Origin of the sequence: uncultured Thiohalocapsa sp. (genome assembly GCF_913062725.1) — a bacterium.
In the GTDB taxonomy this organism is placed as follows: Bacteria; Pseudomonadota; Gammaproteobacteria; order Chromatiales; family Chromatiaceae; genus Thiohalocapsa.
Window position 1 is genome coordinate 1 of record NZ_CAJXWY010000008.1, and the last position, 57671, is coordinate 57671.

The window sequence follows — 57671 nt, forward strand, 5'->3', positions numbered from 1 at the left end:
ACCCGGCTTGGGTGGAGCGCTGACGTGGGGGATGGACATGGGGGCTTGCGCTGTCAGACGGCGGGGCCGGCGCTCGGAGCATGGCACGACGGTATGGATAGGGTGGATTCTAACCATCCCAAGCGATGCGGGCCAGCGTTTGCGTGTGAAGGGCTTGCCCGTATCCGCGGATGGGAAGGTCACCTGATGCCTGTGCGCCCCGGGCCCGGTCGCCGGGACCGTTGCGATAGCCCGAGTGCATGCCTTCACGACTGCATCCCTGCGGTCGAGACCCCCGCCGTCCGCCACCCAACCTGCTCGAGGTTTGAGCCGGACAATGCTGTGCGCCGGGGATGGTATCGGCTCGCTCGCCACCGACGCGTCAGCATCAACGCAGTGACGCCGCGAGTCGCAGCAGCCCCTTCAGATCGATCTCGCCGCTGTGGCGGTAGCCCAGCCGCAGCGGCGGCAGAACCGTCACGGTGCCCTCCAGGCGATAGCGCCAGGGCTGCGGCATGAGCGCGAGCCCGGGGAGCGTGCGGGCCAGGTGGCGGGCATCGGCGCTGATCAGCGCCTCCATTGCGGCTTCGCCGTGGGCGGGCACGCGGCGCCGGAGTGTGCCTTCGCCCGATGCGATGGGCCGTTCTTCCAGCCAGAGGCGGTAGGTCATGGACAACACCGGCAGTGGCAGGGGGTTGGGGTTCTGTACGCTGAGTCCAACCCGCAGGCGCTGCTCGCCGGCGGTGAGCTGGTCTGGGCGCACGGCGGTGAGCTTGACGTCCGGGGGCTTTAGCTGGCGCATCAGCCACACTACTGCCGCGGTCAGCAACAGCGCGGCGGCGACCAACAGCCAGCTCAGCATCCCGGTGACCCGCCAGCGGCTTCAGACCGAGACATGCAGCGGCGCCCCGGGTGCCGACTGCGCCTGTGCCAGTCTGCGCAGCAGCCACTTGGTGATCCTGAGCACCGGGACGATTGTCACCGCGGCGGTGATCGTCATCTTAGCCGCCGCCGGTGAGCCGGCTCGCATGGCCGTCGGTCCGGATGGTTTCGCGCTGCGCGGCGAGGATGGCCCGGGGCGAGATCGCATCTCCCCGCGGCAGTGCGTTGCCGCCGTGTGGTTCCGGTCGGGTGGTGGCTTCGGCGCCGCGACCGCGCCGGGGTTCGGCTACTGTAGACATGCTGTCGCAGTCTATAGGATGTCTGCCTGGGCCGACGCTGCGCTGGATCATGGCGCTCCGCCCCAAAGCCTCTAAGGTCAGTGGAAGATTTGCCGGATCAATGAATTATTCAGTATATTAGAGAAATCTAATCTTTAAGGGAAAACGCGATCATGAGTCCGCGACCATACACATCAGGCCTGCTGGCGTTGCTGGCGCTCGTCGTCGGGCCGGCGGCGCACGCCGCCGGCGATACGCCGCCGGCCACCGCCGCAGCCAGCCTCGAGACCGCACAAATCAGCCATCGCACCGTGCCGCGGGAGTATCGCCTCGACGGTGTCGTCGAGGCGGTGAACCGCACCACGGTCTCCGCTCAGACCCAGGGTCAGGTGGAAGAGATTCTCTACGACGTGGACGACTTCGTGCGCAAGGGCGAGATCGTTGTACGCCTGCGCGACAACGAGCACCGTGCACGCGTCGCCCAGGCCGCCGCAGAGCTCAAGTCGGCGACGGCGGAGCTGACGCGCGCCGAGGACGAATTTGCCCGGATCGAGGGCCTCTACGAGACCAAGAACGTCTCCGAATCCGACATGGATCGGGCCGAGGCGGAGCTGGCGAGCGCCGAGGCCCGGCTCGACGCGGCCCGGGCGACCCTGGAACAGGCCGAGGAGCAGCTCGAGTATACCCGCATCCGCGCCCCGTATTCCGGCATCGTCATCAATCGCCACGTGGAGCCGGGTGAGATTGCGAGCCCGGGCCAGCCGGTGATGACCGGCATTTCGCTGGAGCAGCTGCGGGTCACGGTGGATGTGCCGCAGAGCGTGATCCCGGCGGTGCGCCAGATTGGTGAGGTAAACGTCTACCTCCCCAGCGGCGATGCGGTGAGTGCTGTGGTGCAGCCGGAGCGCATCACCGTTTTCCCATACGCCGACATGGGCTCCAACACGTTCAGGGTGCGGCTGGATCTGGCCGACCGTCTGCAGGACCTGTTTCCGGGCATGTTCGTCAAGACGGGCTTCGTCACCGGCAAGAAGGAAGAGCTGATGGTGCCTGAGGATGCCGTGGTGTATCGCTCCGAGGTCACCGGCGTCTATGTGGTGGACGCCGATGCTCAGGTGCACTTCCGCCAGATCCGCGTCGGCCGCAAGCATGGTGAGGCGCTGGTGGTGCTCTCGGGCTTGACGCCGGATGAGCGCGTTGCGCTCGATCCCATCGCCGCCGGTGTCGCGCTGAAGGCCCAGGCGCGGGCACGGGCCGACGCACGGGCGGAGGCTGAGCAGGATGGCTGACACCGACACCCGCAACGGCGCCGACAGGGACGCCGACGGTGGCGCCGGTGGCGGGCTCGGTCTCTCCGGGCGCGTCGCCGCGTACTTTCAGAACACCGAGATCACGCCGCTGCTGGCGCTGGTGGGCCTGCTGCTCGGTCTCTTCGCGATCCTGATCACGCCGCGCGAAGAGGAGCCGCAGATCAACGTCACCTTCGCCGACGTGTTTATTCCGTTCCCCGGGGCATCGGCCACGGAGGTGGAGCATCTCATCGCCGGCCCCGCCGAGCAGGTGCTCTCCGAGATCAAGGGCGTGAAGCACATCTACAGCGTCTCGCGGCCGGGCATGGCCGTGGTGACGGTGCAGTTCCGCGTCGGCGAGGATCGCACCGACGCCATTGTGCGCCTGCACAGCAAGGTCATGTCCAATGAGGACTGGCTGCCGCCGAACCTCGGCGTGGGGCAGCCCATCATCAAGCCCAAGGGCATCGACGACGTGCCCATTCTCACCGCCACCCTCTGGTCCAGGGATCAGGCCGTCGGCGCCTATGAGCTTGGCAAGGTGGCCCACGCCATCGAGCAGGAGATCAAGCGCGTCGACGGTACCCGCGACGTCTACACCATCGGCGTGCCCGAGCAGGTGGTCCGCGTCATGCTGGACCCGCAGGCCCTCGTCGCCTACGGCATCGATATCACCGATCTGCGCCGGGCGCTGCAGGCCAGCAACGCCATCCGCGACGACATTGGCGTGGTGGCCGACAACCACGAGGTGCTGGTGCAGGCCGGTACCTTCCTCACCGACCCCGAAGACATCGGCGAGCTGGTGGTGGGCCTGCATGGCGGCCGGCCCGTGTATCTGCGCGACGTCGCCCGGGTGGTGCGCGGCCCGGAGGAGCCCGAGACCTACGTCTGGATGGGGATGGGGCCCGGAGCCGCCCACGGCGCGGCCGGCCAGGCCCGGAGCGATCCCGACGGATGTGCGCTCGCCATGGGCTGTGCGACGCCGGCGGTGACCATCGCCGTGGCCAAGAAGGAGGGCGAGAACGCGGTGGACATCGCCGCGCGCGTGGTCGAGCGCTTCGCTCAGCTGCAGGGCACCTTCATCCCCGAGGGCGTCGAGGTCAGCATCACCCGTAACTACGGCGAAACCGCCGACGCCAAGGCCAAGAAGCTCATCACCAAGCTGGCATTTGCGACTCTCAGCGTGGTGCTGCTGGTGCTCCTGGCCCTCGGCTGGCGCGAGGCCGTCATCGTCGGCGCGGCGGTGATCGTCACCTTGGCGCTGACGCTCTTTGCGAGCTGGGCCTATGGCTTCACGCTGAACCGGGTGTCGTTGTTCGCGCTCATTTTCTCCATCGGTATCCTCGTCGACGACGCCATCGTGGTGGTGGAGAACATCCATCGGCACATGGCGCTGTGGCCGCGCCGGAAGCTGCTCGCGCTCATGCCCGGCGCCGTGGACGAGGTGGGCAGCCCCACCATCCTGGCCACCTTCACCGTCATCGCCGCCCTGCTGCCCATGGCCTTCGTGACAGGACTGATGGGGCCATACATGAGCCCCATCCCCATCAATGCCTCCATGGGCATGCTGATCTCGCTGGTGGTGGCCTTCGTGTTCACGCCCTGGATGAGCAACTTCCTGCTCGGCAAGCGGCATGATGCCGCGGTGGCCGCGGGTGGGTCCGCGCACGGACACCAGGCGGAGGGCGGCAGCGCGTTCCTCGGGCGCCTGTTCCATACCCTCATCGGCCCCTTTCTTGCGGGTGGCCGCGGTCAGCTGAACCGCTGGCTGCTATTGGCCGGCGTGCTGCTGCTCATCGCCGGCTCGCTGCTGCTGGCGGTGAACCGGGTGGTCATCCTCAAGATGCTGCCCTTCGACAACAAGAGCGAGCTGCAGGTGGTGCTGGACATGCCCGAGGGCACCAGCCTGGAGCAGACCGCCCGGGTGCTCGGCGAGATGGGGCGCTATTTGAGCGGCGTCCCGGAAGTGGCCGACTACCAGGTTTACGCCGGCACCGCCGCGCCCATCAATTTCAACGGGCTGGTGCGCCAATACTACCTGCGCGAGGGACCGCACCTGGGCGATATCCAGGTGAATCTGGTGGACAAGCACCATCGCGACGACAAGAGCCACAAGATCGCGCTCGGCCTGCGCGAGCCCTTGCAAGCCATCGCCCGCCGGTACGACGGCAACGCCAAGATCGTCGAGATTCCACCGGGCCCGCCGGTGCTCTCGCCGCTGGTGGCCGAGGTCTATGGGATCGACTACGACGGCCAGATCGAGATCGCCAAACAGGTGCGCGCGGTGTTCGCCGACACGGCGGATATCGTCGACATCGACGACTCCGTTGAATATCCGTCGGAGAAGGTGCTCGTGGTCGTCGACCGCGCCAAGGCGGCGCGCCTGGGTGTTGAGCAGGCCAGCGTCGCGCAGGCGCTCGCCACCGTGCTGGAAGGCGAGGACATGAGCTTCCTGCACGGCGCCAATGTGAAATACGCCGTGCCCATTCGCGTGGAATACGCCGCCGCCGATAAAGCCGACCTGGAGCAGGTGCTGGCGCTGCGGGTGCGCTCCAGGGGTGGGCAGCTGGTGCCGCTGTCGGAGATCGTCGACGTGGTGGAGACCACCCGCGCCCACAGCATTTACCACAAGGACCTGCTGCCCGTGGTCTATGTCACCGGCGACATGGCCGGCCCCATCGACAGCCCCCTGTATGGCCTGTTCGACATCGCCGGCCGGCTCGGCGACGACCTGGGCTTGGCGCAGTGGTATGTGCAGCAGCCGGAGAACCCCTATGAGTTCAGCGTCAAATGGGATGGCGAGTGGCAGATCACCTACGAGACCTTCCGGGACATGGGAATCGCCTACGGCGTCGGGCTGATCCTGATCTACCTGTTGGTGGTCGCCCAGTTCCGCAGCTACCTGGTGCCGCTGGTGATCATGGCGCCCATCCCGCTCACCCTCATCGGCATCATGCCGGGGCACGCTCTGCTCGGTGCGCAATTCACCGCCACCAGCATGATCGGCATGATCGCCCTCGCCGGCATCATCGTGCGCAATTCCATCCTGCTGGTGGACTTCATCAACCAGCAGGTGCGAGCGGGCAGGAGTCTGGAGCAGGCGGTGGTGGACGCTGCCATCGTCCGTGCCAAGCCCATTGCGCTGACCGCCGTCGCCGCCATGGCCGGCGCGGTGTTCATCCTCGATGACCCGATCTTCTCGGGGCTCGCGGTGTCGTTGCTGTTCGGCCTGTTCGTCTCCACGGCGCTGACGCTGGTGGTGATTCCCGTGGTGTACTACGGGGTCATGCGAAAGCGGGTGGCGTGGATTCGTACGGCGACGGGGTGAGGTGCGGTTGAAAGAATAAAAGAATAGGAAATCCAAGCCACCCCGGGCATCCAGATTGGCCCGGGGAGGGAGGTGATCGGGGTCGGGGTGCGGGTCGCGCGGTCAACGCCCTGTTTGGTCCCGGATGATTCCTGGCCCCGCAGGAGCTATCCTCTGTTCCTGGCCAGGGGCGCTCTTGAGCGTGAAGCCCGTCATCGGCCATCCCCTCTGACCGGAGCCCGGAGCCACGATGCACGTCCGACTGCACCAGAACGCGCGTACGACGCCCGCCACGCGGCGCGAGATGCAAGACTCCACCCTGCCCACGGCGACCCTGGCGCGTCAGTACAACGTCAGCGAGGAGACGGTGCGCAAGTGGCGCAACCGCGCCGATGTGCAGGACGCCTCGCATTGCCCGCAGCGGCTGCAGACGACGCTCACCACGGCCCAGGAGGCGGTGGTGGTGGAACTGCGCAAGACGGCGCTGCTCCCGCTCGACGACCTGCTCGCCGTCGTCCACGAGTTCATCAACCCCGCCGTCTCGCGCTCCGGACTCGAGCGCTGCCTGCGCCGCCACGGCGTCTCGCGCCTGGCCGCTGTGCGCCCAAAGGACGAGCAGCCGACAACGCCCGCCAAGGGCTTCAAGGACGACGCACCGGGCTTCGTGCACATGGATGTGAAGGTCCTGCCGCAGATGGCCGACGAGGACAAACGCACGTATCTGTTCGTCGCCATCGACCGCGCCACCCCTAAGCGACCCTGGTAATCTGCCGGGACCGGACAATTAGCCGCAGGTGATTGTGTCGCTCAGGCACGAATCACCCGAATCGGCCGACCGGCTGGGCTGCTGGCCTCCTCGACCCGGGAGCGTGCCTCAATCGGCGGCTGCCCGGCGCGGCGGTCGAAAATCACTAGCCAGCCGGTGTCCAAACCCAGTCCGTTCAGGTAGCCATCGAGCTGGGTCAGACCCTCCGTGATCGGATCGGGGCGTCCGTCGCGCCAGACTTTGAGTTCGATACCGAGGGTGACCGAGCCATAGCGCAGGCACAAATCCATGCGACCGGCGCCGATGGCGTATTCCCGTTCCAGGGTGCCGCCGCCGTTGACGACGCGATGCAGATAGGCCATCAGCACCAGATGCGGGGCGATCTCATGATAGGGCGCGCTGCCGAGCAGCGGCTCGCCATGCTGGCGCCAGAAGGCGAGAAATGCGTCCAGCAACAGGCTAGGATCAAGCTGGCCTTGGGTGTCGAGCCAGGTGGGGGCGATTTGGGGCAAAGAGGCCTGAGGGACCTCGGCGAGTGTGCGGGGCAGAACCTCCCGATAGATGGGATTGGCGATTTCAATGCCGCCACCACCCTGTTGGCGTAACAATCCGAGGTCAATGAGGTATTCGAGGTCTTCCAGCGGAAGCTGGCCAAGGGCTTCTCCCGCCAGCATCGGCTCGATGATGCGTCGCACGCGCTCCTCGCTCAATTTGTCGGCAAGCTGGTCGAGATGGGTGACGCGGTTGCGGATCAAATCCTCCTTGGCCGCGTCGATCATGGCCAGGGTGATGGGTTGGGAGCGGTCGCGCCCCTCACGCCGTTCGAAGCAGGCCTGATAAGCCAGCGCATTGATCAGCCAGGGCTGGCCCTGGGTCAGCTCCCAGACCCGCGTGAGCGCCTCGGACGTGAAGACTTGGCCGGTCTCCGCGCTGTGCTCGGCAAGCAATGCGCGGGCTTCGGCCAGGGAGAAATCGCCCAGGCGCAGCGACTTGGCGCGCACGTTAAAGGCACTGCCGCCGGTGATGGGCTCGGGCTCGGAACGGGCGTGAATGCGATAATCGCGAATGTCGCGCACCCCGCAGAGCACGACGCTTTGCGGGAAGGGCAACCCCGGGCGTTGGGTGTAGCCGGTGCGCAGCTGCCGCAGCAGGGAGACCAGGGTGTCGCCGATCAGCGCATCGACCTCGTCGAGCAGCAGGACCAGCGGGTGCTCGGCCGCGGCGCTCCAGCGGGTCAGCAGGTCGGTCAGCACGCCGTCCGCGCCCCGTCGCGCGAAGCCCTGGTCGATCCAGTCAAACAGCCGCTCCTCGCCGAGAATGCCCTGCGCCGAAGCACCGATGGCGCCGCAGATGGTGCGCATGCCCCGCGAGACATCCTGCCGCGCCGTTTGTGCGGTCTCGATATTGACGTAAAGCGCCTGATAGTCAGACCCGCGGTTTAGATGCTCCATCAGCGCGAGCAAACAACTGGTCTTGCCCGTCTGGCGCGGCGCATGCAGCAGGAAATACTTCTTGCGCGCGATCAGCGTCAGGATCTCATCGAGATCCCAGCGCGACAGCGGCGGCAGGCAGTAATGCTCCTCGCAGTGGACAGGGCCTTCGGTATTGAAAAAGCGCATGGTTTGGCAAGCCCTTGGCGGCGGAATCGAGTCCAACAAGGATAACAGCGACCCGCCCGAGCGCATCCGAAACCGAAGGATAGGAAATCCAAGCCACCCTGGGCGTCCAGATTGGCCGGGGGGGAGAAGTTGTCGGGGCTGGGGTGCGCGGTCAACGCCCAACTGCGGGGCTCACGGACGTCGCGCGCGGTGCAGGCGCCCGCGTCCCGGGGATGCTGGGGGGAGCATCTGCGGCGCAGCGTGCCGCCGGGCGCGCAGGGGGCCACACCGTTGCCCGCGGGAGAGACACGGCGGCTACCAGGAGACGCGCTGATCGAGCGCGAACCCGGGCTCGGGTTGTTTGAGGAGGTCCCCGTCCGGCATTGGCTCGGGAGCATCGTCCCGGGCGGGCGGTCCGCGTGCGGGCGGGATCAGAGGCGGACGCGGTGGCTCACCGGGAGCCGAGAGGATCTGCTCGACGGGCGCGGCCGCGGTGACGAAGGCGATGAGGCGCAGGTCTGCGCCGCCGTTGGGGCAGAGCAGCGGCGGCGACCCGAACAGCCGGGCCAGCAGCATGGCCCAGAGGTAGCGTGCCGGGGAGCGCGTCTTGGAGGCCGGCGTTGGAGGCGGTGAACCGACCGCGTTCGGCGCGCCGGTTGCGTCCGCCACCTCAGGTCCGAAGGCGATGGCAGCCGCCCGCAGGGGCGCGTTTGGCGCGAGCACGCCATGTCAGTGGCAAAGTCGTGGGTTCCGGTGCCCAACGGAGTGCCGGTTGCCACGACCGTCCGCAAGGTGCCGGGCGAGGTCGAAAACGGCGCCTTCTCTCAGTGACCCCGGCTCTCAGTGACCCCGGCACCCCGCGCACGCCACAGCGGGATTTTGCCAATCCTGGCTGTCAGAGCCGAGTCTGGCACCTAAGGCGCACAGGCTCCTAGGAACGGTTTACCTGAGCACTATTTGTGTAGAAAACCCATGAACTCCGAGCGGGTGCGCGGATCGTCCTCGAAGGTGCCGCGCATGGCGCTGGAGACGGTGGTGCTGTTTTGCTTCTGCACGCCGCGCATCATCATGCAGGTATGGCTTGCTTCCATGACCACGGCCACGCCATGGGCACCGAGATGCTCCATGAGGGCGTCGGCCACCTGGTTGGTGAGCCGTTCCTGGACCTGCAGCCGGCGGGCGAAGACATCCACCACGCGCGCCACTTTGCTCAGCCCGACGACCTTGCCGTTGGGCAGGTAGCCGACGTGGGCGTGGCCAAAGAACGGCAGCATGTGATGCTCGCACATGCTGTAGAACTCGATGTCGCGGACGATGACCATCTCTTTGACGTCTTCTTCGAAGACCGCCTTTTTGATGATCTCCTCTGCCGACAGCTCGTAGCCGCTGGTGAGGAAGTCCATGGCCTTGGCAACCCGCAGCGGCGTGCGACGCAGACCCTCGCGCTCAGGGTCTTCGCCGATCTCATGCAGCATCTGCCGCACCAGGCGCTCTTTGGCCTCGTCATAGACTTCGCTCTCGGCTTCGGCTTCGAAACTGTCGGCGTAATGGCCGTCGCTGGCGATGCGCGCAATGCGCCCTTCTGCTGCCATGATCGTCTTCCTGCTAGGTCGGTCGTGGGCGACATCGTAAGGCCGCCGACTGCATCTCATGTGGTCGCGACCCGGGCCCGGTTGCCGTCGCCGGGTCAACGCTCGCTGCCGCAGAGATAGGGGCTGGTGCGTCGATTCCCATCGATATCGGTGCCTGAGCAGATCTGTGGCAGCGCTTGGCCGGTGCTGCGGCCAAGCCGCCGAAGACCACCATGTGCAGGCGCATCGGCGACTGCGGGCACAGAGTCCTGCGGCGTGATATTGGTCGGAATTCCTATGCGGCCGCTGTTTTCTGGCAGCGCTATCCGGCTTCCGGTAGCATAGACCGCAACAACGCTCGGCCACCGTCCGCTCGATTGCGCGAGGGAACCTGTCTTCGGCCGACAGTTTTTGCGCGCACGACGACGCCGGCCGCTGCCCACGCGAGCTTCCGCGGCGCAGGCACGCACGTTCGCACCCACGACCGGGAATCCGATCCGCTGCACACGGTGCTCGAGGCTGACATTGGGTGATCACTGCGCCGGCGGCGATGGCCGCACGGATGTCGCCACAGGCGCCCAGCAGGACGCGGGCTCGCACCACAGCTCCCACCGGATGCGTTTCCTGCAGCCGTCGCGCCGCTCGCTCGCCCCGCCGCCCCAAGTCTGAGGAAACAAGCATCATGTGTGGTTTTTGCGGTGAGATCCGCTTCGACGATCGCCCCATCGATCTGGCTGCGCTGGCCGCCGTCAACACCGTCATGGAGCCCCGCGGGCCCGATGCCAGCGGTCTGTTCCAGCAGGGACGGGTGGCGTTGGGCCACCGCCGGCTCAGCATCATCGATCTCAGCACCCACGCCAACCAGCCGATGGTGGACAGCGACCTGGGGCTGACGGTTGCCTTCAACGGCTGTATCTACAACTACAAACAGCTGCGCGACGAGCTGGCGGGGCAGGGTTACCGCTTTTTCAGCCACGGCGATACCGAAGTGGTGCTCAAGGCCTTTCACGCCTGGGGTGCGGATTGCGTGCAGCGCTTCCATGGCATGTTTGCCTTCGCCGTCGCCGAGCGCGACAGCGGACGCCTGACGCTGGTACGCGATCGCCTGGGCATCAAGCCGCTGTACTTCGCCGAGCTGTCCGGTGGCGTACGCTTTGCATCCACGCTGCCGGCGCTGCTGGCAGGCGGCGGCATCGACACCGATCTGGACCCGGTGGCGCTGCATCATTACATGCATTTCCACGCCGTCGTGCCCGCGCCCTATACCATCCTGCGCGGTGTGCGCAAGCTGCCGCCAGCCACCATTCGCGTCATCGAGGCGGACGGCACCACCCGCGAGCACACCTACTGGGCGCCGACGTTCGAGACGCCGCCGCAAGAGCGAGGCCTGAGCTTCGAAGACTGGCAGGACCGGGTGCTCGGCGCCCTGCGCACGGCGGTGGAGCGCCGGCTGGTGGCGGACGTGGACGTGGGCGTGCTGCTCTCGGGCGGGCTCGACTCCAGCCTGATCGTCGGCCTGCTGGCGGAAGGGGGCCAAACCGGTCTCAATACGTTCTCGGTGGGCTTCGAGAGCGTCGGCGACGAGGCGGGGGACGAGTTTCAGTATTCGGACATCATCGCCCAGCACTACGGCACCCGGCATCACAAGATCCACGTCGACTCGGCCTCGAGGCTGCTGCCGAATTTGCCGAGCTGTATCCGCGCCATGGCCGAGCCCATGGTCAGTCATGACGTCATCGGCTTCTTTTTGCTCTCCCAGGAAGTGGCCAGGCACGTCAAGGTGGTGCAGAGCGGGCAGGGCGCCGACGAGGTCTTCGGCGGCTATCACTGGTATCCGCCAATGCTGGAGAGCACCGATGCGGCCACGGACTACGCCCGTGTGTTCTGCGATCGCGACCATGACGAGTACCTGCGCGCCGTGCACCCGCGTCTGCACGGCGACGATTACAGCCGCGCGCTGATCCGTGCGCACTTCGCCAGGCCCGGCGCCGAGGCCGCCGTGGACAAGGCCCTGCGCATCGACCAGCTCGTCATGCTGGTGGATGATCCGGTCAAGCGGGTGGACAACATGACCATGGCCTGGGGCCTGGAGGCGCGCGTGCCCTTTCTCGACCACGAGCTGGTGGAGCTCGCCGCCCGCATCCCGGCGGAGCACAAGCTCTGCGACGACGGCAAGTGCGTGCTGAAGGCGGTTGGCCGCCGCGTCATTCCGAAGGCGGTCATCGACCGGCCCAAGGGCTACTTCCCGGTGCCGGCGCTCAAGTACCCCCGCGGCGACGTGCTGGACATGATGCGCGATGCCGTGACCTCCCAGCGCGCCCGCGAGCGCCAGCTCTTCCAGCCCGAGTATGTGCAGGCGCTGCTCGCCGATCCGGAGGCCCACATCACGCCCCTGCGGGGCTCCAAGCTCTGGCAGGTGGCCTTGCTGGAGCTATGGCTGCAGGAGCACGGAGTCTGATCGAGCGTTGCAGCGTACCGGGGGCGGGACGGCGTCTGTGGTGTGGCCCGTCGGCGGCCCGCAGGCTGCACTGACAGCCCCAGGCGATCCGCCCAAGCAGTAATCACGGGACGAGGGGACAGATTCATGACCGTCCGCGACAACATCCACCATCGGCTGGAGCGCAAGCGCGGTCCGTCGGTGAGCAGCTGGGACAATAAGCCACGCAGCGACGACGAAAGTTGGTCCGAGACCGTCGTCGACTGCGGCTGGGGTCGGCTCATCTTCGGCCAGACGTTCAACGATCCCCAGCGTCTCGCCCATTGCCTGCAGGACGAGCAACCCGGACGGCGTGATGTGGCGCTGTACCTGCGCGATCCGCACGTGGTGCTGTCCTATGCGCCGCAGGACCTGTTTCTGGACCCATCCCACACCTTCCGGCTGTGGTTCGAGCGTTATCAGTTCACCCAGCGTCGGCCCAAGGGCTTCGTGGTGCGGCTGCTGACCAGCCACATGGATGCCGAGGCGGCGACCCGGCTGTATGCGGCGCGCAGAATGGTGCCGCCGGACCCGGACTTTATTTTTCAGCAGCGCGCCTCGCGGATGCTGCACTACTGGGTGGCCGAAGACGTGCAGGACGGCGCCATCCTGGGTGTGGTCTGCGGCGTCGACCACGTCGAAGCCTTTGACGACTACGAGCTCGGTGCCAGCTTGTGGGCGCTGTGCGTGGATTCCCAGGCGCCGTACCCGGGCATCGGGGAGATGCTGGTGCGGCAGGTGGTGGAGTTCTATCATGCGCGTGGCCGTGCCTTCCTGGATCTGTCGGTGATGCACGACAACCGCGGCGCCATCCGCCTCTACGAGAAGCTCGGCTTCGAGCGCGTGCCGGTGTTCGCGCTGAAAAACAAGAATGCCTACAACGAGCCGTTGTTCATCGGCAAGCAGCCGGAGACCAACCTGAACCCCTACGCCACCATCATCGTCAACGAAGCGCGCCGCCGCGGCATCGGCATCGAGGTCATCGACGCCGAGGCGGGTTACTTTGCGCTGAGCCTCGGCGGTCGGCGCATCGTTTGCCGCGAGTCGCTGTCGGAGCTCACCACCGCCGTGGCCATGAGCCGCTGCGATGACAAGGCCGTCACCCAGCGTTTATTGCGCCGCGCCGGTCTTGAGGTGCCGGCGCAATGCGAGTACGTGGCGCTCGATCAGGCCGAGGCCTTCCTCACCAAGCACAAACGCCTGGTGGTGAAGCCGGCGCGCGGTGAGCAGGGTGCCGGCATCAGCGTGGACATCCGCTCGGTCGCGGACCTGGAGCGCGCCATCACCGCCGCCGAGCGTATCTGTGAGACGGTGATCCTGGAGCAGTTTTGCCCGGGCGACGATGTGCGCATCATCGTCATCGACTTCGAGGTGGTCGCCGCCGCCGTCCGTCGTCCGGCCCATGTGGTGGGCAATGGCCACAACACGGTGAGCGAGCTGATCCAGATCCAGAGCCGGCGTCGGCGCGCCGCCACCGGCGGCGAGAGCTCGATCCCCATGGACGATGAGACCGAGCGCTGCGTGGTCCAGGCGGGCTACCGCATGGATCAGGTGCCGCAGGAGGGTGAGTTGTTGTGGGTGCGCAAGACCGCCAACCTGCACACCGGTGGTACCATCCACGATTGTACCGAGCAACTGAGTCCGACCCTCGCGAGCGCCGCAAAAAAGGCCGCTCGGGAACTTGACATTCCGGTGACGGGGCTGGATTTTCTGGTACCTGACGTGAGCGGCTCCGAGTACGTGATCATCGAGGCGAACGAGCGCCCCGGACTTGCGAACCACGAGCCGCAGCCCACCGCCGAGCGCTTTGTGGATCTGCTCTTTCCGCAGACCGCAACGCGACATCCGGCCAATCGGGAGCTCCGGGTTTGAAAGCTGTCCCCATCGATCACGAGTATCTCCTGGACATCCTGCTGCGGCTGCTGTTCACGCCCAGCCCGTCCGGCTACACCGACCGCGTCGTGCACCTCGTCTGCGAGGAGCTCGAGCGCATGGATGTGCCCTTCGAGCTGACCCGCCGTGGCGCCATCCGGGCCACGCTGAAGGGCGAGGCGGAGCGGCCCAACAAAGCCATCGTCGCCCACATCGACACCCTCGGCGCCATGATCAAGGCCCTCAAGCCCAATGGACGGCTGCAACTGGTGCCGGTGGGCCACTGGAACGCCCGCTTCGCCGAGGGCGCCCGATGCACGCTGTTCACCGACCACGGCCAGCACCGTGGCACCATCCTGCCGCTGAAGGCCTCCGGGCATACCTTCGGCCCGGAGATCGACTCCCAGCCCACGGGCTGGGATTATGTGGAGCTTCGCATCGACGAGCGGGTGTTCAACCTGGAGGATTTGCTCCGGCTGGGCGTGCACGTGGGTGACTTCGTGGCCATCGATACGACGCCGGAGGTCACCAGCACCGGTTACATCAACGCCCGCCACTTGGACGACAAGGCCGGCGCCGCGCTGCTGCTCGCCGCCACCAAAGCGGTGAAAGAGCAGGAAGTGCCATTACCCGTGGACTGCCATCCGCTGTTTACCATCTCCGAAGAGGTGGGCTCGGGGGCCTCGGCGGCACTGCACCAGGATGTGGCCGAGATGCTCACCATCGACAACGGCACCACGGCTCCCGGGCAGAACTCCAGCGAATTCGGTGCGACCATCTGCATGGCGGACATGGGCGGGCCCTTCGACTATCACCTGACGCGGCGCATTATCCAGATCTGTCAGGAATTCCAGATTCCGCATCAGCGCGACGTCTTCAAGTACTACCGCTCCGACAGTGCCGCGGCGCTCGAGGCCGGTAACGACGTGCGCACAGCGCTGGTGACCTTCGGCATCGATGCGAGCCACGGCTACGAGCGCATCCATCAGGAGGCGCTCGAGTCCATCGCCGAACTGGTGGCCATCTATATGCAGTCGCCCCCGCTCTACGCCCGCGACCGCTTCGAGATGGGACCGCGCGCGGGCTTCCCGACCATGCCTGGTTGACAGGGGCGGGGCGAGGCGCCGGGGTCGAGGCCTGCCACGGCGGTTAACTGGGTTCCCTGGAGGGGGCCAGTCCGCCCTGAGGTGGTCTGTCGCAACCGCATCACGGACATCGGCGGCGGCCCGCTCGCACAGATCAGCGAGCGCTTTTTGAACCGATCCCTTGTGTTGCGATCGCCCCGCGCTCACGACCCGACGTTCTCGCATGTCCGACGAGCATTTCTACAACGACCTCGACGCGACCCTGGAGCAGGTATGGCAGCGCCTCGGTCGTGGCGTGGCCGACCGGCGCTCCGGGATGCGCACGGTGCAGCTGGCGAGCCTGGGCCTGGACGGCACGCCGCGGGTGCGCAGCGTCGTGCTGCGGGGTGTGGACCGGGCCGAACGGCTGCTGCGGGTGCATACGGATCGGCGCTCGCCCAAATTCGCCGAAATCTCCGAACATCCAGCGGTTGAGATCTGCGCCTATGACCCGCGGGCGAAGGTCCAGATCCGTGCCCGAGGCTCGGCGGCGCTGGCCACAACCGCGGCGGCGGAGCCCGCCTGGGCGGCCACGCAGCCCGGCTCGCGGGCCTGCTATCGCGTGTCGGCGCCGCCGGGCTCGCCGCTGGTCGATCCCACCGCGGTTGATCCACAGCCGACGCCTCAGGCACCCGCCGACGCCGGTCGTGAGCACTTCAGTGTGGTGCTCACGACGGTGGCGCGTCTCGATTGGCTGTATCTCGCTGCCCGCGGCCATCGGCGGGCCCGCTTCGACTGGCACGAGGGGCGCTGGCAGGGTCGCTGGCTGGTGCCTTGAGTGGATAACGCCGGGGCGACACGCCGCGGCCTGTGATTGACCCGCAGCCGGCGCGCCGCAGGCGGGGCGCGCGTCCGCCGCGGCACGCGGCGTGGGCCGTCTGGCAGAGGCGTCAGCCGAAGGCCAGGCGCTGTTCGGTCCCGTCCGCGGCGCGGGTGAGCACCTCGAAGCCGGCGCTGGCGAGATCCGCCCGCAGCGTGGCGCTGTCGGCGCCGTGACGCCAAGTGAGCTCCAACACAGGGTCCGCCGTCTCGGTGACCGTCAGCTCGCCGGCGAAGGCCGGCGCGGTGTTACGCAGCCGGATCAGCGCTAGCTGGTCGCGCACAATGGGTCGGGTCAGGGCGGCGTGCACCTCTGCCATGGACAGGTTGGTGCGGTTGATCTCCTTGTGCCCGGCGGCGCCGCCGGCATCGGCGGCGGCGTAGTCGTTGCGCCCGGCGAAGAGATCCAGATACCAAACCTGCGGGATGCCCGGCATGAACAGCTGAATCGCCCGCGCCAGCAAGAGCTTCTGCTCATCTTCCCCCAAGGCGCTGAAAAAGGTGGCGTTGATCTGATAGTAGGCGATCTTCTTGCCGTCTGTGCCATAGAGGTTCTTCACCCGGCCGCCATGGTTGATGACGGCTTCCATGACCGCGTCGATGCGGGCGTCGTCCAGCAGGCCCGCGTGGTGCACGCCATCTACCACCGCCCCGCGCAGATCCAGCACCGGGATGCCGTCGTGGCAGCCGAGCATGTTGATGGTCTCAAGGCCGCGGGTCTGGATTTCGCCGATCCAGCGCTTGAGCGGCACGCCGGTTTCGTGCTCGAGGGCGTCGATGACGAGTCCGGGGAAGAAGAAGTCGTAAATGGGATAGCCCTGGGCGGCCACCTCTTGGTGGAGTTCCTTGCCGTACTCGGCGTGGACCTCGGGGAAGACGATGAGCTCGTGCCGCCGGGCGATGTCGCGCAACCGGTCCAGGTATTGCCAGGTGCCCGGCTGATTGAAGAAGTTCGCTTTACCCGGCGCTTTGTGCAGGTAGGCGAAGGCGTCCAGGCGGATGATGATCGCGCCATAGCCCTTGAGCTTGCCGAGGGTCTCGTCATAGAACTGCCATACGCCCTCGGAGCGGGCGTTGAGGTCCATCTGCCCCAGGTATTCGCGCTTTTGGTCCACCACGGTCAGGGTTTCGCTGCGGTAGTGGTTGTAGCCGTCCAGATCGATGTCATCCGGGGCGACGCCGTTCTCCAGCGCACCGTTGACCATCATGGCGATGGTGGGCGCAACGGATTCGTCCACCCCGGCGGCGATGAGCTCGTCCGGTCCAATGGGGCGGTAGGTCACCTTCTGATAAAAGGTGTTCCAGTAGGGGCGGTCGGTGCCGTCCGGGAAGCGCACGTCCAGGATGGGTAGCCCCGGCTTGCGCAGGAAGAGCTTCTCCAGATGCTCCGGGTAGGGAATGACGTGGCCATCGGGTCCCATGTCGCCGTGTCCCTCCCAAAAGGCGTTCCAGTCGACGAAGAAGTCCTTGTAGGGCGACGCATCGCCGTTGCGCAGCAGATCCTGGAACTGTGGCGAGGCCACGGACAGGTGGTTCAGCACCAGGTCGAACTTGAACTGGATGCCGAGCCGTGTGAGCGCCGTCAGATCGTCCGGGGTCACCAGGTCTTCGTTCAGCGCATAGTCGATGACCGAGAAGCCACGGTCGAGATCGCTGTGGAAACAGGTCGGCAGCAGGTAGAGCAATGAAAAGGCGCCGTCGAAGTCCGGCTCCTGTAGCAGCGAGACCGAGTCCGACAGCCGGTTACCGATGCTGTCTGGATAGAGGTTGAGCATCACACCGTTCGGTAATGTCTGAACGGCTGCGTCCGCGTGATGTGCCATAGCTTGTTGTCCCCTTGGCTGGAACTGACAGCGGTTGGGTATGGGCCTCAGGTTGAGCCCACAGTAGCGCTTGGGCCGCGCGACACAGGCGGGCGCCGGCGACATCGTGATTGGCATGATGAACGTGCGCCGGTGGCGGCGACAAGGCATGCGCTTGACTTCGGGCAAGGCGCCTGGCCACCGACACCGTGATGGGTGGGCGGAATGCGCGTAATGCGCGCTGCGATGATCTGGGACAAACCGATTCGCAAAACCGAAACCGCAGAAGCGATGGCGACGGTCCTGCGCCCGGCGCCGCACCAACTGTGGGTGACTCGTGTGTCGTACCGGTTGGCGTCGACCGCCGGATGACGGTCTTCAGTGCGCTGCGGCCGGCATGCCGTGCACGCCGGCCGACGGTGCTGCGGGCGTGCCGTGCTGTCAGTCGCGCTGCCCGTAATGTCCCTGACGCACACCCGCGAGGAGCCTGAGAAAGTCCTCACCGCTCACCTTGACCAGATGCTGGTGGTCCCCGGCCTCGAAGTAGACTTCGCCGAGCGTGGTCAGGCCCTCGTCCAGGAAGGTCTCGATGCCGTAGAGGGGGCCGAGCGGAGGCACGGCCCCCGGTGCGCAGTCCGGCAGCAGCCCGGCGAGCGCTGACTCTTCGTCCAGCGTGAAAGTGCGGCCGCTGTCGCGGTTGAGCGTGTCCAGATGCAGCCAAGTGTCGCCGGGCATCACCGCCATCGCATGTCCGTCACCGTCGTGCAGCATGACCGCCTTGGCGATGTGGTCCTCGGGCACATGCGCCGCCGCGGCGGATTCATGGGTCGAGCCCGTGGGCGGATGGGGCATCAGCTCGAAGGCGATGTGCTGGGCGCGTAGCCTGCTGTCGATGCGTGCAGCGATGCTCATGGCAAACCTCCTGAGCCGCATGGATTGCGGCGCTTCTCCCTCAAGCTTGGTACAACGCCGGCTGCTTGTCCCCGTCGCGGGTCGCCGTGGTGTCCCCGTCCATCGCCGCATCGATCAGGTCCGTCGGCATCCGCATGGTGGTGCCGGGTCGTGCAGCGCCGAGCGATCGCCGCGGCCGGGGCGGTCGGGGCGGTCGGGGCTTGACATCATCCCACGCGACCCCTACTTTACATAACGCAGGCGCTCATCGAGGCCTGCGGAACGTGCGGTTCACTCAACGCACACCCAATACATGTTGCTCAAGTGGAGAATATGTCCATGACGACGATCGACTTTTCGCCCCTGTTCCGATCCATGATCGGCTTCGACCGGCTGTCCAACGCACTCGAGACGGCGTATCGCACGGAGCCCGGTGGCTATCCGCCCTACAACGTCGAAGTGCAGGGCGAGAACGACTACCGCGTGACCATGGCGGTCGCCGGCTTCTCGCCGGAGGACTTGGAGATCGAGGTCACCGAGAACGTGCTCCGCGTCTCCGGCGCCCGTGCCGAGCAGGGCAAGGAGCGGGACACCAGGTACCTGTACCGCGGTATCGCCAACCGCAGCTTCGAGCGCAAGTTCCAGCTCGCCGACTATGTCCGTGTGGTGGATGCGCGTCTGGAGAACGGTCTGCTGCACATCGAGCTGCGCCGCGAGATCCCCGAGGCCATGAAGCCCCGGAAGATCGATATTCGCAGTGATGACGCGAAGCTGATCAGCGCCGCGCAGCAGAAGGCAGAGACGAAGTCTGCTGCCTGAGCCGGCAGCTGAGCGACAGTCCGCAGGGACGCGGTCGCGCGAATGAGGCCGGGCCGATGCCCGGCCTTTTTGTTGAGCGCGGCTGTCAGCAGCGGCCGCGGTGCGGGGTACTGCACGCCACCGATGGCGCAAGCAATCCGCGCCGCGACTCTGGCTGCGGTTGCTCAGGGGCGCCGGAAGATGGGGCGCCCCGCCCGGCGGCCGGGTTGTAGCTTCAGCCGTCGCTGCGCAAGGCAGCCACCTGGTCCGGAGTTACTGGGGCCGCATCATTGCCCCAGTTGGCACGGATGTAGCTGGCCAGGGTGGCGATCTGCTTGTCCGTGAAAATGCTGCCGAAGGACGGCATCACCACATGCGCGGAGTAGGCCTGCGACGGGTCGGAGGGTGCACCCAGCAGCAGAGTCTTGATGATGTCATTGGGCCGCTCCAGCGTCACCACCTCGTTGCCCGCGAGCGCCGGGAAGTAGGGGGGCAGGCCCTGGCCGTGGCTCTGGTGGCAGCTGGCGCAATAACTGGCGTAGAGCTTGCGGCCCTTGACATAGGTCTCTTCGGTCAGCTGATGCGGCACCGGGGGCGTCGTCCGCGGTGCTTCCTGCGCCGGGCGATCCTTCAGGTAGACCGCCATGGCCCGCAGGTCCGAGGCTGCCAGCTGTGACAGACTGTCATGCACGACCTCCGCCATGGGCCCCAGCGCCGCGGTCTGCGGTCCTTCGCCTGCCTTGGCCGGCGGCGCCTCACCGGTCGCCAGATAGGTGGCCAGCGCCTCAACCGTCCAGCGCCCGAGCCCCTCGGTCAGATCGTTGGTCAGATTGGGCGCATACCAGCCGTCGATGATGGCGCCGGTGAGGGCTTCTTTGTGCTCCTTGGCGCCGGCGATGTTGCGCGGCGTGTGGCAGCTACCGCAGTGGCCGAGTCCCTCCACGAGGTAGGCGCCGCGGTTCCACTCGTCGCTCTTGTCCGGATTGGCCTGGAAGCGCTCCTTATCCAGAAACAGGAGCTGCCAGCCGAACAGCAGATCGCGCATGTCGAAGGGCCAGCGCATCTGCGACTCCGGCGGCCGGTAGCTGGTGGGCTCGAGGGAGAACAGGTAATCCTTGATGGCCAGCAGGTCGTCGTCCTTTACCTTGGTATAGGACGGGTAGGGGAGCGCCGGGTAGTAGGGCTTGCCATCAGGACGAATGCCATGCTGCAGGGCACGTAGGAAATCCTCGTCGCTGAATTCGCCGATACCGTGAGCCTTGGAGGGCCGGATGTTGGGGGTGTAGAGCACGCCGAACGGGGTGTCGATGGCGAGTCCGCCTTCGAAGGGCTTACCGCCGTCGCGGGTGTGACAGGCGGCACAGTCGCCGGCGATGGTCAGGTAGCGACCGTAGTTCACCCGTTCCTGCGAGAGATCGCCGTAGGCACGGGCCGGCGGCAGAAGGCTCTTCGTTGCAGCAGCCGCGGCTTGCGGCTGGCTGTCCGGCTTGGCAGCAGCCGGCGGCGCTGGCTCTGCTGCGATGACCGGCATGAGGGCCGCAGTGGCGGCGCAGGTGAGCAAAGTGGCGAGGATGGCGACTCGATGTTGCATGTTTCGTGTCTCCGGGGATTGGGGTTGTGGATTTGGTGGTGGTGATTGTGCCTGAGGGATTGGCTGAGTTCACGGCTCGGATCGTGCGGAGATTCGCACGTCCCAGCGCGCCCGGAATGCCTCGTGAGCGCAAGCCCGGGGTGTTGCGAGGTTGCTCGTGAAGCGATCGTCCACTTGATGTTCCCTTGTCGTCCTTTGGGCGCTCCCTGGATCGGGGGTCGTACAAAGCCGCCCGTCATGGCATGGTGGAAATTGTGCGATGCGATCTCATGTTTTCTACCCGATACACAACTGGAGTCAACAAACTGCGAGGATAGCCATGACCCACTACACTGACGAGCGCACAGCTCACGAAAAACGTACACTAGCGAAAAAGCTCAAGGAGGTGGAGCGGGAAGCCCGCCGCAAGGCCGTTCGCGAGCGCAATCGCTTCAAGGGCCTGCAGATTTCCCCCTCCGCCTCCTACGAAGACGATGCCCCCCGCCGCGAGCCCGGGGACGACAACTGGGCTGGCCTGGGCTTCGACCTGCATCCCCATGTGACGTTCATCTCGAGCTTCGTGCTCATCGTGTTCATCCTGCTCACGCTGATGTTCAAAGATGAGGCGGGCGCCTTCTTCAACGGGGCCATGTCGTTGATCACCGGAACCCTGGGCTGGTTCCTGATCCTGGTGGCCAACATCTTCATTCTGGCGGCGCTCTACTTCGCACTCAGCAAATTCGGGCACATCCGCATCGGCGGCGCCGACGCCAAGCCGGAGTTCACGCGACCCGGCTGGTACGCCATGCTGCTCAGTGCCGGCATGGGCATCGGGCTCATGTTCTGGAGCGTCGGCGAGCCCATGTTCCACTATCAGAGCCCGTCACCCATGTTCAACGGCATCGAGGGCGGCTCGCCGGAGGCGGCGCAGGCGGCCATGGGTGTGACCTACTTCCACTGGGGCATCCACCCCTGGGCCATCTATGCCATCGTCGCCCTGGGCCTGGCCTTCTTCGCCTATAACCGCGGCCTGCCGCTCACCATCCGCTCGGTGTTCTACCCGCTGCTCGGCGACAAGATCTACGGTTTCTGGGGCAACGTCATCGATATCCTGTCGGTGCTGGCGACACTGGTGGGCCTGGCCACGTCCCTGGGCCTCGGCGTGCAGCAGGTGAACGCCGGGCTGGATCACCTGTTCGGTATCGGCATCGACACGCAGACACAGGTGATCCTGATCGCCGTCATCACCGGCTTCGCCACGCTCTCGGTGTTCGCCGGTCTGGATGCCGGCGTCAAGCGCCTCAGCCAGGCCAACATGGTCATGGCCGCGGCGCTGCTGATCTTTTTGCTGCTGGTGGGACCGACGGTCTACATGCTGAGCGGCTTCACCCAGAACCTGGGCTTCTACCTCACCATCCTGCCGGAGATGAGCCTCTGGACCGAGACCTTCCGCGACAGCAATTGGCAGGGGAGCTGGACGGTCTTCTACTGGGCCTGGTGGATTTCCTGGTCGCCCTTCGTCGGCATGTTCATCGCCCGGATCTCCAAGGGGCGCACGGTTCGGGAATTCATCTTCGGCGTGATCGTGATACCGACGCTGCTGTCGTTCCTGTGGATGTCCGTCTTCGGCGGCGCCGCGCTGAACCTGCAAGCCACCGGCGTCGACGATATCGCCGCGGCGGTGAACGACGACGTCGCCAAGGCCATGTTCGCCATGCTGGACAACTTCCCGATCGCCGAAGTGCTCTCCGGCGCCGCCGTCATTCTGGTGACCATCTTCTTCGTCACCTCCTCGGACTCGGGCTCGCTGGTGGTCGATCATCTCACCTCCGGCGGTAAGCTCGATTCGCCCACCACGCAGCGCGTGTTCTGGGCGGTGATGGAAGGCGTCGTGGCGGCGGTGCTGCTGATCGGCGGCGGCCTGGCCACGCTGCAAACCGCAGCGGTCAGCACGGGCCTGCCCTTCGCACTGGTGCTGCTGGTGGGGGTCTATGCCCTCTATGTCGGCCTGAACCAGGAGCTTTATGTCGAGACGGCGGTGAAGAAGGCGGTCACCCGGGCCGAGGATGACCACAAGCTGCAGGAGGCCGTGGAATCGGTGGTCCAAGGCGGCGGCGCCGATGCCGCCGCCGAGCCCGCGCGCTCCGGCTGATCGCCGCACCGCACCAGCCCGCGCCTGCGCACCCGCAACGGGCGCGCGGGCATGACCGTCACGCAGGCCTGGGCTCAACTGCGCTGGCGCCCGGTGAAATCACCGATGCGCCGACGGTCGCGCTTCGTGGGCCGGCCGCGCTCCGGCGCCGGTGCGCGGCCCGCCTCGCGCCGCTCGCGGACCTGTGCCTGGCGCCTGCTGCGGCTGTCCTCATCCTCGCTGTAGAGCAGCGCGGCTTCGGTGGCGGGCCGGCGTTGTTTGGCGAGGCCCCGCACCTCGATCCGCCACTCGTACTCGCCTTTGTGGATGGTGAGCCGGGTGCCGGGGCGGATATTGCGGCCCGGCTTCACACGCTGGCCGTCCACCTGGACCTTGCCGCCGTTGATGGCCTCCACCGCCAGCGGGCGGGTCTTGAAGAACCGCGCCGCCCACAGCCATTTGTCCAGCCGCTGGGTGCCCGCGGTCTCATCGGCGCCTGGTTGTGCCGCGCTGGTCATCGCGCTGCTCAAGCCAGGCCCAGGAGCGGGTCCAGCTGACCGGCGCGATCCAGCGCCGCCATGTCGTCGTAGCCGCCCACATGGACGTCGCCGATGAAAATCTGCGGCACCGTCGTGCGGTTGGCGCGCAGGGTCATTTCCTGAAAGCGCTCACGGTCATCGTCGACGGCGATCTCCTCCCAGGCCACCCCCTTGCGCTCCAGCAGCCGGCGGGCGCGCACGCAATAGGGGCAGAAAGCGGTGGCGTACATGCGAACCTGGACGGTGCCGTCGGTGAGCGCCGGTGTCTCGGAGCTGTGCGCCTGCGCGCTGTCCGGCGGGGTCTGCTGCGTGCTGCTCGGGTCCATCTGGCTCCTCTTGCTGTGGTTGCGCAACGGCCGGCGCGCGGCGGCGGCTGATACCCGCGAAGGACATGCCCGCGGCTTGAAAACCCGCCCTCTCGGCCGAACAAGCCAAAAGACTGACACAAGGGCCCCGAGTACGCCAGACTGCGCGGCGCGACATCCCCGGTCAGCGCCGGACGCCCGTTGGCGGGCGTCTGCGCCGAGTAACGACAACCGCCGAGATCACCGCCCCATGTACCGAACGACGCCCCCGGTCATCCACCTCAAAGACTACCGTCCGCCCGAGTTCCTCATCGATCGGGCAACGCTGCATTTCGACCTGGGGCTGGCGGAGACCGCCGTACATGCGGTGCTGGAGATCCGCCGTAACCCGGCGGCCAAGCGCGGCGACGGCGACCTGCAACTCGACGGTGAGCACCTGGAGCTGCTGGAGGTGGCGCTGGATGACCGTCCCCTGCCGGCGGCGGAATACGCCGTCAGCGAGAACACGCTCGTGGTGCACCGGGTGCCGGATCGCTTTCGCCTGCGCACGCGGGTGCTGATCCGCCCCGAGGACAACACGGCGCTCGAAGGACTCTATGTCTCCGGCGACATGCTCTGCACCCAGTGCGAGGCGGAGGGCTTTCGGCGCATTACCTATTTCATCGACCGCCCGGATGTGATGGCCCGCTTTTCGGTGGCCCTGGCGGCGGATGCCGAGCGCTTCCCGGTGCTGCTGTCCAACGGCAATCCCGCCGGCGAGGAAGCCCTGGACGACGGCCGCAAGCTGGCCCGCTGGGATGATCCCTTCCCGAAGCCGAGCTATCTGTTCGCAGTGGTGGCGGGTGATCTCGCCGCCGTGTCGGACAGCTTCACCACCCGCTCCGGCCGTGAGGTGCCCCTCAACATCTACGTCGAGCCCGAGAACACCGACAAGTGCGATCACGCCATGCGCTCGCTCAAGGCCGCCATGCGCTGGGACGAGGAGCGCTACGGACGCGAATACGATCTGGACGTGTTCAATATCGTCGCCGTCAGTCATTTCAACATGGGCGCGATGGAGAACAAGGGTCTCAATGTCTTCAACGCCAAGTACATCCTGGCGCGGCCGGACACGGCCACGGACACGGACTTCGCCGGCATCGAGGGTGTCGTCGCCCACGAGTACTTTCACAACTGGACCGGCAATCGCATCACCTGCCGCGACTGGTTCCAGCTGAGCCTGAAGGAGGGCTTCACCGTCTACCGCGACCAGGAATTCAGTGCGGACCAGGGCTCCCGCGGCGTCAAGCGCATCGAGGACGTGCGCATGCTGCGCGCACGCCAGTTCCCGGAGGATGCAGGTCCCATGGCGCACCCGGTGCGCCCAGACACCTACATCGAGATCAACAATTTCTACACCGCCACGGTCTATGAGAAGGGGGCCGAAGTGGTGCGGATGCAGGCCAACCTGCTGGGCCCGGAGCGCTTCCGCCGGGGCACCGATCGCTACTTCGAGCGCTTCGACGGTCAGGCCGTCACCACCGAGGATTTCGTGCGCTGCATGGAAGAGGCCGGCGACACCGATCTGAGCCAGTTCCGCCGCTGGTATTCCCAGGCCGGCACACCGGTGCTGGAATGCGCCGACAGCTTCGATGCGCGCACCGGCACCTATACCCTGGAGATTCGCCAGCACACGCCGAGCACCCCCGGCCAGGCCACCAAGCTGCCATTGCAGATTCCCTTCGCCCTCGGCCTGCTGGACGCCGCCGGCGAGGATCTGCCCGTCCAGTTGGACGGCGAGGCCGGGGCTCCGGCACCCGGTACCCGCATGCTGGCGCTGCGCGAGCCGGTGGAGCGATTCGCCTTCGTGGGCTTCGACGCCGAGCCGGTGCCCTCGCTGCTGCGGGGCTTCTCGGCGCCGGTGATCGTGCACTACCCCTACACCGATGCCCAGCTCACCTTTCTTATGGCCCACGACAGCGACGGCTTCAACCGCTGGGACGCCGCCCAGAGCCTGAGTGTGCGCCTGCTGCTGGAGCTCATCGCCGATCCCGACAAGCCGGTGCCGGCGGACTATCTCGGCGCCGTGCGCCGGGCGTTGTCGCAGGACGGCGCCGACGCCGATCAGGCCCTGTTGGCGGAGGTGCTGACCCTGCCGTCGGAGAGTTACCTCGGCGATCAGATGACCGTGGTCGATGTGGTCGGCATCCATCGCGCCCGCGAGCAACTGGCCACCACCATCGGCGAGCAACTGCGCGATGCGCTGCTGGCGGTGCTCGAGCGCAACCAGGAGCCGGACGAATACGAACTGTCGCCGGCCGCCGTGGGCCGCCGGGCGCTGCGCAACTGTGCGCTGGCCTATCTCATGCGCGCACCGACGCCGGAGATCGTCGCCCGCTGCCAGGCGCAGTTCGCCGCCGGGCACAACATGACTGACGTGATCGCTGCCCTGCGCTGCCTGGTGGATGCCCATCCAGCGCACGTCGGCGATGCCGGCGAGCAAGCGCTGGCCACCTTCTACGCACGCTGGTCGGAGGACCCGCTGGTGCTGGACAAGTGGTTCGGGCTACAGGCTCAAAGCAGCCGCCCGGATACGCTGAAGCGGGTGGAGGCGCTGCTGGCGCATCCCAAGTTCTCGCTCACCAACCCGAACCGGGTGCGTGCCCTCATTGGTGTCTTCACCGTCGGTAACCCACTGCGGTTCCACGCCGTCGACGGCACCGGCTACCGCTTTCTCACCGACCGTATCCTGGAACTGGACCCCCTCAACCCGCAGGTCGCTTCACGCCTGCTCTACCCGATGACGCGCTGGCGGCGCTACGACGAGATCCGCCAGGCACTGATGCGCGCCCAATTGGAGCGCATCCTGGAGGTGGAAGGCGTCTCCAACGATGTCTACGAGGTGGTGTCCAAGAGCCTGGGGCAGGCACCGGCGTAACCCGGCCCGATCATACCGAAGCCACGGCGAAGCACCCACCAACCAAGGCGCGCAGAAACGGCGTCAAGGTCAACGATCACGTCTTGACGCAAAACGGAACCCCGGAAGCTGCTCGGGGATCGAGTCCATCTGCACGCGTTTCGGGGTGAAGCCGTCAGCACGGTGGCGGATCCTTCGGCCGTGCCCCGAGCTGCTCGGAGAGCGCTCGCTTCGCCGCCAGCAGCGGCTCGATCCAGGTCAGCTGCCGCCGTTCGATGGGGGCGGATACCGAGAGACCGCCGGCGACTCGGCCGGTGGCATCGTGTAACAGCACGCCGATGCAGCCGACGTCCATCTCCGCCTCCTGGTTGTCCAGGGCATAGCCGGCCGCCAGCGCCTGAGCGCACTCGCCGATGAGCCGCTCAACCGTGGTAATGCTGTTGCGGGTATAGGCTGGCAGATTGGTGCGCTCGGCGTAGGCGCGGATGGCCGCCTCGCCGCCGGCGGCGAGCATCAGCTTGCCCACGGCCGTGACGTGCAGCGGCGCGCGGGAGCCGATGAGCTGCTGCACGTGGATGCTGCGGTTGGGCGTCGCCTTCTCGATGTAGACGACCTGGTCGCCCTCGCGGATGGTGAGGTTGATGGTTTCGCCGAGCTGGTCCCGCAGGGCCTCCATCACCGGCTGCGCCAGTGCGCGCATGTCCACATCGCCGTGCAGGCGCACGCCAAGCTGGAGCAGTCGCAGCCCAAGGCGATGGTGACCGGCGGCGTCGCGCTCCACAAAGCCGTTGTCCGCCAACGAGGCCAGGATGCGGTGGGCCGTTGACGGGTGCAGCCCGGTCTCGGCCGCCAGCACCTTGAGGCTCACCGGCGCCGAATAGCGCGCGATGGCGCCGAGCAGCGCCGCCGCCCGGTCGATGACCTGGATGCGGTTACCCGAGCGGTCGGCGCCGCTGCCCATGTGCTGACCCGCGTCGCGGCGCTTGGCTCAGGCGCCGTCTCCGGTACCGAAACGCGCGTCGAGGACCGGCAGGAGACGCTCCACCGCCATGCCACGTGAACCTTTGATAAGGATCGTACTGTCCGCGGCGAGCTCGGCGATGATCGCCGACGCCATGGCGTCGGACCACGCCGGGTACGCGGTCACTGCGCGGGTGTCCAGCGCCAGCTGCGCGGCGGCGGCGGCGAAATGGGGGCCGATGAGCACGCAGCGCTCGGCGGTGTCCGCCGCCAGCGCGGCGATGTCGCGGTGGGCGGAGGCGGTGACGGCTCCCAGCTCGAGCATGTCTCCGAGCACCGCCACCCGCGGCGCCGGGTATTGGCTCAGGACGGCGAGCGCCGCGCGCATGGACGTGGGGTTGGCGTTGTAGGCGTCGTTGATGACCGTCGGTCGGTTGGGATGATCGTGGTGCAGCAGCTCGCCGCGCATGGGGGCATGGCCGGCGGCGGGCCAGGCGGCGGCGATGGCGTCATCGCCGAGACCGAAGCAGCGTGCCACCGCACTGGCGGCGGCGGCGTTGAGCTGGTTATGCTCACCGGGCAGCGGCAGACCGGTGGTGACGGGGTCCAGATCAAAGCGTGTGACGCGGAAGGCGGGCGCCGGTGGCAGCATCAAGGGTACCGGCAGCCGCGCCTCGGCGGGGAGCACGGCACTGCCGCCGGCGGCGATGTGCCCGAGCACGGCGGACTCCTCCCGCGCGACGCCGCGCAGGTCGTGAAAGAACGCCAAATGCTCTTCGCCGATGCTCGTGATGACGGCGATGTCCGGCCGCACGACGGCCGCGAGGGCCGCGATTTCCCCGGGATGATTGGTGCCGATCTCGGCCACCAGGAAGTCGTCCGCCGCCGCGGCGCCGAGCAGCGTCAGCGGCACGCCCAGGTGATTGTTGAAGCTCTTCGGGCTCTGGCTGCCCGTGAGCCCCGCATGGCTGAGCACATGGTGGATCAGATGGCGCGTGGTGGTCTTGCCGTTGCTGCCGCAGACGCCGACGACGCGGCAGCCGGCGGCGCCGAGGACATCCCGCCAACGCGCCGCCAGTGCCTGGAGCGCCGCCACCGTGGAGTCCACACGCAGCAGCGCCAGCCCGCCATCGCCCTGGCCCGGCGGCACAATGTCCCGCTCGACGATGGCGAGCCGCGCGCCCGACGCCTGCGCTTGTGCCAGGTAGTCATGGCCGTCGAAGCGCTCGCCGGCGATGGCGACGAAGGCCTCGCCGGCGCTCAGCGTGCGGCCGTCGATGCCGATACCGGCGAGGGCCGCGGCCGCATCCCGCGGCGCCACCAGCCAGCGGCCGCCGGTGACATCGGCGAAGGCTGCGGGGGTCCAGAAGGCGTTGGGGTGGGGCATGGGGACGTTCGGTGCGACGGGGTTTTGGCCCACGGATTTTGGCACCCGGATGCGGGCGCTCAGATCGGGCTGGCCCCGTAACCCAGACACCATGGAATGGCGCGCACAGATTTGCGGCGGCGAAGCATCGATTGCGACTCGTCGACGTGCGCGTGAGTGGCGCAAGACGCGGTGGGCGGCGGCGAGGGACCGCCGCCCGGGCAGACCCCAGGCTTCGGCTTACTGCAGCTCGTCGGCGCCGATATCCTTCATCAGGTTGAAGCTTTTCACGAAGGGGCTGGCCATGCGCGGATCCTTGATCATGGCGGCATAGTCGCCGTGCTTGAACTTGAGCTTGCCGGTGGCGTAGGCGGTGCCCATGCCCATCATGCCAATGCCCTTCTTGACCCACTTCAGCCAGTCGTCCATGTCGGCGCGCATATCCCAGTCCGGGGTCTCACCGTTCCAATCGCCGGCGCGGGTGCAGATGCCCTTTTCGACGACGAAGACACCCCGCGGGTTCTCCTCGTTCTTGAAGCCGCAGCTGATCACGGAGTCGAAGCCGATTTCGGCGAGCTTGCCGCTGACTTCCGGATCGTTGTTCCAGGCGTCCTTGAGCGCGTTCATCCACTCGGCGGAAAAAAGCTTGGCCATGGTTGTGACTGTCCTCCTTCATCGGTTGGTGGGGGGCCGCGCAGAAGCGCGGTCGGGTGCTGACGACCGCGGGGATTTTAGCAGCAACACACGCCTGCGCGGTGAGCACTACGCACGGGAGTTGGGGCTTGCCGGGGCGTCAGTGATGGTGGCGTCGATGACGATACCCGTCGCGCCCGGGTCGCCGGTGTGCTTGAGGTGATTTGCGTGCCGGATCTGTGACTGGAGCTCGTGCGAGGTGGCTGGGTGCTGGGTGCTGGGTGCGATGGGCCTGGGCTGTGCCGGCTGGCCCCGGCGCTCAAGCCCGCCCCGGGCTTCGACGGGCCTTAGCCGAAATCCAGCCCGAAGCCGCCTGCCAGCAGCCGCGAGGCCTCTTCCTCGAGCTCCAGACGGGTGAGCGGGTGCTGTTGCAGCCAGCCCGCCGGGAACCGCAGGCGCAGGGTGTCGCCGTCGGTCCCGAGCGCCGGCGCCGGGATGCCGTCCGGGCCGCGGCCGCGGCCGCGGCGCAGCAGCACCGCCAGGCGCAGGATCACGCAGAGCCGGCGCGCGCAGCAGCGGACGCTGCTCGGCAGCTGCAGGAAGGCGTCGATGGGGAGGCTGCGTCGGTGGCCGAGGATCAGCGCCGACAGGACTGCCTGCTCCTGACGGGTGAAGCCGGAGAGGTCTGCGTTGCCGATGAGATAGGCGCCGTGCTTCTGATAATGGCTGTGGGACACGGCGAGGCCAATCTCGTGGAGCTCCGCCGCCCAGCCGAGCATGGGCGCATAGTCGGGATGACTCAGCTGCCAGGATGCGCGCAGCTGCGCAAGCAGATGCAGTGCGGTTTCTTTGACGCGGGCGGCGTGCGCCGGGTCGACGTCGAAGCGGCGGCTGAAGGTGGCGACGGTGCGCTCGCGCACGTCTTCGTGCTCAAGGCGGCCCACCATTTCGTAGATCAGGCCTTCCCGCAGGGCCTGATCCGAGACCCGCATGTGCTCGATGGCGAGGCTGGAGAAGAGCGCCCGCAGCACGGCGACGCCCCCGGCGAACACCGGGCGGCGGCGCTCGCTCAGCCCCTTGAAGGGAAGCGCGGAGGTCTTGCCGACGTCGAGCATGGCCGTGCGCAACCGCTCGAGCGATTGCGCCGTGATGCCGTCCTCGCTCCAGCCCTGCGCCATGACCACCGCGGCGATGGATTTGATGGTGCCGGAGCTGCCGGTGGCCGTGGCCCAGCCGGATTGGCGGAAGAGCTCGCGCACGGGTCGCACCTCCAGTGCGCCGTAGAGTTCCGCCTTGTCCATCTGCTTGGGCGTAATCTTGTCGTTGGCAAAGAAGCGCGTGGCCATGCTGACGCAGCCTAAGTGCAGGCTCTCGCGCAGTATCGGCTGGAAGCCCTCGCCGACGATGACCTCGGTGCTGCCGCCGCCGATGTCGATGACCAGCCGTTTCTCGTCGCCGATGGCGAGGCCGTGGGAGACGCCGAGATAGATCAGCCGCGCCTCCTCGCGCCCGGCGATCACCTCGATGGGATGGCCCAGCGCCCGCTCGGCGCGCTCCACGAAGTGCGCCTCCGGGCGAATCTGGCGCAGCGTATTGGTGCCCACCGCACGCACGCGCTCCGCCGGCATGTCCTGCAGTCGCTGGCCCATGCGCTCCAGACAGGCGAGGGCGCGCTCGGCCACGTCTTCGCGCAGATGCTTGTCGCTGGTGAGCCCCTCGCCGAGGCGGACCATCTCCTTGTGCCGGTCCATGACCTGTAGCGTGCCGCCGTCCATCCGCGCCACCAACAGGTGAAAGGAGTTGGAGCCGAGATCCACCGCCGCCAGGGTGGCGTCGGCGTCGTGCGCAGCCGCCCGGGCGAGTGCCGGGGCAGGATCTGGGACAGGACCTGGGGCAGAATCTGGGGCAGAATCTGGGGCGGGCTCTGCGGCGGCCGTTGCGGGCCGGCCCGTTGCGGCGGGGTCTGCCATCGGTTGTTGCAGTCGCTGTGGGAGATGGCGCGCGCTCAGCGCGGGGCTGGCGCCGCAGTATAGCGGGGAGGCGATCCTGGGTCAGCCCGAGAGACCGCTGACCGTGGGCCGCCCGGCGATCGGTCGCAGCGCCAGCCCTCAGAGCCAGCCTTTCCGCCGCAGCAGCCAGAGCTGGCCCAGCACCAGGAGGAGCAGGAACAAACACAACAACAGGAAGGCCAGCGGGTTACTCGCGTCCGGGATGCCGGCGACGTTGACGCCGAGCAGCCCGGTGAGAAAGCTCAGCGGCAGGAAGATGGCCGTGATGACGGTGAGCGAGTAGACGCGTCGTCCGGTGGTCTCGGACGAGCGCTGGAGGATTTCGTCCTGGGTGATCGCCGTGATCTCGCCGGCGGCGATGAGGCCCTCGACGGCATGTTGGCAACGCTCGGCGACTTCGCCCGCCAGTCGGCACTCGGCATCGCCGAGCCAGGGCTGGTGCTCGCCGGCGAGCTGGCTCAGGACCCGGCGCTGCGGTGTCAGATGAAAGCGCATACGGATCATGCGCCGACGCAGGGTGGCCAGATCGGCGACGATATTCTCCGTATGGCGGGCCTGGGTGCCGGCGTGGGCGGTGCGCAGCACCGTCGCCTGCAACTCTTCCAGCACGTCGTCGACGTGGGTCATCAGCCGGTCGGCGAGGCTTGCGATGATGCCGCCGATGCCGGTGGGCCCGCCGCCCCGATGCAGTTCCATGTGCAGATCTTCGACGGCTGGTAGGCGTTCGCTGCGGCAACTGATCAGGCGCTGACCATCGGTCCACAGGCGTGCCGCCACCATGTCGCCGGGGGCGGCGTCGCGGCTCTGGTCGATCCCCTTGAGCACGAGCAGCAGGCTCTGGCCGCGACGCAGCAATCTGGGGGCGGCGCTAGGATTGGTGAGGCCGTCCACCGTCAGGGCATCGAGGCCACTGTCCTCCCGCAGCCAGCGGTGGGCGTTGGGATGACGCAGGTCGAGGTGCACCCAGGTCTGTTGCCGTGGCTGCGGCCCGCTGAGGTCGCTCCAGCCGATGGGCAGACCGCCCCCGGCGCCATCCAGGCGCAAGGCGAAGACGAGACCGAACCAATTGTGCAGACGATCGGGTTGGGCCATGGCAGGGGTGATCGGCGGTCTGTGGCTCAGGTTTGTGTGGCACCGCCATGGCTGTCCGGCGCCTGCTGACGCCCGCCGCGGTGCAGGTGGATTTCCAGTGGCTGTGCCGAGCGCAGATGGATGTCGCGCTGCGGGAAGGCGATGCCGATGCCTGCGGTGCGGAACCTGTCATCGATGGCCTGATGGAGCACCGTAATGGTGTCGAGCCGGTAGTCCATGTCCGCGAGGAAGCAACGCAGCACCAGCGTCAGCGCGTCGTTGCCGAAGCCCTCGAAAGTGATGATTGGCGCCGGGTCTTCGAGCACGCGCTCGTTCTCCCGTGCCACCTCGGCGAGGATCTGTAACGCCTTGCGGGTATCGCTGCCGTACTCGATGCCCACCGGGACGACGACACGGTTGATGGAGTCCGACAGGGTCCAGTTGGTGATGCGCCCGGTGATGAGCTCTTTGTTCGGGACCAGCAGCTCCTGGCGGTCCCAAGTGCGCACTGTGGTGGCGCGGATCTCGATCTTCGTGACCACGCCGGATGTTTCGCCGATGGTGACGACATCGCCGACGCGCACCGGGCGCTCGAACAGAATGATGAGACCGCTGATGAAATTGGCGACGATCTCCTGCAGGCCGAAGCCGATACCGACACCCAGCGCCGCCACCAGCCATTGGACCTGCCCCCAGGACAGTCCGAGGGCGCCGAACACCAAAAGCGCACCGGCGGCGGTGATGGCGTAGCCCGTGAGCGTGATGACGGTGTAGCGGCTGCCGGCGCTGATATGGCTACTCTGCAGCAGTAAGATCTCGAGCAACGCCGGCAGGTTGCGTGCCGCGGTGACGGCGGCGACGATGATGATCAGCACCAGTCCGAAGTCGGCGAGGGTCACGGGGATGGACGCCCGGACACCGTCTACTTCGCCGGTGTAAGTCCACAGTGTGAACCGCTCGAACAGATTCAGCGCCGGTAAGACGTCGGACCAGATGAGCCACAGGCCCACGGCGGCGGCGACGGCAATGGCCAGGTTCAGCAGCCGCCGGGTCTGGGCATTCAGTGAGGCCAGGTCCACCGCCTCCTCCTGCACCGCCAGGGCCTCGGCACCGGTGGCATCGGTCGCCTTGGTGGCCTCGCGTTGGGCGCGCCGCTCCAACGCGGCGTTGAGCGCCAGGCGTCGCCGGGTCACCAACAGCCAGCGGGCGATGAGCTGATGCGCGACCACCAGCGCCAGTGCGAGCCAGAGTTCATTGACCAGTGAGCGCAGGAGCACGCCGGAGGTGTAGAGAAAACCGGCGACGGCCAGCCCTGCCAGCACCAACGGCACCGCCACCACCAATGGATACCAGAGTAGACGCAAGCGTGTATACCAGGCGTCCGGGCGCGCCATCAGCACACCCTTGAGCGCACCCCGGCCAGGATGCAGCACGACGGCGGTGAGCATCGCCAGGCCCAGGTTGAACAACGTCAGGGCGAGGCGACCGAGTGTGCCGAGGAACTCCGGGTTTTGCTGGCTGTGGATCATGGCGGCGACGAAGCCCACCGGTGTCAGCAGCGCAACGGCGGTGAGCGTCGCCCGGCGCAGGAGCACCAGGGTGTCGCTCTGCCAGCGGAAGTGGCGGTCCGCGAGACCGCCGCGCAGACAGAGCATGCGAAAGGCGAGCATGTAGTAGAGCGCCGGCACGATCGCGATGAGCGCCGTGCCAGCGGCCTTGGCGAATCCGCTGGCGACGAGGGAGCTCTGCAGCACATAGCCGAGCGTCAGCGCCAGTAGCGGCCAGGGCAGCGCGGCGAGCAGCGACAGGCCCAGTGCGGTGACGGTGTAGCGGAAGCGATCGGTGCTGATGCGCCGCAGTGGCTCGGCGCTCGCGCGGATGGCCCGACGCAGTGCCGCATTACGCCACAGCACAATGGCGACGGCCGCGAGCCCCAGCCAGAGCGCCGGCGAGCGGGAGGCCTCCGCCGCCAGGGTTGTGCCTACGGTGGCCCAGTGGTGGGGACTGATGACCCAGAGCGCCGCCGCTGGCAGGGTCATCCAGGACTGCTCGGTGACCGGGCCGATGCTGCGCACCCATAGCAGATGTTCCGAGAGGTAGCGCTCGTAGCGCTGCACCAGCTCGCGCAGCTGTTGGCCGGCGAAGTCCACCTCGCCCAGGGCGCGCCGGTAGCTTGCCTCCAGATCGAGCGCGGTGGTGAGGAGCTTTCGCCGCGACTCACCCTGGGCATGCAGTTGTGCGCGCAGCGTCGCTATGTCGGTATCCGCCCGCTGTGGCGGTGTCAGCTCGGCGACAGCAGCGTCCACCCAGGTGTCCGGGTCATCCAGCGCGCGTAGCTCTTCACGCCAGCGGATGCTGCGCAGCGTGCTCTCGGCGATTGCGTCGGCGCGCTCGGCGGCGTTTTTGCGCAATTGACGCGGGTCCGGCAGCCGTGTGCGCTGCTCGATCAGCACTTGACCCTGGGCGCGGTTCAGGCCGGCGGCTTCCAGGCGCTCGCGGGCATTGGTGAAATCTTCTTGGATGCGCATGCGCTCCCGCTCCAGGCGCGTGCGCCGCTCATCCAGCTGTGCGAGTGCCTGTGTCGTTGCGCCAACGGCGGCGCCGAGCTGCGCATTGCGTTCGGCCCAGGTTTGCAACAGCGGATGGCCGTCCTCGGCGGCGGCGCGCTCGGCGTCCACCTTCTCCAGGACCGCCGCCGCGGTGCGCTGGCGTTGCGCGGCGGCACGCGACTCCAGCAGCCCACGGCGGGCCTTGGCGGCTTCCAGCTCCTTGCTGGCCAGGTCGCGCCGGGCGAGGGTCAGCTCGCGGCGGACGCCGGCGCTCAGCAGTCGCTGGTCCAGCATCGCCTGCTCGGCGCGCAGGGCTGCCCGCTGCGCCTGGCGCGCCCAGCTGCTCGGCTCCTCGACCCGCTCGGCGGTATTCGCCTCGCCCGGTGGCGGAGTCAGGTCGGCGAGCCGTGCATCGATGACGGCGATGCGCTCGCGGATCTGGGCCGGATTCTGGTCCGGGGCCTCCAGTGCCTCCGTGAGCCGTGCGATGCGGGCCTCGATGGCCGCGATCTCGGCCTGCTCGGCGGTGATGCGCGCCTCGATCATCGCCAGGTCCGCATCCGTGGGCAGATCCAGGATCGGCGCCGGCGCTTCGGCGCTGGTGGCGAGCTGGCTGCGGATCGCCTGAGCCTGTTGTGGTGCCTCCCTGAGGGCCGCTGCGTACTCAGCGGCCGCGGCTTGTAAGCGCTCGACATCGGCGAGGTCTTTCAGCACGGCTTTCAGCTCGCCGCTGAGCTGCTCGCGCTGCGCCGCCGTCAGGTCAGACGCCTGCTCGAGCTCTTCCAGGCGTTGCTCGACCACCGCTTGACTGAGCGTGGCGTCGCCTCCGATGGCGGCGCTGGATGGTGCGAGATCCGCGGCGGCCGCGGTGGTAAGCGTGACCAGCGCAAAGGCGATCCAGGGCCAAGGCCGGCGCATGGCGGTCCGAGGCGCGCGGGCGGCAAGAGGCGTCACGGTGGGTGGGATCCTGCTGTGTCGAAGCTTGGGCGATCACTGCAGCGGGCGATGCGCGCCGCGCATCGCGCTTCGGTGTCCGGTTGTCGTATGGCAATGGCGCGGGCCTTGGGCTGGATCAGCTCCGATCCGCCAATCCCTGTGCCCTGCTCGGGCGCAGTGGCCGGGCGCATGGGCCGGGGTGATCCGCGGAGTCGCTCAAAATCGTGGACCGCGGTCGCTGCCCTTGTCGGGATTGCGAAACAACACATAGACGGCACCGGTGCCACCGTCACGGCGCGGGGCCGAGCAGAAGGCCAGCACTTCTTCATGCAGGCGTAGCCAGTAGTTTACCTTGCACTTGAGCACCGGCTGGTTGCCGTCCGATCGGCGCCCCTTGCCATGGATGATGCGCGCGCAGCGCACGCGTCGGTGTCGGCAGTCGGCGAAAAAATCCCCAAGCAGGGCCCGGGCATGCGCGACGCGCAGGCCATGCAGGTCCACCTCGAGCGCCGGCTCGATGCGCCCGCGCTGCAGCTCCGCGACAACACGTTTCTGGATGCCGGGCCTGGCGAACAGCAAATAATCGTGGGTCGTCACCTCGCTCTCGGCGAGGGGCGCCGGTCCTTCGTCGACGTCCGCTGCTTCGGGCTGCGGCCGCGGCAGCGGGGGTGGGCGCTGCCGATAAGGCTCGGCATGCTCTGCGGCGAGTGGCTCGACATCGCCCATCGCCGTACGAAAGATTTCCGCTTCAGACTCGTGGAGCTGTTTGCTCATGATTCTAGGGTTTGCTTTTGCAGGCCGCCTGTTGTGCGTCGCTCAGCCCGGCCCCCGAGGGGTTTCTCCTGATTACGCCCGGCGACTCAGATCGCCCGAGGGGTTCGCGGTATGATGGTCGCAAGCGTTGCGGGTTGGCACGCTCGCCATGGTGCGTGTCGTGCGCTGGCTTCATGAAGCAGTTACTTATCGTGCTTCTGGTGTGCTCTGGCACACGTTGCAAGCACCGTGGCGCTGGTTTGACTCTCTGAATCATATAGGGTCGGTGGGCGTCGCCCGGAACCAACCGCCGAAGTGCCATCGTGGCATCCGGTGTGCAGGTCGGCCGGCGCTAACCGCGATGAGCTTCGCCGCAGCCCCGACAGTATGAACATACTCATCAGCAACGACGACGGGTACCGATCCCCGGGTCTGCATGTGCTCGCAGACGCGCTCACCACGCTCGGCCGGGTCACCGTGGTGGCGCCGGATCGCGATCGCAGCGGCGCCAGCAACTCGCTGACGCTGGATGTGCCGATCCGGGCGGAGCGGTTGGAATCCGGCATTATCCGGGTCAACGGAACACCCACTGATTGTGTGCACCTGGCACTCACCGGGTTACTGGATGAAGAGCCCGATTTAGTGGTGGCAGGCATCAATCACGGGCCGAATCTGGGTGACGACGTGATCTACTCCGGCACCGTCGCCGCCGCGACGGAAGGCCGTTTTCTCGGTCTGCCGGCCATCGCCGTGTCAATGGCGGCGCATCAGCCGAAGCACCTCGACACCGCGGCTGTGGTGGCGGCGAGACTGGTCGCCGGCCTGCGGGATGCCGCGCTCAGTCCCAGCACCATTTTGAATGTGAATGTGCCCGATCTGCCTCTCGCCGAACTCCGCGGTGTCGTCGCCACGCGGCTCGGACATCGGCATAAGGCGGAGTCCGTATCCCGCATCCAGGATCCCCGCGGGCGCCCCATGTATTGGATTGGCCCCGCGGGTCCGGAACAGGATGCGGGCGAGGGGACGGACTTCTTTGCGGTGCGCTCGGGCCAGGCGTCGGTGACGCCGATCCAGATCGACCTCACCCGGCATGCGGCGCTCGGTCCCGTGGGACAGTGGCTGGCCACGCTGTCTTGATGGCGGGCTCGGTCGTCGCTGCTGTGGCGAATGGCGTGTCGCGTCGGCGGGCGGGCCAACCAGCGTGGCTCGGACACAGGGTGCCGTCGCTCGACGACGGTGGCGCGTGGGCGCTGGCCTGTCTGGCCCGTACCACCAGCGGTGGCCGGCACCCAGTGTCGGTGCCGGTGATGGTTGCATCGGCTGCTCGCGCAGGGGAGCCTGATGCGGCGGTGCGTGTTGCGCCGCGCTCGCCGTTGCCGCGACTGCTGTGTTGGCGTCCACGTGGATAGGGCGCGGGCATGGCGTGCGGGTGGGGGGCTCGGCGCGCCGAAAGCGCTGCGGCTCGCGGTCGCGTCATTGCTGACGGCGCTGCTTGCGGGTTGCGGCGCCGGCGGTCTCGCGCCCGTCGACAGCCGCGATGGCTATGGTCCGGCGCCGCCGGGCTACTACCGGATTCGCAGCGGCGACACGCTGAGCGAGATCGCCGAGCGCAAGGGCATCAGGATGAGTACGCTGGCGGCCTGGAACGCTCTGGGGCCACCCTACGGCATCTTCGCCGGCGATCTCCTGCGGGTCGAGCCGCCGGACGGTAGCGCTGGGGCGATACGCACCGCATCGACCCCGACATCGGCGCGCTCCGCCGCATCCGGCGGTGTCGAGGCCGTGCGGACGTCGGCCCGCACCAGTGCGGCGGTTGCGGGAGCGGACGCCGCCAGCTCGGGCATCACCTGGAGCTGGCCTGTGCAGGGGCCCATCAAGCGGGGCTTTCGTACCGGCGATCGGACCCGTCAGGGGGTACGCATCGCCGCCGGAGAAGGTGCGTCCGTCGCCGCCGCCGCCGACGGCACCGTGGTCTACAGCGGCAGTGGACTCAAAGGATATGGCAACCTTATCATCGTCAAGCACAACGCCCGCTACCTCAGTGCATACGGCTTCAATCGCGAGCTGCTCGTCCGTGAAGGCGATCGTGTCAAGCGCGGACAACGTGTTGCCATCGCCGGTCGCGCAGCCAACGGCGAAGGTTTGCTGCACTTTGAAATCCGCCGCAACGGGGTCGCCGTCGATCCGCTGCGCTTCCTCCCGCCGTCGCGCTGAGGTGGGCACACCATGACGGGATTGCGCCGAGCGCATCGGACGCATCCCGCAGCCGCTGGAGGGGTGTCCCATGTCCACGCAAGAACGCGATGATCAACCGGACACGGCAGATGGGCCGGATGATGAGGACATGCTGCTCGAGACGGGTGCGGCCGATTCGACATCGGATGACGAAGCCGCGGCCGACGAAGAGGCCGAAGACCACGGTCAGGCGCGCTCTGCCGGGCACCGTTTCGCTGCCAGTGACAGCGACTTCGACGCCACGCGGTTGTATCTGAACGAGATCGGCGAGTCCCGGCTCCTCACCGCCGAAGAAGAAGTGCATTTTGCGCGCCTCGCTCAGCAAGGTGACGAGGCGGCGCGCTCACGCATGATCGTGAGCAACCTGCGACTGGTGGTCAAGATCGCCCGCCGTTACCTGAATCGTGGACTCCCGCTGCTCGATCTCATCGAAGAGGGCAACCTCGGGCTGATCCGGGCGGTTGAGAAGTTCGATCCCGAGCGTGGCTTTCGCTTCTCGACCTATGCCACCTGGTGGATCCGCCAGACCATGGAGCGGGCCATCATGAATCAGACACGCACCGTGCGTCTGCCCATCCATGTGGTCAAGGAGATCAACGTCTATCTCAGGGCCACGCGCATGCTGGCCCAGCAGCTGGATCACGAGCCGAGCACCGAGGAGGTCGCCGACCTGCTCGACAAGCCCATCAGCGAGGTCAAGCGCATGCTGGGACTGAACGAGCGCATCGCCTCGGTGGACACACCCTACGGCAAGGACGCAGACAAGCCACTGGTGGAGATGCTGACCGATGACAGTGCCCATGACCCGAGCGACGACATCCAGGATGCCGATATCCACGCCAACCTGGATCATTGGCTGGACAAGCTGAATGACAAGCAGCGCGAGGTGGTCGAGCGCCGCTTCGGACTGCACGGCTACGAGCACTCGACGCTGGAGCGCGTCGCCAACGAGCTCGGCGTCACCCGCGAGCGTGTGCGCCAGATCCAAATGGACGCGCTGCGGCGCCTGCGGGATATCCTGGAAAAGGAGGGATTCTCCGTCGAGGCCTTCTTCAAGTAGTGCGCAGCCGGGTCGCCCGGGTCCGATACGGATATCCGAAGCGGGCGTAAACGCAATAACCCCATTGCAGGCATTTGTGTTGGCGATCTGTCGCCGGCTGCGGCGCCCGAGCGCGGCTGGGGACGCCGCGTCGACGCTCGGTGGCGAGGGCCGCAGCCGGAGCCCGGTGTCGAGCCGGCGCGCCGCCAGCGTCGACCCACAAGCCCTCTCAGCGTGGAAATATAGCAGAGAAATAGAGGGTTACGCCGTCGGGGCTATTCCCGTAGGCGACTGTTCGATATACGAAAAACCCCAGTTCTCCGTGCCGTCCACCAAGCCTGAGTGCTGTCCTCAGCTTGACTTTCGTGCAGTGATCAATTGTCATTGCGCCGACTTGGCGTTGTGGTCACAGCGCACGATTTCCAGGGTGGAAAACACCAAGCGAATGTCCTTTTTTCTCTAGTCCGTTAGAGGGTCCTATGGAAGCCACTGCCGATCGGCTAGCCGAACAAAAATACAGTTTCGACGTGGTACGCTGGTTCACGATCATGGCGGTCGTGTACCTGGTTGTGGGTGCTGCGGTCGGCGTGTATATCGCCTCCGAGCTCGCCTGGCCATTCCTGAACTTCGACAGTCCCTACCTGTCCTTCGGCCGCCTGCGCCCGGTCCACACCAACGCCGTCATCTTCGCCTTCGGCGGCTGTACACTGATGGCTACGGCCTTCTACACCGTCCAGCGCACCTGCGGCGTCCGCCTCTGGAGCGAAAAGCTCGCCTGGTTCACCTTCTGGGGCTGGAACGCGGTCATCGCACTCGCGGTCATCACGCTGCCCCTGGGCTTCACCCAGGCCAAGGAGTACGCCGAGCTGGAGTGGCCCATTGACATCCTGATCGCCGTGGTCTGGCTCGCGTTCACGGCCAACTTCGTCATGACCATCGCCATTCGCAAGACGTCGCACATCTATGTGTCGAACTGGTTCTTCCTCGGCATGATGGTGATGATCGTCTACCTGCACGTGGTCAACAGTCTCGCCGTCCCCGTGGGCATGTTCAAGTCCTACAGCCTGTTCTCCGGCGTGCAGGACGCCATGATCCAATGGTGGTGGGGCCATAATGCCGTTGGCTTCTACCTCACCGCAGGCTTCCTCGGCATCATGTACTACTTCGTGCCGAAGCAGGCCAACCGGCCGATCTACTCCTATCGCCTGTCGGTCATCCACTTCTGGGCGCTGATGTTCGGCTATGTGTGGCTCGGCGCGCATCACCTGCAGTACACCGCACTGCCGGACTGGACCGGCTCCCTGGGTGCCGCCGTCTCGCTGGCCATGATCATCCCCTCGTGGGGGGGTGCCGTGAACGGCATGATGACGCTCTCGGGTGCCTGGGACAAATTGCGCACCGACTACGTGCTGCGCTTCCTGATCATCGCTTTGGCCTTCTATGCCATGTCGACCTTCGAAGGACCGGTGATGTCGCTGAAGACGGTGAACGCCCTGTCCCATTACACCGATTGGACTATCGGCCATGTGCACTCCGGCGCCCTTGGCTGGGTCGCAGGCATCTCCATCGGTGCGATCTACCACCTGATGACGCGTCTCTGGCACACCGAGATGTGGTCTGAGAGCCTCGTCAACGTCCACTTCTGGACCGCTACCATCGGTACGGTGATCTATGTGGTGGCCATGTGGGTGTCCGGCATCATGCAGGGTCTGATGTGGCGCGCCTACGACGAGTACGGCACCCTTGCATACACCTTCGTCGAGTCTGTGGCAGCCATGCACCCCTACTACGCCATGCGCGCGGTGGGCGGCGGCATTTTCCTCCTCGGCGCCGTCATCATGCTATTCAACATCCTGATGACCGTGCGTAAGTCCGCCACCCAGGGCAGCCTGCGCGACGCCCGCGCCACCCTGACACCGGCTGCCGCCTGATCCCCGGCGCGGTAACGACGAATCTGGAGTACTGCAATGTCCGACAGCAACACCCCTCCGAAGAACTTCCAGGAGCGCATGGAGCGCAACATCTGGGGCCTGCTCATCGTAGTGGCCATCGTGCTCTCCATCGGTGGCATCGTCGAGATCGTGCCGCTCTTCTATCTCAAGAGCACCGAAGAGGCGAACCGCTTCCCCGAGATCGTATGGAACAAGGAGAACCCCGGGTCAGAGCCCATCGTCACCGTGAGCGCCGACGGCAAAGAGCAGTGGAACTGGCAGCCGGGCGACGGCGTCCGTCCCTACACGGCGCTTGAGCTGGCGGGTCGAGATATCTATCAGCGCGAAGGCTGCTACCTGTGCCACTCCCAGATGGTGCGACCGTTCCGCGATGAGCGCGAGCGCTACGGCCACTACTCGCTCGCCTCGGAGTCCATGTTCGACCATCCCTTCCAGTGGGGATCGAAGCGCACCGGGCCAGATATGGCGCGACTCGGCGGTAAATACTCGGACGAGTGGCACCGGCAGCATTTGGTCGATCCGCAATCGGTGGTACCGGAGTCCGTGATGCCGGCATACCCCTGGTTGGCGGAGCGCGCACTGAAGGGCAAGAAGATGCAGCGACACATGAAAGGACTACGTGCCATCGGCGTTCCCTACAACGACGCCGATATCGAAAATGCGCCGGCTCTGGTCGATGGCAAGACTGAGATGGATGCGATGATCGCGTACCTCCAGGTCCTCGGCATCATGGCCAAGCTGGAGCCAGGTGTCGATTACCGTCAATAGCATGTCGGACTATTTCACAACCGACTGGGGCGCGATGACGGTGAGCGACTGGGCCGGCCTCATCCTCACCGTCGTCATCTTCGTGCTGATGGTAGTCGCCTATTTTCAGGTATTTCGGCCGAAGAATCGCGACAAGCTCGAAGCTCGAAAGCACATCCCCTTCGACGAAGATATCGAAGACCTCGGAGATAACGATGGCGGAAAATAACCCTTTCCCCGGTGAGAACAACACCGGGCATTTCTGGGATGGTAACCTGCGGGAACTGAACAACCCGCCACCGCGTTGGTGGATGATCGCCTTCTGGGTCTCAGTCGCCTGGTGGGTGCTGTATGCGATTCTCTATCCCATGTGGCCGGCACTGCCCGGCATGTCCGATGGCAAGGAAGACTTCACGCCGGGTATCCTCGGCTGGAGCTCGATCAAGGAATACGAGCAGGGGATGGCGCAGGTGCAGGCCGTCCGCGCCCAGTATGACGAGCAGATCGCGGGCATGTCGCCGGACCAGATCATCGCCGACCCGGGTCTGCTGCAGTACACACTGGCGTCCTCCAAGGTGCTGTTCGGTGACTACTGCGCGGGCTGTCACGGCAGCGGTGGTCAGGGTAATCCCGGCTACCCGGTGCTCGCCGATGACGACTGGCTCTACGGTGGCTCTCTGGGTAAGATCACCGAGTCCATCACCAACGGCCGCAAGGGCGCGATGACCGCCCACGCCGCGATCCTCACCGACGACGAGATCGACGGCCTCTCTCAGTTCGTCGTCGAGCTTGCTGACGGCGGAGGCGGTAGTGAGGCCGGCTGGGCGTTGTATAATGAAAAGGGCTGTAACGCCTGCCACGGTGTCAAGGGCGACGGCGTTCTGGCGGAATTGCCCAACGGCGAGGTCGTGACCGTTGGCGCCGCAAACCTCACCGACAGCATCTGGCGATTCCGGCCCGGCGGTTATGAGAGCGCGAAGCACACCATCAAGTATGGGGTCAACCAGCCCGGGGTGGACGAGACCCGTGACGCGGTCATGCCGGCCTTCTCCAATGTCGGGCAGTTGGAGGGCAAGCTGACCCCGCAGCAGATCAAGATGCTCACGGTTTACGTCCACCAGCTGGGCGGTGGTCAGTAAGGGCTAGTCCGGCAGCCGGCGGGCCTGCCCGCCGGCGCGACGCCGGTCGGCCACACACACGGGAGCCGAGGAGGAGAGCATGCACCTAGACGCGGTTTTCTGGGGCTCGATTATTAGCGTCGTCATTGCCGTGGTCATCTTTATTTACCTGGCCTTCAAGGTGGTGAAGCTGATGAACGCGGACGCCGAACGCCATAAGAGCGGCGGCGAGCAGTCCTGAAAAAGACAAACGAGGAGGACAGGCGGAGCAACGGGGATCGTGCAGATCCCCTTTTTTTTGACGAGTGTGACTGCGGGTCGACGGCGTCGATCGGCTGCGTCGGTGTCGAGTGCGAAGCGCCGCACCGCCGACGTGATCACGGTTGCGGCCCGCAATTGAACCACGGTGGACCCGATGTCTGAGAGTACTTCCGGTGGCGCCCAGTCTGTGGGCATGGACGAGATCTATGCCGAGGCCGAGCAGTGGCATGTCAACACCGGCAACGAGACCATTCATGCCAAGCGCATCCCCGGTCGCTGGCGTACGATCAAGTGGCTCGCGGCCTCGGTCTGGCTGATCTTTTTCCTCGGGCCATACCTGCGCTGGGACGGTCGGCAGGCGGTGCTGTTCGATATCCCGAACCGTCAGTACCACCTGTTTGGCGTGACCGTCCTGCCACAAGACTTCTGGATGCTGTCGCTGTTGCTGCTGTTCTTCGCCATTTTGCTGGCCGTCGCAACGGCCCTGGCGGGCCGCGTCTACTGCGGCTATTTTTGCTTTCAGACCGTGTGGACAGATATCTTCACATTGATCGAGGAGAAGCTTGAAGGTAGTCCAGCCCAGCGCCGCAAGCTGGCGGAGTCTGCGCTGAGTGCGCGTAAAGTCCGTATCAAGGTCGTGAAACACCTCGCCTGGGTGGCGATCGGCTTCGTAACCGGCTTCAGTTTCGTTGCCTGGTTCTACGGGGCCGACAAGCTCTGGCAGGATTTCTTTGTCGGCGGAGCCAATGTCGCGGTCTATGCATCGGTGGTGCTGTTCACGGTCGGCACCTATGTGCTCGCCGGCTGGCTGCGCGAGCAGGTGTGCTTTTGGCTGTGTCCCTACGCCCGTATTCAGGGTGTGATGCTCGATCGCACCACCGTAGTGCCGACCTACGACGAGCAGCGTGGCGAGCCCCGCGGGCGCATGCGCAAGGGTGAGACGCAGGCAGCCCAAAGCCTTGGTGACTGCGTCGACTGCAATCAGTGTGTCGCAGTCTGCCCCACAGGGGTGGACATTCGCAACGGTCAGCAGGAGGGCTGCATCACGTGCGGACTCTGCATCGACGCCTGCAATGCGGTCATGGACAAACTGGGGCGGCCCCGTGGACTGATTCGCTATGCATCCCTCGACGAGATGGAGGGGCAATCTGTGCCGGCCTTGGCGGCCAGGCCCCGGGTATGGGTGTACGGGACCATTCTGGTGCTGGCGCTGTCTGGCATCATTTACGGCTTGTCGTCATTGGCGACCATCGAGCTGAAGGTTCTCCACGAGCGCGCGCCGCTGTTCGTGCAACTGAGCGATGGCTCCATTCAGAACAAATACACGTTGAAAGTGCTCAACAAGAGCAGCGAAGACCTCATGGTATCGGTGTCGGTGCAGTCCGCTGTGCCTGTGACCGTGAGCGGCGCCGAGGAGCCCATTGCCGCCAGGCACGGCGAGGTCAGCCCGGGCATTGTTTTCGTGAAGATCGATCGCACGAATCTTGAGGCGGAGAACATGCCGCTGACCTTCGTCGCGACGACGACCCTGCCTGACGGCACCGAGGTCGAAGCGATCCGTGAGAGTGCTTTCTTTGGCCCTAAACCCTGAACCAATCCCGCGAGCTTGGCTGCCCATGCACAACCCGACTATGACCGTCGATGAAAGACCGCGTATGGAGCGAGAAGGCGATCAGCACCCATCCGCCCGCCGCTGGACCTGGAAAAACCCCTGGGTGATCGGCTGGATCAGCGCAGTGGCCGTGGTGCTCGGCGTCAACATCACCATGGTGGTGCTCGCCATCACCACGAACCCGGGACTGATTCGCGGCGACTATTACGAGCGGGGTCGCGATGTGGAGCGCACGATCCAGACGCGGCTGGCGGAGGGCCCGCAGTGGACCATCCAGATCGATACACCGGCTGATATCCGTGCAGAAACCGCGAGCAGGGTGCGCTTCGCCGCCGTGGATCAGGTCGGTCAGCCGGTTCGAGCGGAGCAGGTCAGGTACTACGTCTACCGACCATCGGATGCGGCACGGGACTTCTCCCTGCCCATGACGCAGGTCGGTCCTGGTCTGTTCGAAGCGCAAGTGACCTTCCCATTGGGTGGGATCTGGGACACGCTGGTGTCGGTACGCCATGGCGACGAGGAACATAGCTTCGCCGAGCGCATCAGCGTGCTGCATCCTTAAACGGCGCAGTGCCCGGCACGACACCGTCCGTGTCGGGCATCCGCGGCGCAAGCCGCTCACATCATTCGTCCAGCAACCGCAGCCGACGTAGTGACCGCATACCAGGATAGCGCCCGACTGGCGCAGGGCGAGCCGGCGCCCGAGCCCTGCTACCACTGCGGCCTGCCCGCCGAGGCGGGCATCAGCGCCGACGTCGGCGGCGGTCTGCGCCACTTCTGCTGCCAGGGCTGCCGGGCGGTGTGCGAGGCCATCCATGCGGCGGGTCTGCAGGGCTTCTACCGGCGTGCGCCGGAAGGGCAGGTCCTCGGCCCGCCCCCCGAGCCGCCCAAGGACCTGAAGCTCTACGACCTCGACGAGGTCCAGCAGGAGGTGGTGACGGGCAGCGCCGACGAGCGCGAGGTTAACCTGTTGGTGGAGGGCATCCACTGCGCCGCCTGCGTGTGGCTCATCGAGCAGGGACTCGGCGGTGTCGACGGCGTGCGCGAGGCGCGGGTCAACCTCACCGGCCGACGGCTGCGGGTCAAATGGGACAGCACCCGGGTGCGGCTGTCGGCGCTGCTGCAGCGCCTTGCAGACCTTGGCTATGCCGCCGTCCCCTTCGATCCACAGGCGGCGGAGGGCAGCATCCAGCGCGAGAACCGCCGCCTGCTCTATCGCATGGCCTTCGCCGGCTTCGCGGCGATGAACCTGATGTGGATCTCCATCGCCCTCTACGCGGGGGCGGACGAGGGCGAATTCCGCGGCCTGTTCCACTGGATCGGCTTGCTCATCGCCACGCCGACCCTGGCCTACGCCGGCTGGCCGTTCTATGCCGGTGCCTGGCGCGGGCTGCGGCAACTGCGCCTGGGCATGGATCTACCCATCGCCATCGGCGCATCCATGACCTATCTGTATTCCCTGTACGTCACCCTCACCGGCAGCGGCCACGTCTATTGGGACACGGTGGTGAACTTCCTGTTCGTCATCCTCGTCGGCCGCTATCTGGAGGCCATGTCCAAGCGCCGTGCGGTGTCCGCCACCCAGCGCCTGCTGGACCTGCAGCCGCGGGTGGCGACCCTGCTGCGCGAGGGTGAAGAGGCCATCGTGCCCATCCGTGCCGTACGTGCGGGCGACGTCATGTTGGTGCGCCCCGGCGAGACCATCGCCGCCGACGGCGCGGTCATCCGCGGCCGCTCGCACGTCGACGAGGCCATGCTCACCGGCGAGTCCACGCCCGTGTCCCGCACGGTGGGCGATCGTGTCTCCGCGGGCACGCTGAACGGCACCGGCAGCCTGGAGGTGCGCGTCGCCGCCGTGCTGCGGGATTCCGCCCTCGGGCGCATCGTGGAACTGGTGGAATCCGCCCAGGCCAGCAAGGCGCCCATCCAGTGCACGGCGGATCGCATCGTGCCCTGGTTCGTCGCCGTGACCCTGGCGCTGGCGGCGGTGACCTTCGGCCTCTGGGTGCGCCAGGACGCCGAGACGGCGCTCATGGCCGCCACCTCGGTGCTCATCATCACCTGCCCCTGTGCCTTTGGCCTCGCCACGCCCATGGCCATCGCCGTCGCCTCGGGCACCGGCGCCCGTCACGGCATCCTGGTGAAGAACGGCGCCGTGCTCGAGACCCTGTCGGCCATCGGCCACTTCGTTTTCGACAAAACCGGCACCCTCACCGAGGGCCGCCCGCGGGTCATCGCAGTAAACGATGCCGAGGGCGACTGGCCGGTGGGCACGCCGGCGGGCTGGAGCGATGCCCGGCGACGGTTGCTCGCCTGCGCCGCCGCGCTGGAAGTGCACTCGGAGCATCCGGCTGCGCGCGCCGTGGTGGACCTGGCGGCGGCCGCCGACATTCGCTACAAGGCCTTGACGGTGGACGACTTCACGGCCGCGCCGGGTTATGGCGTCAGCGGGCGGGTAGACGGCAGCCCGGTCATCATCGGCACCGCGGACTGGCTGGCGCGCAACGGCGTTGCGCTGACGGCCGGCCTCGCGGACGCGGGTGCCGGCGCCGACAGCGCGGACGGCACCGTCTTCTGTGCCATCGATGGCGCGGCGGCCCTGCAACTGACCCTCCGTGACCGCCCGCGCGCCGATGCCGCCGACACCATTCGGGCATTGCGCGCCGAGGGTATCCGCGTGACCCTGCTCACCGGCGATCGGCGCCGGGTGGCGGAGGCCATCGCCGCGGACGTGGGCGCGGACCAGGTCATCGCCGAGGTGCTGCCCGCCGACAAGGATGCCGCCATCGCACGCCTGCAGGCCACCGGTGAGCGCGTCGCCATGGTGGGTGACGGCATCAACGACGCCCCGGCGCTGGTGCGCGCGGACGTTGGCATCGCCGTGGGCAGCGGCACCGACGTGTCCATCGCCAGCGCCGATATCGTGCTCATCACGAGCGAGCTCGGCCGGGTCCGCGATGCCGGTCGCCTGGCGCGGCGCACGCTGCGGATCATCCGCCAGAACATCGGCCTGTCCATCACCTACAATGTGATCATGGTGCCGCTGGCGATGGCGGCGCTGATCACGCCGCTGGTGGCGGCCATCTCCATGCCCTTGAGCTCGCTCGCCGTCATCGGCAACTCCGCGCGTATCCGCCGCCTGGTCGGTGCTGACGGCCCGGGCAATGCTCGCCGCGGCACCTGACCCCGACTGGCCCGCGGCCAGCCGGCGCACCGGTCTTGCGAACACCTCACTCGGAGGCAGCGATGGAAGTCATCTACGGTCTGATCCCCGGCATGCTGGTGCTCGGTCTCGTCGCCGTGGGCGTGCTCTTCTGGGCGGCCCGCAGCGGGCAATTCGAAGACCTCGACGGCGACGGCCAGCGTATCCTCATGGACGACGATGTCGAGGAGCGTGATCCGCGGCGATTTCCGGACACGGACGACTGACTGCCCCTTGCACTCCGGGCGGCAGTGGAGCGGACAGCATCCCAAGACAATCCCGACCACCCCTGTCACTCGTCCGCCAGCAACCGACCGCGGCTTTGATGCACGCGTTAGGCGGCTTCCATGGCAGGGCGGTGTGATGAAGCAGCCGCCGGCCGATCAGTGAGCCCCGGTCTCGCCGATATAGAAGGAGAGCCAGGCGTTCAGCGCGAAGAGTCCGATCAGCGCCAGGCTCGGCCAGCTGCCGATCCCCAGCACCCGCGTGCGCGGGCGGAAGTAGATGGCCGTCACGACGATGCCGGTCATGGCCACGGCGGTGAACGCCGACACCAGGTGACTCTCGGAGATATCGGCGAAGAAGACGCCCTGAGTGTAGACCAAGTCATCCAGGGCCAGCACCAGGATGTTGAACAGGTTGCTGCCGAGGACGTTGCCCGCGGCCATGTCCACCGCACCGATGCGAAGCGCCGCCAGCGTCACCACCAGCTCGGGCAGTGAGGTGCTGAGTGCGGTGAACAGGGTGCCGGTGAAGGACTGGTTCCAGTCCATCACCACCGCGATGTCCTCGGAGACATAGGGGAGGGCGATGCCCGCCGCCACCACCACCGCGGCGGCCATCGCATACCGGGTCGCCACCCACTTGAGGGAGTGTGCCGCATAGCGGTCCGGTTCCTGCTCGGCGAAGGCTTCGACTTCTGCTTCGCGATAGCCGTGCAGGGTGCGGATGGCGACGGCGTACACCAACAAAATCGCCGGCGTGCCCCAGGACAGGTGTCCGGCCAGCGTGGATAGCCCCGCCTTCGAGGCCAGCAGGGCGAGGGCGGAGATGCTGATCAGCAGGATGCCGAAGCCCGCGGACATGACGTGCTGGCGCTGGACCCGCGAGAGGATCGGCCCGCGGCGGCTGAAGAAATCCAGCACCGCCAGCAGCACCAGGTTGTAGACGCAGCTGCCGTAGATGTCGCCGGCGGCGATATCCGGCACCAGTGCGATGGTGGAAGCCGTGATACCCGTCGCCAGCTCCGGTAGGGAGGTGACGGTGGCGATCAGCACCAACCCGACCCAGGAGCCCCCCATGCCGGTTTTGTCGGCGATGGAGTCGCCGTAGTCGGTGAGCTTGACACCGGCGATGCCGATGGCCAGGACGCAAAGTCCGTACTGTGTCCAGACAATGGCGGCTGTTGGTTCCATGGTGACCGTTGATCGGCGCTTACCGCGCCCGGGCTGTGTGCCCACAGACTATCTGCTGGCCTGCCACTGGCGGTCTTGCGCCACCGCCGCGGCAGATCCGGTGTCCAGCGTCAGTGGCTCACTGCACGCTGCCGAAGGAGGGGTCCACGGCGCCGGCCGGCGGTTCCAGACCAGCGAGACGGCAGCCCTGGGCCACCGGGCCGCCCGGGAAGATCTCGTACAGGTACTTGAGGCCACCGTTGCCGTGAAAGCGTTCGTCGAGGGCGTCATGCACGGCGCGCACGCTCGGTGCTTCGTTCCCGGCAAAGAAGTGCTGCAGCGCGCGGACCACCGCCCAATGGTCGTCCGTCAGCGCGATGCCCTCGTCTTGGGCGGTTGCCTCGGCACTCGCGCGGGTCCAATCCACCGGTGCCTCCGGGAAGTCCGGATCATGGGACCGGGCACCGGGATTCAGGATATCTTGCATCGTCTCTGCCATGGGAGTCGTCCTCGTTGGTTGTCCGCCCGTTCCGCGTGATGCATCCGCAAGCGGCGGGCACCGGCAGTGGTACTGGACACGACTGCGGGCGTCAAGCATTCACCGCCGTATCGGCTCGCCGGGCCGCCGCGATCGCTGGTCGAAGCGTGCCTCAAGGCGCCAGTATCGCTGCGATCCACAGTCCGAGCAGCAGCCCCAGGAGGCCACCGGCGAATGTCTGGCCAAGGCACCGGCTGATCAATGCCTGGGGCTGTGAAGCCGCCGGCGCTGCGCGCGCTGCATCGGTGTGCGGTGGCGGTCGTTCGCTCGCTTGGTCCAGCGCTTGGTCCGTCGTCGGCGGCACTCGTGCCCGTGCGTCATCGGTCGCGGCGCGCAACCATTCCGCAAGCCCCGCCCGAAGCGCGGCCGGGTCCACCACGGCGAGTGCGCCGCGATGCAGGGCCGCCGCCGCCAGCGGCCAGGTGTCGTCATGGCAATGCACGACCACCGGCGGTGCATCGGTACCCGAGCGCATACGCAGCAGTTCCAGCAGGTCCAGCGCATTCATCCCGGCGAGCGACGGCGCGCAGATGACCAGATCGGGCCGGCGTGCCTCCGCCAGCGCCAGCGCTTGCACGACACTCTGCGCCTGGCATACCTCGGCACCGAGGGACTTGAGCGCGAGGCGCGTGGCGTAGCGTTGGGCATCGCAGGTTTCGATCAGCAGGACCATGGGTGGTGACATGCGCGTTTGCTCCGGCTGGGTGTGGAAAGCCCAGCCCAGAGGACGGCGATGCTCGGGTTGGGGCGGGCGCGCAGTGTAGGTCCTGCCCGACCTCCGTGCACAGTTTTGTGCACCGCCTCGGATGAGCGTGGTTTCCGTGCGCAGTCCCGGTGACGGCCCCGATGCCCGCCCGCCCGTGGCCGGCTCGATGGTCGTTGGCCTAGGCCATGGCGCTCATAGCCCGTACCATAGGGGCAAGACCGCGCGCGACGGCTGGTCCGCCGTGGGTGCCGTTGCCGCGGCCCTTGGTACGCCGATTGGGGAGAGACGACCATCATGCAGTTGACCGGTGTCGAGACACATGTACTGGCGGATGCCGATGCCGTCGCCGCCGAGGCGGCGCGGTTGATCCTGGAAGCTGGCGCAGACGCCATCACCGCGCGGGGCGCCTTCCGCCTGGTGCTCGCGGGCGGTTCGACGCCGCTCGCGGCTTATCGCCTGCTGGCGCAGGCGCAGGCGCACTGGTCCCGCTGGCACTTGTATCACGGCGACGAGCGCTGTCTGCCGCCGGATGCACCCGAGCGCAACAGCCGCGCCGCCGACGAGGCATGGCTCGCGCAGATTCCCATCCCGCGGCAGCAGGTGCATGTAATCCCGGCGGAGCAGGGCGCGGAAGCCGCCAGCGCGGCCTACGAGCCAGTGGTGGCGGAGGCGGTGCCCTTCGACCTGGTGCTCTTGGGCATGGGGGAAGACGGACACACCGCCAGCCTGTTTCCGGGCCATGAGGTCTGCCCCGGTCCGCTGGTGATGCCGGTGCACGATGCGCCAAAACCGCCGCCTAATCGGGTATCGCTGACGCCGTCAGCGCTGTGTCGCTCGCGGCGGATGCTGGTGCTGGCCACCGGTACCGGCAAGCAGGCGGCCGTGGCGCGGTGGCAGGCCGGAGAAGGCTTACCGGTGGCGCGGGTGGCCGTCGGCGGCAACGCGCTGGTGCTCCTGGACCGGGCCGCCGCACCGACGCATTCGGACGCCCGCTGAGTCGCTGCGCGTCAACGGGTATCAGAGCAAAGCAGTCTCATGTCCATGCAGCTCGCCATTGCCATCGCCTTGCATCAGCTCGCCACCGTCGTCTGGATCGGCGGCATGTTCTTTGCCCACTTCGCGCTGCGTCCGTCCGCACAGACCCAACTGCAGCCCCCGCAGCGATTGGCGCTGTTGCTGGCGGTTTTCAGGCGTTTTTTCGTCTGGGTCTGGATCGCCGTGCTCGTGCTCTGGGGCAGCGGCTTCTGGATCTTCTCTGGTATCTACGACGCTGCCATGGGCTGGCATGTGCATGCGATGATGGCGCTGGCGTTGGTGATGACAGGGCTCTTCGCCTATCTCTACTTCGTGCCCTACCGCGCGCTCGGCCAGCAGGTGGCGGCGGCGGACTGGGCGGGCGCAGGTGCGCGTTTGTCCACGATTCGGCGCATCATACTGCTTAATGTCACGCTCGGGCTGGTCGTGACCGTCCTCGGTGCCGCCGGTCGCTATTGGCAGTGAGATCGCCGCCCGAGCTTGTGACGCATGCCCGCCCAGAGTACGGGTCAGACGCGGCAAAGGCCCCGGTTGGGGCCTTTTTGTTTATCAGAGCAAACCGCCGTCTGGCGGCTGCATCAGAACGCGGGACCCGGCTGCTTGCCGACTTTCTTGAGGATGGTGGCGAGGGGGCAGAAGCCGGTGAAGGCCGACTGCAGCAGATTCAAGCCCACGAAGCCGGTGAACAGCAGCCACCATTCGCTGACAGTGTAGGCGAGGATCACGGAGATCAGGATGAAGCTACCGGCGACGGCGAGCACGATGCGTTCAATGGACATGATTTACCTCATGCGTCTGTGTTTATGTTGTGCTCCTTCAATCATGGGGAAAAACAGTGTCTTGCGCAAGTGCCGACGGCATCGATTCCAGTATTGACAACGATTGTGCTGACCGTCGGCAAGCGCAGCTCGTCGCACACCTGCGGGCGCGGCTCGCCGGGTGCGGCGATGTCGCCATGCACGAGACGCACATATCGCGGGTACTGCTCGCGGGCGCCGATGCCTACAAGTTGAAAAAGCCCGTGAACCTGGGCTTTCTGGACTTTTCCACCTTGGCACGCCGGCGCCGCTTCGCCGAGGAGGAGGTGCGCCTCAATCGCCGCCTCGCGCCCGCGCTGTACCTGGGCGTTGTTCCCATCACGGGCACATGGGAAGCGCCGGTGCTGGATGGTGACGGTCCCGTGCTGGAATACGCGGTGCACATGCGCCGGTTCAGCCAGACGGCCTTGCTCACGCGCCAACGTCTGACGCCTGAGATCGCCGATGCCCTGGCCGAGCGCCTGGCGGCGTTCCACGCCGGCGCGCCGGTGGTGTCGGCGGCTGCCGACTATGGCACGCCGACCCAGGTGCTCGCGCCGATGCTGAAGAACTTCTCGGTCATCCGCGATGCCGTCGCGCCGAATGGCCAACTCGCCGCACAGCTGTCGCGCCTGCAGCAGTGGACGCAGACGCAGTACGAGGGCCTGGCCCCGACCTTGGCACAACGGCGGATCGACGGCTATGTGCGCGAATGTCACGGCGACCTCCACCGGGGCAATATCGCGGTGCGCGACGGTGCGCCGCTGATCTTTGACTGCATCGAGTTCAATCCGGCGCTGCGCTGGATCGACACAGCCAGCGAACTGGCCTTCCTGCTCATGGACCTCATGCAGGTGGGCGAGACGGCACAGGCGCGCCGGTTACTGAACGGCTATCTGATGCACAGCGGTGACTATGGCTTGCTCGCGGTGCTGCGCTTTTATCTCGTTTACCGGGCCATGGTGCGGGCCAAGGTCACGGCTATCGGCGCCGCCCAGCATCATCACGCCGATGCCCGCCAGGACGAGGCCCTGCGTGGCTATGTGCGCCAAGCGCTGGCCTGCAGTCGGGCGCTCATGGCGCCGCGCATCGTACTGGTTTGCGGGCTGTCCGGGTCCGGCAAGACCTCGCTGGCGGCGGCCCTCGCCGAGCACCTGCCATTGATCCACATCCGCTCGGACGTGGAGCGCAAGCGCCTATTTGCACTCGCGCCCCTGGCCCGTACGCGGGCGCAGCCCGGAGGCGGTATCTATGACGCCGATGCCAGCGCGCGCACCTATGCGCGCCTGCTATCGCTGGCACGACAGTGCGTGCAGGCGGGTTACGGCGTCCTGGTGGACGCGACCTTCCTCGCGCGGGAGCAGCGCCGGCCATTTCGGGCCCTGGCGGCGGCATTGGGCTGTGCCTTCGACTGTCTGGCCCTGGATGCGCCGCAGGAGGTCCTGCGCCGGCGCGTTGCCGCGCGTTATAGCCTGGGCCAGGATGCGTCGGAGGCAGACCTGCGGGTGCTGGCGCATCAGCTGGAGTTGCGGCAGGCGCTGACGCCGGCGGAGCGGGCGCGGACCATCTTTGTCGACACACGCAAGCCGCCGGCCCTGGACCGGCTCCTGCCAGTCCTCATCGGGTCGGGAACGGCCATGCGCTGAATGGTCTGCGGCTCAGGCTGTCTTGGACGGTCTGCCGGGCTGCGGCTCAGCGCTCGCCGGCGTCGGCGCGGATGGCATAGACCTCCACGCGGCGGTTCTCGCGCCGGCCCCGCTCGGTGGCATTGTCGGCAATGGGCCGGGCGGCGCCGAGTCCCTCGGCGCTGATGCGCGCAGCCACAATCCCACGCGCAACCAGTGCCCCCATCACCGCGCGCGCCCGCGCCAGGGAAAGTGCCTCGTTGGTCTCGGCACTGCCGGAACTGTCGGTGTGACCTTCGATGCGCACGCTGAGCGTCGGATGCGCCGTCAGGAATGCGGCGATACGATCCAGGGTCGGCAGCTCGGCATCCGGCAAGGTCGCGGTGCCCGGGGCGAAGGGCACTTCGTCGCTGGGAAGCTCGAGCAGGATGCCGGCGTCGGTCAGCCGACCCCCGAGCTCGGCGGCTTCACGATAGAGGGTCTGCAGACGCTCGGCGGACGCCTGTCCGGCCTCCGCGCTGGCGAGCGCCTCCTCAAGGTCGGCGCTGGCTCGCTGGGCTGCCGTCAGTTGTGCCTCCAATGTCTCGACGCGCTCGCTCAGCTCGGTGATGCGCGCGTCATCGGCCTCGTCCTCAGCCTTCTCGGCCGCCTCTGCGGCGGCCAGTCGCTGTTGCAGCGCCGCCTGCTGCCGGTCGAGCGCGGCCTTGGCATCCGCAAGCTCGGCGTCGGCCTGCGCCAGGCGTTGTTCGTGCTCGGCGTCGATGGCGGCGCGTATGTCAGCCAGCGCGGCACGCTCGCGCTCCAGCACCGCCGTGGCATCGGCGGCGGCGCGCTGCGCGACATCACGTGCGTCGGCAAGGTCGGACTGCTCGGCGCGCAATGCATCGATTTCGGCTTCCAGCGTGGCGATGTCGTCGGCATTCGGGGCCGTCGCAACGGCGGCACGGGCTTCCTCGATTGCAGCATCGCGGGCGGCGAGTCGCTCCTCGAGCGTTGCCGTTTGTGTCTCCAGGGCCTGGATGCGAGTCCGGGCCTGCGAGAGCTCGGCGATGGCCTGTTCGGCCTGGGCCTCGTCCTCCGGCGACGTCGCCAGTTGCGCTTGCACCTGCTCGCGCTCTTGTACGGCGGCTTCCAGCTCTGCCTTCAGCTCGGCGATGATGGCCTGGCTGGCGGCGAGCTCCGCCTGCCACTCGGTGGGTGCCCCGGCCGCCGCCTTGGTGGCCTCGTTGGCTTGGGCGGCGAGGGTCTCGCGCTCGCGTGTGAGTGCGACCAGCTTGTCCTGCAGATCCAAAATTGCGGCTTCTTGTTTTTCCACGAGGACTTGCAGGCGTTCCTGGGGATCCGCACCACGCTCGAGCTTGTCGCGCAGCGCCGCCTCCAGTTGGTTTGCGGCGTTGAGCTCGAAGTGCAGACCGGCGATGGTCTCATTGTCGGCGGCGAGCTTGGCGTTCAGCTCGTGATTCTCTTCGGTGACCTCCAACAGGCGCTCGTTGAGCGTTGTCACCGAGGCCTTGTTCTGCTCCAGCTCATACTGCATGGCCGTGTACTGCTTACGCAGGCTGGCGAGCTCTTGCCGCAGGGTTTCTGCGGCTTGTTCGGTCGCGGTGAGATCATGCTCGAGCGTCTGCACCGTTTCGGTGTGACTGCGCTGCATGCCGGCCAGGGTGTCGGCATGCTCTGACTTCAGGCTGTCCATGCTGGCCGCGTGCTCCGATTTGAGCATCTCCAGCGTCGCCGTATGGGCGGCCTCGCGTGCTTCGGCGCTTTCGGCTTGGTCTTGGCGCAGGCGCGCGATCTCCTGTTCAGCGTTCGCGGTGGCCGCTTCGCGCTTGGCAAGCTCGTCGTCGACGTTGGCGACCTGCTCGCTGGCGTCGGCGAGCGCCGCTTGGGTGTTGGCCAGCGTGCGCTCGATGACCTCGGCGTGATGGTCGTAGATCAAGTAGAGACCGATCAGGCATGCCAGTAAGAGCCAGAAGAAGATCTTCCAGAGATTCGGGTCTTGGTCGGTGTGCGTAGACATCTACTTCCTCCGGGGGCGGTATGACGCCATTGTTGTGGTGATCGTTCGGGGCGGAATGATACCCGGCATAGGTCAATTTTCCGGCGCCAACTGACGTGGGCGAAAGGGGCAGTTGACAGGATGCTCCCAGCAGCCGTGCAAAAAAAAGGGCCTTGCGGCCCTGTATACACAAACACCGCCCGGCGGGTGGCGCTCATGGCGCCGCCGCCGGGTGATACAT

45 protein-coding genes and 1 pseudogene are annotated in these 57671 nt (G+C 66.8%); 25 read left to right on the plus strand and 21 right to left on the minus strand.

Features of this window, described 5'->3' with window-relative positions:
• Positions 1 to 367: 367 nt before the first annotated feature.
• Complete coding sequence (locus tag QZ588_RS03345; RefSeq protein ID WP_295539904.1) at positions 368 to 841, minus strand: LEA type 2 family protein; 474 nt, start codon at positions 839 to 841, stop codon at positions 368 to 370.
• A 471-nt stretch (positions 842 to 1312) separates the two neighbouring features.
• Here QZ588_RS03345 and QZ588_RS03350 point away from each other — a divergent pair, with 471 nt between their 5' ends.
• From QZ588_RS03350 to QZ588_RS03360, 3 genes and pseudogenes are all read left to right on the plus strand, one after another.
• On the plus strand, positions 1313 to 2428 hold the full coding sequence (locus tag QZ588_RS03350) for an efflux RND transporter periplasmic adaptor subunit (RefSeq protein ID WP_295539907.1): 1116 nt from the start codon (positions 1313 to 1315) through the stop codon (positions 2426 to 2428).
• Positions 2421 to 5756 (plus strand): efflux RND transporter permease subunit, encoded by a 3336-nt coding sequence (locus QZ588_RS03355; RefSeq protein WP_295539909.1) that lies wholly within the window; start codon positions 2421 to 2423, stop codon positions 5754 to 5756. Before QZ588_RS03350 ends, QZ588_RS03355 begins: the two co-directional genes overlap by 8 nt.
• Before the next feature lie 229 nt (positions 5757 to 5985).
• Positions 5986 to 6483, plus strand: a pseudogene (locus tag QZ588_RS03360) (IS481 family transposase); the annotation flags it as partial.
• A 59-nt stretch (positions 6484 to 6542) separates the two neighbouring features.
• Here the strand turns inward: QZ588_RS03360 and QZ588_RS03365 are convergent.
• The 3 genes from QZ588_RS03365 to folE all read right to left on the minus strand — a co-directional run bounded on the left by QZ588_RS03365 (position 6543) and on the right by folE (position 9691).
• The gene (locus QZ588_RS03365; RefSeq protein WP_295539912.1) at positions 6543 to 8120 is read right to left on the minus strand and encodes an ATP-binding protein; all 1578 of its coding nucleotides are present in this window, start codon (positions 8118 to 8120) and stop codon (positions 6543 to 6545) included.
• A gap of 294 nt (positions 8121 to 8414) precedes the next feature.
• Positions 8415 to 8822 (minus strand): hypothetical protein, encoded by a 408-nt coding sequence (locus QZ588_RS03370; protein WP_295539914.1) that lies wholly within the window; start codon positions 8820 to 8822, stop codon positions 8415 to 8417.
• Positions 8823 to 9052: 230 nt separating this feature from the next.
• On the minus strand, positions 9053 to 9691 hold the full coding sequence (folE, locus tag QZ588_RS03375; RefSeq protein ID WP_295539916.1) for a GTP cyclohydrolase I FolE: 639 nt from the start codon (positions 9689 to 9691) through the stop codon (positions 9053 to 9055).
• Positions 9692 to 10352: 661 nt separating this feature from the next.
• Here folE and QZ588_RS03380 point away from each other — a divergent pair.
• The 4 genes from QZ588_RS03380 (at position 10353) to QZ588_RS03395 (ending at position 15920) form a co-directional block, all read left to right on the plus strand.
• On the plus strand, positions 10353 to 12128 hold the full coding sequence (locus QZ588_RS03380; protein WP_295539919.1) for an N-acetylglutaminylglutamine amidotransferase: 1776 nt from the start codon (positions 10353 to 10355) through the stop codon (positions 12126 to 12128).
• 126 nt (positions 12129 to 12254) lie between these two features.
• Complete coding sequence (gene ngg, locus QZ588_RS03385) at positions 12255 to 14018, plus strand: N-acetylglutaminylglutamine synthetase (RefSeq protein ID WP_295539920.1); 1764 nt, start codon at positions 12255 to 12257, stop codon at positions 14016 to 14018.
• On the plus strand, positions 14015 to 15124 hold the full coding sequence (locus tag QZ588_RS03390; RefSeq protein WP_295539922.1) for an osmoprotectant NAGGN system M42 family peptidase: 1110 nt from the start codon (positions 14015 to 14017) through the stop codon (positions 15122 to 15124). The genes ngg and QZ588_RS03390 overlap by 4 nt, the downstream gene beginning before the upstream one ends.
• Before the next feature lie 202 nt (positions 15125 to 15326).
• Positions 15327 to 15920: a pyridoxamine 5'-phosphate oxidase family protein gene (locus QZ588_RS03395; protein WP_295539924.1), complete on the plus strand. Its 594-nt coding sequence runs from the start codon at positions 15327 to 15329 to the stop codon at positions 15918 to 15920.
• A gap of 112 nt (positions 15921 to 16032) precedes the next feature.
• On the opposite strand, the gene QZ588_RS03400 is transcribed toward QZ588_RS03395, so the two are convergent.
• Both QZ588_RS03400 and QZ588_RS03405 read right to left on the minus strand, forming a co-directional pair.
• Entirely contained in the window at positions 16033 to 17784 is a 1752-nt protein-coding gene (locus QZ588_RS03400; protein ID WP_295539927.1) for a glycosidase, read from the minus strand.
• A 420-nt stretch (positions 17785 to 18204) separates the two neighbouring features.
• The gene (locus QZ588_RS03405; RefSeq protein WP_295539929.1) at positions 18205 to 18675 is read right to left on the minus strand and encodes an aminoacyl-tRNA deacylase; all 471 of its coding nucleotides are present in this window, start codon (positions 18673 to 18675) and stop codon (positions 18205 to 18207) included.
• Between the two features lie 318 nt (positions 18676 to 18993).
• Here QZ588_RS03405 and QZ588_RS03410 point away from each other — a divergent pair, with 318 nt between their 5' ends.
• Positions 18994 to 19473, plus strand: coding sequence for an Hsp20 family protein (locus QZ588_RS03410; RefSeq protein WP_295539931.1), 480 nt, complete (start codon positions 18994 to 18996; stop codon positions 19471 to 19473).
• A 214-nt stretch (positions 19474 to 19687) separates the two neighbouring features.
• Here the strand turns inward: QZ588_RS03410 and QZ588_RS03415 are convergent, their stop codons facing one another.
• Positions 19688 to 21043: a cytochrome c gene (locus tag QZ588_RS03415; RefSeq protein WP_295539934.1), complete on the minus strand. Its 1356-nt coding sequence runs from the start codon at positions 21041 to 21043 to the stop codon at positions 19688 to 19690.
• A 319-nt stretch (positions 21044 to 21362) separates the two neighbouring features.
• Here QZ588_RS03415 and QZ588_RS03420 point away from each other — a divergent pair, with 319 nt between their 5' ends.
• On the plus strand, positions 21363 to 23174 hold the full coding sequence (locus QZ588_RS03420; RefSeq protein WP_295539937.1) for a BCCT family transporter: 1812 nt from the start codon (positions 21363 to 21365) through the stop codon (positions 23172 to 23174).
• A gap of 74 nt (positions 23175 to 23248) precedes the next feature.
• On the opposite strand, the gene QZ588_RS03425 is transcribed toward QZ588_RS03420, so the two are convergent.
• Entirely contained in the window at positions 23249 to 23671 is a 423-nt protein-coding gene (locus QZ588_RS03425) for a S4 domain-containing protein (protein ID WP_295539940.1), read from the minus strand.
• A gap of 8 nt (positions 23672 to 23679) precedes the next feature.
• The gene (gene grxC / locus QZ588_RS03430; RefSeq protein ID WP_366929529.1) at positions 23680 to 24018 is read right to left on the minus strand and encodes a glutaredoxin 3; all 339 of its coding nucleotides are present in this window, start codon (positions 24016 to 24018) and stop codon (positions 23680 to 23682) included.
• A 229-nt stretch (positions 24019 to 24247) separates the two neighbouring features.
• Between grxC and pepN the strand changes: the two genes are divergently transcribed.
• Entirely contained in the window at positions 24248 to 26914 is a 2667-nt protein-coding gene (gene pepN, locus QZ588_RS03435; RefSeq protein ID WP_295539944.1) for an aminopeptidase N, read from the plus strand.
• Between the two features lie 154 nt (positions 26915 to 27068).
• Here the strand turns inward: pepN and QZ588_RS03440 are convergent, their stop codons facing one another.
• The 7 genes from QZ588_RS03440 to QZ588_RS03470 form a co-directional block, all read right to left on the minus strand.
• Complete coding sequence (locus QZ588_RS03440; RefSeq protein ID WP_295539946.1) at positions 27069 to 27854, minus strand: IclR family transcriptional regulator; 786 nt, start codon at positions 27852 to 27854, stop codon at positions 27069 to 27071.
• Between the two features lie 27 nt (positions 27855 to 27881).
• Positions 27882 to 29240 carry a UDP-N-acetylmuramoyl-tripeptide--D-alanyl-D-alanine ligase gene (murF, locus tag QZ588_RS03445; RefSeq protein ID WP_295539949.1) on the minus strand — a complete coding sequence of 453 codons (1359 nt, stop codon included), beginning with the start codon at positions 29238 to 29240 and terminating at the stop codon, positions 27882 to 27884.
• Positions 29241 to 29459: 219 nt separating this feature from the next.
• Positions 29460 to 29873 (minus strand): SCP-2 sterol transfer family protein, encoded by a 414-nt coding sequence (locus tag QZ588_RS03450; protein ID WP_295539953.1) that lies wholly within the window; start codon positions 29871 to 29873, stop codon positions 29460 to 29462.
• A gap of 326 nt (positions 29874 to 30199) precedes the next feature.
• Positions 30200 to 31669 (minus strand): Ppx/GppA phosphatase family protein, encoded by a 1470-nt coding sequence (locus tag QZ588_RS03455; RefSeq protein WP_366929530.1) that lies wholly within the window; start codon positions 31667 to 31669, stop codon positions 30200 to 30202.
• Between the two features lie 291 nt (positions 31670 to 31960).
• On the minus strand, positions 31961 to 32953 hold the full coding sequence (locus QZ588_RS03460) for a CorA family divalent cation transporter (protein ID WP_295539956.1): 993 nt from the start codon (positions 32951 to 32953) through the stop codon (positions 31961 to 31963).
• A gap of 26 nt (positions 32954 to 32979) precedes the next feature.
• On the minus strand, positions 32980 to 36435 hold the full coding sequence (locus QZ588_RS03465; protein ID WP_295539958.1) for a mechanosensitive ion channel domain-containing protein: 3456 nt from the start codon (positions 36433 to 36435) through the stop codon (positions 32980 to 32982).
• Positions 36436 to 36633: 198 nt separating this feature from the next.
• Positions 36634 to 37191: a Smr/MutS family protein gene (locus QZ588_RS03470; RefSeq protein WP_295539960.1), complete on the minus strand. Its 558-nt coding sequence runs from the start codon at positions 37189 to 37191 to the stop codon at positions 36634 to 36636.
• 366 nt (positions 37192 to 37557) lie between these two features.
• Between QZ588_RS03470 and surE the strand changes: the two genes are divergently transcribed.
• The 12 genes from surE (at position 37558) to ccoS (ending at position 49563) form a co-directional block, all read left to right on the plus strand.
• Complete coding sequence (gene surE / locus QZ588_RS03475) at positions 37558 to 38307, plus strand: 5'/3'-nucleotidase SurE (RefSeq protein WP_295539963.1); 750 nt, start codon at positions 37558 to 37560, stop codon at positions 38305 to 38307.
• A gap of 339 nt (positions 38308 to 38646) precedes the next feature.
• Entirely contained in the window at positions 38647 to 39384 is a 738-nt protein-coding gene (locus tag QZ588_RS03480; protein ID WP_295539966.1) for a peptidoglycan DD-metalloendopeptidase family protein, read from the plus strand.
• 70 nt (positions 39385 to 39454) lie between these two features.
• On the plus strand, positions 39455 to 40465 hold the full coding sequence (gene rpoS / locus QZ588_RS03485; protein WP_295539969.1) for an RNA polymerase sigma factor RpoS: 1011 nt from the start codon (positions 39455 to 39457) through the stop codon (positions 40463 to 40465).
• 458 nt (positions 40466 to 40923) lie between these two features.
• Complete coding sequence (ccoN, locus tag QZ588_RS03490) at positions 40924 to 42375, plus strand: cytochrome-c oxidase, cbb3-type subunit I (protein ID WP_295539972.1); 1452 nt, start codon at positions 40924 to 40926, stop codon at positions 42373 to 42375.
• 36 nt (positions 42376 to 42411) lie between these two features.
• Complete coding sequence (gene ccoO, locus QZ588_RS03495) at positions 42412 to 43164, plus strand: cytochrome-c oxidase, cbb3-type subunit II (RefSeq protein ID WP_295539975.1); 753 nt, start codon at positions 42412 to 42414, stop codon at positions 43162 to 43164.
• 1 nt (position 43165) lies between these two features.
• On the plus strand, positions 43166 to 43372 hold the full coding sequence (locus QZ588_RS03500) for a cbb3-type cytochrome c oxidase subunit 3 (RefSeq protein ID WP_295539978.1): 207 nt from the start codon (positions 43166 to 43168) through the stop codon (positions 43370 to 43372).
• Entirely contained in the window at positions 43359 to 44282 is a 924-nt protein-coding gene (ccoP, locus tag QZ588_RS03505; protein ID WP_295539980.1) for a cytochrome-c oxidase, cbb3-type subunit III, read from the plus strand. The genes QZ588_RS03500 and ccoP overlap by 14 nt, the downstream gene beginning before the upstream one ends.
• A 79-nt stretch (positions 44283 to 44361) precedes the next feature.
• Positions 44362 to 44502: a hypothetical protein gene (locus QZ588_RS03510; RefSeq protein WP_295539983.1), complete on the plus strand. Its 141-nt coding sequence runs from the start codon at positions 44362 to 44364 to the stop codon at positions 44500 to 44502.
• A gap of 213 nt (positions 44503 to 44715) precedes the next feature.
• Positions 44716 to 46113 (plus strand): cytochrome c oxidase accessory protein CcoG, encoded by a 1398-nt coding sequence (gene ccoG / locus QZ588_RS03515; RefSeq protein WP_295539985.1) that lies wholly within the window; start codon positions 44716 to 44718, stop codon positions 46111 to 46113.
• Between the two features lie 64 nt (positions 46114 to 46177).
• On the plus strand, positions 46178 to 46696 hold the full coding sequence (locus QZ588_RS03520; protein WP_295539988.1) for a FixH family protein: 519 nt from the start codon (positions 46178 to 46180) through the stop codon (positions 46694 to 46696).
• Positions 46697 to 46786: 90 nt separating this feature from the next.
• Positions 46787 to 49318 carry a heavy metal translocating P-type ATPase gene (locus QZ588_RS03525; protein WP_295539990.1) on the plus strand — a complete coding sequence of 844 codons (2532 nt, stop codon included), beginning with the start codon at positions 46787 to 46789 and terminating at the stop codon, positions 49316 to 49318.
• 62 nt (positions 49319 to 49380) lie between these two features.
• Positions 49381 to 49563 carry a cbb3-type cytochrome oxidase assembly protein CcoS gene (ccoS, locus tag QZ588_RS03530; RefSeq protein WP_295539993.1) on the plus strand — a complete coding sequence of 61 codons (183 nt, stop codon included), beginning with the start codon at positions 49381 to 49383 and terminating at the stop codon, positions 49561 to 49563.
• A gap of 156 nt (positions 49564 to 49719) precedes the next feature.
• Here the strand turns inward: ccoS and QZ588_RS03535 are convergent, their stop codons facing one another.
• The 3 genes from QZ588_RS03535 to QZ588_RS03545 all read right to left on the minus strand — a co-directional run bounded on the left by QZ588_RS03535 (position 49720) and on the right by QZ588_RS03545 (position 51953).
• Complete coding sequence (locus QZ588_RS03535; protein ID WP_295539995.1) at positions 49720 to 50751, minus strand: sodium:calcium antiporter; 1032 nt, start codon at positions 50749 to 50751, stop codon at positions 49720 to 49722.
• A gap of 118 nt (positions 50752 to 50869) precedes the next feature.
• Positions 50870 to 51229 (minus strand): TusE/DsrC/DsvC family sulfur relay protein, encoded by a 360-nt coding sequence (locus tag QZ588_RS03540; protein WP_295539997.1) that lies wholly within the window; start codon positions 51227 to 51229, stop codon positions 50870 to 50872.
• Between the two features lie 151 nt (positions 51230 to 51380).
• The gene (locus tag QZ588_RS03545) at positions 51381 to 51953 is read right to left on the minus strand and encodes a two-component system response regulator (protein WP_295540000.1); all 573 of its coding nucleotides are present in this window, start codon (positions 51951 to 51953) and stop codon (positions 51381 to 51383) included.
• A 315-nt stretch (positions 51954 to 52268) separates the two neighbouring features.
• On the opposite strand from QZ588_RS03545, the gene pgl reads away from it, so the two are divergent.
• Positions 52269 to 52970 (plus strand): 6-phosphogluconolactonase, encoded by a 702-nt coding sequence (gene pgl, locus QZ588_RS03550; protein WP_295540002.1) that lies wholly within the window; start codon positions 52269 to 52271, stop codon positions 52968 to 52970.
• Positions 52971 to 53009: 39 nt separating this feature from the next.
• Positions 53010 to 53474 (plus strand): CopD family protein, encoded by a 465-nt coding sequence (locus QZ588_RS03555; RefSeq protein ID WP_295540005.1) that lies wholly within the window; start codon positions 53010 to 53012, stop codon positions 53472 to 53474.
• A gap of 113 nt (positions 53475 to 53587) precedes the next feature.
• Here QZ588_RS03555 and QZ588_RS03560 read toward each other — a convergent pair whose 3' ends face one another.
• Positions 53588 to 53788, minus strand: coding sequence for a DUF2892 domain-containing protein (locus QZ588_RS03560; RefSeq protein ID WP_295540008.1), 201 nt, complete (start codon positions 53786 to 53788; stop codon positions 53588 to 53590).
• A 176-nt stretch (positions 53789 to 53964) separates the two neighbouring features.
• On the opposite strand from QZ588_RS03560, the gene QZ588_RS03565 reads away from it, so the two are divergent.
• Positions 53965 to 55452: a bifunctional aminoglycoside phosphotransferase/ATP-binding protein gene (locus QZ588_RS03565; protein WP_295540010.1), complete on the plus strand. Its 1488-nt coding sequence runs from the start codon at positions 53965 to 53967 to the stop codon at positions 55450 to 55452.
• A gap of 46 nt (positions 55453 to 55498) precedes the next feature.
• Here the strand turns inward: QZ588_RS03565 and QZ588_RS03570 are convergent, their stop codons facing one another.
• Positions 55499 to 57451, minus strand: a complete 1953-nt coding sequence (locus QZ588_RS03570) for an OmpA family protein (RefSeq protein WP_295540012.1) — start codon at positions 57449 to 57451, stop codon at positions 55499 to 55501.
• Between the last annotated feature and the right edge of the window lie 220 nt (positions 57452 to 57671).

Bases quoted from the DNA above. Each gene is read 5' to 3' on its own strand.
- QZ588_RS03345 (WP_295539904.1), bottom strand. From the start codon at position 841: ATGCTGAGCTGGCTGTTGGTCGCCGCCGCGCTGTTGCTGACCGCGGCA.
- QZ588_RS03350 (WP_295539907.1), top strand. From the start codon at position 1,313: ATGAGTCCGCGACCATACACATCAGGCCTGCTGGCGTTGCTGGCGCTC.
- QZ588_RS03355 (WP_295539909.1), top strand. From the start codon at position 2,421: ATGGCTGACACCGACACCCGCAACGGCGCCGACAGGGACGCCGACGGT.
- QZ588_RS03365 (WP_295539912.1), bottom strand. From the start codon at position 8,120: ATGCGCTTTTTCAATACCGAAGGCCCTGTCCACTGCGAGGAGCATTAC.
- folE (WP_295539916.1), bottom strand. From the start codon at position 9,691: ATGGCAGCAGAAGGGCGCATTGCGCGCATCGCCAGCGACGGCCATTAC.
- QZ588_RS03380 (WP_295539919.1), top strand. From the start codon at position 10,353: ATGTGTGGTTTTTGCGGTGAGATCCGCTTCGACGATCGCCCCATCGAT.
- ngg (WP_295539920.1), top strand. From the start codon at position 12,255: ATGACCGTCCGCGACAACATCCACCATCGGCTGGAGCGCAAGCGCGGT.
- QZ588_RS03395 (WP_295539924.1), top strand. From the start codon at position 15,327: ATGTCCGACGAGCATTTCTACAACGACCTCGACGCGACCCTGGAGCAG.
- QZ588_RS03400 (WP_295539927.1), bottom strand. From the start codon at position 17,784: ATGGCACATCACGCGGACGCAGCCGTTCAGACATTACCGAACGGTGTG.
- QZ588_RS03405 (WP_295539929.1), bottom strand. From the start codon at position 18,675: ATGAGCATCGCTGCACGCATCGACAGCAGGCTACGCGCCCAGCACATC.
- QZ588_RS03410 (WP_295539931.1), top strand. From the start codon at position 18,994: ATGACGACGATCGACTTTTCGCCCCTGTTCCGATCCATGATCGGCTTC.
- QZ588_RS03415 (WP_295539934.1), bottom strand. From the start codon at position 21,043: ATGCAACATCGAGTCGCCATCCTCGCCACTTTGCTCACCTGCGCCGCC.
- QZ588_RS03420 (WP_295539937.1), top strand. From the start codon at position 21,363: ATGACCCACTACACTGACGAGCGCACAGCTCACGAAAAACGTACACTA.
- QZ588_RS03425 (WP_295539940.1), bottom strand. From the start codon at position 23,671: ATGACCAGCGCGGCACAACCAGGCGCCGATGAGACCGCGGGCACCCAG.
- grxC (WP_366929529.1), bottom strand. From the start codon at position 24,018: ATGGACCCGAGCAGCACGCAGCAGACCCCGCCGGACAGCGCGCAGGCG.
- pepN (WP_295539944.1), top strand. From the start codon at position 24,248: ATGTACCGAACGACGCCCCCGGTCATCCACCTCAAAGACTACCGTCCG.
- QZ588_RS03440 (WP_295539946.1), bottom strand. From the start codon at position 27,854: ATGGGCAGCGGCGCCGACCGCTCGGGTAACCGCATCCAGGTCATCGAC.
- murF (WP_295539949.1), bottom strand. From the start codon at position 29,240: ATGCCCCACCCCAACGCCTTCTGGACCCCCGCAGCCTTCGCCGATGTC.
- QZ588_RS03450 (WP_295539953.1), bottom strand. From the start codon at position 29,873: ATGGCCAAGCTTTTTTCCGCCGAGTGGATGAACGCGCTCAAGGACGCC.
- QZ588_RS03460 (WP_295539956.1), bottom strand. From the start codon at position 32,953: ATGGCCCAACCCGATCGTCTGCACAATTGGTTCGGTCTCGTCTTCGCC.
- QZ588_RS03470 (WP_295539960.1), bottom strand. From the start codon at position 37,191: ATGAGCAAACAGCTCCACGAGTCTGAAGCGGAAATCTTTCGTACGGCG.
- surE (WP_295539963.1), top strand. From the start codon at position 37,558: ATGAACATACTCATCAGCAACGACGACGGGTACCGATCCCCGGGTCTG.
- rpoS (WP_295539969.1), top strand. From the start codon at position 39,455: ATGTCCACGCAAGAACGCGATGATCAACCGGACACGGCAGATGGGCCG.
- ccoN (WP_295539972.1), top strand. From the start codon at position 40,924: ATGGAAGCCACTGCCGATCGGCTAGCCGAACAAAAATACAGTTTCGAC.
- ccoO (WP_295539975.1), top strand. From the start codon at position 42,412: ATGTCCGACAGCAACACCCCTCCGAAGAACTTCCAGGAGCGCATGGAG.
- QZ588_RS03500 (WP_295539978.1), top strand. From the start codon at position 43,166: ATGTCGGACTATTTCACAACCGACTGGGGCGCGATGACGGTGAGCGAC.
- ccoP (WP_295539980.1), top strand. From the start codon at position 43,359: ATGGCGGAAAATAACCCTTTCCCCGGTGAGAACAACACCGGGCATTTC.
- QZ588_RS03510 (WP_295539983.1), top strand. From the start codon at position 44,362: ATGCACCTAGACGCGGTTTTCTGGGGCTCGATTATTAGCGTCGTCATT.
- ccoG (WP_295539985.1), top strand. From the start codon at position 44,716: ATGGACGAGATCTATGCCGAGGCCGAGCAGTGGCATGTCAACACCGGC.
- QZ588_RS03520 (WP_295539988.1), top strand. From the start codon at position 46,178: ATGGAGCGAGAAGGCGATCAGCACCCATCCGCCCGCCGCTGGACCTGG.
- ccoS (WP_295539993.1), top strand. From the start codon at position 49,381: ATGGAAGTCATCTACGGTCTGATCCCCGGCATGCTGGTGCTCGGTCTC.
- QZ588_RS03535 (WP_295539995.1), bottom strand. From the start codon at position 50,751: ATGGAACCAACAGCCGCCATTGTCTGGACACAGTACGGACTTTGCGTC.
- QZ588_RS03540 (WP_295539997.1), bottom strand. From the start codon at position 51,229: ATGGCAGAGACGATGCAAGATATCCTGAATCCCGGTGCCCGGTCCCAT.
- QZ588_RS03545 (WP_295540000.1), bottom strand. From the start codon at position 51,953: ATGTCACCACCCATGGTCCTGCTGATCGAAACCTGCGATGCCCAACGC.
- pgl (WP_295540002.1), top strand. From the start codon at position 52,269: ATGCAGTTGACCGGTGTCGAGACACATGTACTGGCGGATGCCGATGCC.
- QZ588_RS03555 (WP_295540005.1), top strand. From the start codon at position 53,010: ATGTCCATGCAGCTCGCCATTGCCATCGCCTTGCATCAGCTCGCCACC.
- QZ588_RS03560 (WP_295540008.1), bottom strand. From the start codon at position 53,788: ATGTCCATTGAACGCATCGTGCTCGCCGTCGCCGGTAGCTTCATCCTG.
- QZ588_RS03565 (WP_295540010.1), top strand. From the start codon at position 53,965: ATGCACGAGACGCACATATCGCGGGTACTGCTCGCGGGCGCCGATGCC.
- QZ588_RS03570 (WP_295540012.1), bottom strand. From the start codon at position 57,451: ATGTCTACGCACACCGACCAAGACCCGAATCTCTGGAAGATCTTCTTC.